Origin of the sequence: Micromonospora sp. H33 (assembly GCF_052068455.1) — a bacterium.
Taxonomy (GTDB): domain Bacteria; phylum Actinomycetota; class Actinomycetes; order Mycobacteriales; family Micromonosporaceae; genus Micromonospora.
This window is the reverse complement of sequence record NZ_JBQHDE010000002.1, coordinates 1-57,259: the sequence shown is the minus strand read 5'-3', so window position 1 is coordinate 57,259 and position 57,259 is coordinate 1. Positions and strand designations below refer to the sequence as shown.

The following is a 57,259-nucleotide window of genomic DNA, read 5'->3' as shown; positions in this document are numbered from 1 at the left end:
GCGAACGTGGTGCACGGCGTGCGGGGCATGGTCACCTGGAGCACCACCGTCCCGATCGCCCACTGCTCGCCGATCACCGCACCGGTCACGTCGACCGCCCAGGTGGTCAGGTTCTCGCCGAAGGCACCGGGACCGATCTGCCGGCCCAGCTCGCCCGCCCACCAGGCGGCGTCCTCCTCGGCGTACGCGTACACCGCCTTGTCCGGGCCGCCGTGGTGGGCGCGCTCACCGATGAAGTCGCCGGCGAGCCCTTCGGCGCCCACGCGCACCGGGCCGGACGCGGGGCGCTTGTCGATGCCGCTGCGACCGCTCGCGTCGCCCGCCCACTCCGCCTCGGTCACGATGCCGAGGTTCACCGATGCCACCCTGCCCGTCATGGCGGCCAGCCTAGCCGCCCCCACCAGCCCCGTCGATCTTGCACTTTCGGCCCTCCATTCGTCCCCTTTGTGGGTTCTGCCGGGGCAGAAACTGCAAGATCGCGGGGATGGGGGCCGTCAGCCCTTGACGGCGCCGGCGACCAGGCCGGAGACCATCCGGCGCTGCACCAGCAGGAAGAAGACGATCACCGGAAGCGTGAAGATCGTGGAGGCGGCCATCACCGGGCCCCAGGCGGTGTCGTCCCGGCCGAAGAAGAACGTCATCGCGACCGGCAGCGTGTAACGGTCCTGGTCGTTGATGAACGTCAGCGCGAAGATCAGTTCGTTCCAGGCGGTGATGAACGAGAAGATGCTGGTGGCCACCAGGCCGGGCGCGACCAGCGGAAAGAGGATCCGCCGGAAGGTCTGCGCCCGGCTGGCCCCGTCGATCGCCGCGGCCTCCTCCAGTTCCTTGGGGACCGCGGCGACGAAGCCGCGCAGCATCCAGACCGCGAACGGCAGCGAGAAGCCGAGGTACGTGAGGATGAGGCTGGGCAGCGTGTTGTAGAGCCCGAGCCGCTGGATCATCAGGAACAGCGGGATGACCAGGGCCTCCAGCGGGATCATCTGCACCACCAGCAACATGATCAGGAAGCTGGTCCGGAGCGTGAAGCGGAACCGGGCGACCGCCGTCGCCGCGAGCAGCGCGACCAGGCCACTGAGCAGCACCGTCGCTCCGGCGACCAGGGCGCTGTTGAGGAAGAAGTCGGCGAAGGTCACGCCGGGGATCAGGTTGCCGGTGAGGATCTGCCGGTAGTGCTCCAGCGTGGGCTCGGCGGGGACCGGCCGGGGCGTACTGGAGAAGATCTCCGAACTCGGCTTCAGGGACGTGACGACCATCCAGTAGACCGGGAACGCCGCGAAGAGCGCCACCAGCAGGCCGGCAGCGTTGAGGGCGAGCCGCTTCACGCGTCCTCCTCCTGCTTGAGCACCATGCGGACGTAGATGCCGGTCACCACGAGCAGAATCACGGTCAGGATCACCGCGATCGCCGCCCCGAGCCCGTACTTGGGCGGCGGCGAGAAGGCCTCGGCGTACGAGTAGACCGAGAGCATGAAGGTGGGCCGGTCCTGGGTGCCCCCGGCGAGGACGTAGTACTGCGTGAAGACCTTGAAGTCCCAGATCGTGGAGAGCACGACCAGGATCCCGAACACCGGCCGCAGCAGCGGGAAGGTGATCTGCCAGAACACCTTCCACGGCCCGGCCCCGTCGACCCGGGCCGCCTCGTGCAGTTCGCTCGGCACGCTCTTCAGCCCGGCCAGCACGCTGACCGCGATGAACGGGAAGGAGTGCCAGACCACCACGAGGGTGAGGATCGCGAAGAAGAGCAGGGGCGAGTTGAACCAGCCGTAGCCGGTCCACTCGGAGCGTCCGAACAGCGCCTGCGACAGGCCGACGGGCAGCGCGTTGAACAGCCACGTGACCAAGCCGCTGGTGTCGTCGAAGATCCACTTCCAGACGATCGTGCCGGTCAGCGCCGGGGTGGCCCAGGCCAGCATCACGCAGCTCGCCACGAACGCGACCATCCGCTTGCCGAGCCGGTTGAGCAGCAGGCCGACCAGGGTGCCGAGGACCATCGTCAGGGCCACGTTGGCGGCGGCGAAGAGGACGGTGTTGCGCAGCACGGTCCAGAAGAACGGGTCAGCGAGGATGTCGGTGTAGTTGCCCAGGCCGACCCACGGCCACTCGCGGTCCCCGCGCAGCTGCCGCACGTTGTTCAGGCGGAAGAAGGACATCGCCACCACCTGGCCCAGCGGCCAGAGCAGCAGCACCGCGATGATCACCAGGCAGGGCAGGAGCAGCAGGTACGGGAGGCGATCGACCCGTCGACGCCGCCGCGCGGGGGTCTCCCGCGCGGCGGACGTCTCCGGCACCTCGGTCAGCGTGGTCACTTGGCGTTGAGGATGCTTTCCATCTCCGCGGCCGCGTCGGCGGTGGCCTTCTCGACCGTCTTCTGACCCTTCATGACCGAGCTGTTCATCGCCTGGGTCACCGTCTTGGTCCGGCTGACCTCGACCCACTTCGGGGTGAGCGGCGTGAGCTTGGTGTTCTGCATGGCGGTCGCGAACGGCGCCATCATCTTGTCGTTCGTGTACTTCGCCCCGCCGACCAGGTCGCGGTAGACCGGGAAGAAGTTGAGGCTCTCGGCGAACGCCTGGTCGTTCTTCTTGCTCAGCAGCACCGTCAGGTAGTCCCAGGCGAGGCCCTGGCGCTCGCTGTCCTTCCAGATGGCGATGTCGGAGCCGCCGGCGAAGGCGGGCGCGGGCTGGCCGTCCGGGCCGGGGATCGGGAACGTGCCCCAGACCTTCTCGAGCTCGGGGTTGTCCTTCTTGATGGCACCCTGCTGCCAGCTACCGGCGAAGGCCATCGCCGCCTTGCCGGTGGCGAACTGGGTCCGGGCGTCGATCTCGTTCCAGCCCGCGGCGGCCGGCGGGGCCACCTTGTGCACGGTCACCAGGTCGGTCCAGAACTTGACGGCCTTCTGGGCCTCGGGGGTGTTCAGGCCGGACTTCCAGGTGTCGCCCTCCTGGGTGGCGATCTCCCCGCCGGCACCCCACAGGAACGAGTAGAAGGGCAGCTCCGAGTTGCCCGGCAGGGCGATGCCGTACGTGCCGGGCTTCTTCGCCTGCACGGCCTTGGCCGCGGCGACCATCTCGTCCCAGCTCTTCGGCGCCTGCACGCCGGCCTCGGCGAACCAGTCGGTGCGGTAGTAGACGCCGCGGACGCCGGCGTACCACGGCACGCCGTACTGCTTGCCGTCCAGCTGCGCGTTCTTGACCAGGTCGGGGAGGATGTCCTTGCCCTCGGCCCAGCCGTTGAACTTGTCGGTCACGTCGGCGAGCGCCTCCTGGGCGGCCCAGCCCTGGGTCTCCGTGTTGCCCAACTCGGTGACGTCCGGTCCCTCTCCACCGGCGAGGGCGGCCTGGAACTTCTTCGGCGCCTCGAGCCAGGGAACGTACTGGACCACCACGTCGGTGTCCGGGTGCTTCTGCCGGAATTCGGCCTCGACGCCGTCCAGGAACTTCGTCTGCGCGTCGCTGCCCTCGCCCATCACCCAGACGGTCAGCTTGCTGTTGTCAGCCGCCTCGTCGTCGGAGCCACCGCAACCGGCCAGCACCATCGCGGCCGAGGCCACGACGGCGGTGACCGGGGCCAGCCGCTTCCACCTGTTCACGCCTATTCTCCCTCGCGCCACTTGGCACTAACCTTCTCCGCCGCACCTTAGTACGTAAAAATCCTTTACGACAGTGGGCGGCCGGTGCGAAGCGTGGCGACCGTACCGCAGGTGGCCCGCCGGCGGGCGGATGGGACCGGGGCGAAGCTGGCCGCATCATGACAAACGGGCGCCCGACCAGGAGGTCGGGCGCCCGTTGTTCAGGCTGTGCGAGTTTACCGGTGGGTGATGCCGCGGCGCCGACCGGCACCGGCGACCAGGGCCACCGCGACGGCGGCCAGCACGATCTGCAGCAGCAGCTCACGCCAGTCGATGCCGGCGGTGTTGGCGAAGCCGGAGGCCCGGGCGATGATCGTGCCGAGCAGCGCGGCGCCGACACCGATGAGCATGTGCAGCCAGATGGGCATGTTCTGCCGGCCCGGCACGACCAGGCGGCCCAGCGCGCCGACGATCAGACCGACGATCAGCGCGGTGATGATGCCCCAGACGGTCAGCTCCACGGTCGTTCTCCTAACGGGAATGTGAATCCGTGTCGGGTGGTGCTTTGGTGACCATTCAGTTCCCGACCCGCCGAATTCCCAAACCGACTTTGCGGGACAGCCCGGGCCGGGAACCCCCAGACCGGGCAACGGGAACTGGACCCGTACACACGACGGGCGCCCGACCTACCGGTCGGGCGCCCGAGGCGGGATTCAGTTGTCAGTAGCGGCTGACGCTGCGGCGTCGCCCCACCCCGGCCACCAGGGCCACGGCGATGGCGGCCAGCACGACCTGGACCAGCAGTTCGCCCCAGTCGATGCCGGCGGTCTCGGTGGCGATGCCCACGGCCCGCGCCAGCACGGTGCCGAGCAGCGCGGCGCCGACACCGATCAGCATGTGCAGCCACATCGGCATGTTCTGCCGGCCCGGCACGACCAGGCGGCCCAGCGCGCCGACGATCAGACCGACGATGAGCGCGGTGATGATGCCCCAAACGGTGAGCTCCACGGTCGCCCTCCTTCACGAATTGTGTCCACCGTGTGTGGTGTTCCTGTCGTCCCCCCTCAATGCCCGACGGGTCGGAACCCCAAACCGACTCGCGCCCCGACGGCCCTGCCACCCGTCGATGGCTCGCCCTGCGTCGATTCCGGCCTGGAAGGCGTCGGCGCAGGTGGGGACCGTCCGGGCCGCTGCCGCCACCGGCCTCCACCGGGTGAAAAGTTTCTTCGCCGGGAAGGACGGTGCCCCGGCCGGGCGGAAGGCTGTCAGGCCTCCCGGCCGGGCCGGGGCACCGGTGTGTACGTCGTCGAGCCGGCCGACGGCCGGCGGCGGTCACTTCTTGCCGGGAGCCTTGCCGTCGCCGGAGTCGGACGAGAGCGCGGCGATGAAGGCCTCCTGGGGGACCTCCACCCGGCCCACCATCTTCATCCGCTTCTTGCCCTCCTTCTGCTTCTCCAGCAGCTTGCGCTTCCGGCTGATGTCACCGCCGTAGCACTTCGCGAGGACGTCCTTGCGGATCGCCCGGATGGTCTCGCGGGCGATCACCCGGCTGCCGATGGCCGCCTGGATCGGCACCTCGAACTGCTGGCGCGGGATGAGGCTCCGCAGCTTCGCGGCGATCGTGGTGCCGTAGTTGTACGCCTTGTCCTTGTGCACGATCGCGCTGAACGCGTCGACCGGCTCGCCGTGCAGGAGGATGTCGACCTTCACCAGGTCCGACGACTGCTCGCCGGAGGGCTCGTAGTCCAGCGACGCGTACCCCTTGGTGCGGCTCTTGAGCTGGTCGAAGAAGTCGAAGATGATCTCTGCGAGGGGCAGCGTGTAGCGCAGCTCCACCCGGTCGGCGGACAGGTAGTCCATGCCGAGCAGGCTGCCCCGGCGGCCCTGGCACAGCTCCATCACCGCACCGACGTAGTCGTTCGGGGTCAGGACGGTGGCCCGCACGATCGGCTCGTACACCTCGGCGATCTTGGCGGTCGGGTACTCGCTCGGGTTGGTCACCACGACCTCCTCGCCGTCCTCCTGGAGGGCCCGGTAGACCACGTTCGGCGCGGTGGAGATCAGGTCGAGGTTGAACTCCCGCTCCAGCCGCTCCCGGATGATCTCCAGGTGCAGCAGGCCGAGGAACCCGCAGCGGAAGCCGAAGCCGAGCGCCCCCGACGTCTCCGGCTCGTACGTCAGCGCGGCGTCGTTGAGCTTCAGCTTGTCCAGCGCGTCGCGCAGGTTCGGGTAGTCGGACCCGTCGATCGGATAGAGGCCGGAGTAGACCATCGGCTTCGGGTCCTTGTAGCCGCCGAGCGCTTCACTCGCCGGACGGGAGTTGATGGTGACCGTGTCACCGACCCGGGACTGCCGGACGTCCTTCACACCGGTGATCAGGTAGCCCACCTCGCCGACACCGAGCGCGTCGGCCTTCACCATCTCAGGGGAGATGACACCGATCTCCAGCAGCTCGTGGACGGCGCCGGTGGACATCATCTTGATCCGGTCCCGGGCGCTGATCCGCCCGTCGATCACCCGGACGTACGTGACCACGCCCCGGTAGACGTCGTACACCGAGTCGAAGATCATCGCGCGGGCCGGCGCGTCGGCCTTGCCGACCGGCGGGGTGAACTGCCGGACGATCTCGTCGAGCAGGTGCGGCACGCCCTCGCCGGTCTTGCCGGAGACCCTGATGCAGTCCGCGGGGTCGCCGCCGATCAGGTGCGCCAGCTCCTCGGCGTACTTCTCCGGCTGCGCCGCCGGCAGGTCGATCTTGTTGAGGACCGGGATGACGTGCAGGTCGTTCTCGAGCGCCAGGTAGAGGTTCGCCAGGGTCTGCGCCTCGATGCCCTGCGCCGCGTCGACCAGCAGGATCGCGCCCTCGCAGGCGGCGAGGGACCGCGACACCTCGTACGTGAAGTCGACGTGCCCCGGGGTGTCGATCATGTTGAGCACGGACGTCTCGCCCGCCCGGTCGCCCTCCCGGATCGTCCACGGCATCCGGACGGCCTGGCTCTTGATGGTGATGCCGCGCTCGCGCTCGATGTCCATCCGGTCGAGGTACTGCGCACGCATCTGCCGGGGGTCGACCACGCCGGTGAGCTGCAGCATCCGGTCGGCCAGGGTCGACTTCCCGTGGTCGATGTGGGCGATGATGCAGAAGTTCCTGATGCGCCCCGGGTCGGTGGCACCAGGAGCATTCGCGCCGGGATCGAGCGTCGGTGGCACAGCGGTCCGTTCTGGTCGGCTGACGTTGAGCAGGCCGGCGTGCCGCCGGCCCCCTCTATGCTCCCACGTCGCCCCCGCCCGCCCGCTGCGCGGGCAAACCCCGCCCCACCCGGCCCGCGGACGGCGGGCTGTGCGGCGGGGCGTCACTCGCCGGGCGGCTCCACGAACAGGGCGGCGAGCTTCGGCAGCCGCCGGCGGGCCTCGTCCTCGTCGTCGAAGTCCCAGAAGTCGTTCAGGTCCGGCACCGGGACCGGATCACGGTCCGCCGGCAGGTCGGCCGCGGTCGCCTTCCGGTACGCGTCCCACGGCACCGTCAGCATCTCCTCGCAGGCGAACTCCTCGCCGGAGAGCGACGCGGCGCGCACCTGGGGCAACTCGGCCAGCGAGTCCGGATCGGCGACCGCCCGGGCGAAGACCGCCCGCCCCTGGGTCATCAGCCAGCCCCGGAAGTGGTGGAAGCCGTCGCCCGACACGCCCCCGTTGATCAGATACGCCGCACCCCACAGGTCCACCCGGTGCGAGGCGGCCAGCACGCGGGCCTGGTGGCGCGCGTACCCGACGATCTCCTCCGGATCCCGCCGCGCGAGCAGCGCGACCGCCCGGGCGGCGACCGCGTGCGGCTCTCCCCCGCCCCCGGCGCGGGCCTGGTCGATCAGCTGCCAGAAGTCGTCGGTCCTCATGGCCTGGCAGTCTCCCAGACCGCCACGCCGCCCTCCGCGGGCAGCGGGAACAGCGCGGCGAGCCGCGGGTAGCGGTGCCGCAGCTCGGCCGGGTCGTCCAGGTCCCACTGCTCGTCGGCCGGGTCCGGGCTGCTGCTCAGGACCCTCCCGTGCGCCGCCACCGCGTCGTCCAGCCCCTCGGCCACGCCGGTGACACGCTCGTACGCCTCGTCGGCGACGTAGTCCAACGACTCCCAGTCCGGCCACTCGGCGTCGTCCCAGTCGTCGACGGACCGGCCGGCGAGGCGGCGCACCTGCGGGACGTCGGCGAGCGCATCCGGGTCGGCGATCACCCGCTCGAACGTGTCCCGACCGAGACCGACCAGCCACGCCTGGAAGTAGTGGAAGCCGTCGTCGGAGCACAGGCCGGCGCAGACGAGTGACGCGGCGCCCCACAGCCGCCAGGTGTCGGCGCGGGCCCGGGCCTCGTCCAGCCGCAGCGCGAAGTCGACGCTGTCCTCCGCGGGACGCTCCGCCAGCCGATCGGTCAGCCAGGCCAGCCGGGCCTCCGGGTCGCCGGTGGCCGTCGCCGACGCCCCGATCAGCGCCCAGAAATCATCGGTCCCAATCACCCGGGCAGTATCGCCGTGGCGTACGACACTGAAGGGGTGACCAGCTCACCGCCGTACCCCACGACCACCCGACGGCCCGGGTGGTCGGAGCTGCCGGTCGGCCTGCGGGCCGCGCTCGCCGACCGGCTCGGCGCCCCGGTGGTCGGGGCCAGCGCCGCCGCCGACGGCTTCACCCGCGGGTTCGCCGGGGTGCTGACCGCCGCCGACGGCGGGCGGGTCTTCGTCAAGGCCGCGCCGGGGAATTCGCACCTGACCGACTGGTACGCGCGGGAGGCCGCGGTCCTCGACCGGCTCCCGCCGGGCCTGCCGGCGCCCCGCCCGCGCTGGACGCTGCACGAGGCGGGCTGGTTCGCGCTCGGCCTGGACGTGGTCGACGGGCTCCCGCCACGGCGGCCCTGGGACCCGGCGGAGCTGGCCACGACCCTGGCCACGTACGCGGACGTCGCCGCCGTCCTGGCCACGCCGCCCGCCGACCTCGCCGCGCTCGACCCGCCCCACCTGGCCGACCTGGCCCGCGACGACATCCTCCGCTGGGGTGACGTGGCGGCGGGCCGGGAGCCGCTGCCGGCGCTCCCCACCCACCTGGGGCGGCGGCTGCCCGAACTGGTCGCGCTGGAGTCCCGCCTCCCGGCGTACGCCGCCGCGGCGACCGGCCTGATCCACGGCGACCTCCGCCCCGACAACGTCCTCCTCGACGCGCACGGGCGGGTGTGGTTGTGCGACTGGACCTGGCTCTGCCACGGGCCGGCCTGGTTCGACCTGGTGACCCTGCTCCTCGGCGGGTACGCCGGCAGCCCGGACCCACTCGTGCCCGTGGACGGCTTGAACGCGGTCGTCACCGCCGCCGACCGGCTGGACGCCGTCTTCGCGGCGCACCCGGCCGCCGCCGGCGCGCCCCCGGACGCGCTGGACGTCACGCTGGCCGCCCTCGCCGGCTACTTCCTCACCACGGCGTCGGCGACCCCGCCGACCGCGACCGCGCACCTGCCGGCCCACCAGCGCCGCAGCGGCGAGGCCGCGCTCGCCTGGCTCGCCCGCCGCCAGGGCTGGACCTGACCTCTCGCGTGGGCGGCTGATGCCGCGATCCCGGCCGGCGTGCCCTTGGTGCGCGTCTCGGCGAGGGTTGTCGTGGCCCCGCCGAGCACCGGACCGGCGCGGGTAGCCGGGAGGCGTTTTGGCCCGGCCCCGGGGAACCTGGTAACCTGGCTCTTCGCGCAGCGATGACGCATGCTCGCGGCGCGTGGAATGCAGACCAACCCGAGCTATCAAGACGAGGCTGTCGCGTGGCGAACATCAAGTCCCAGATCAAGCGCAACCGGCAGAACGAGAAGCGCCGGCTGCGTAACAAGTCGGTCAAGTCGTCGCTGAAGACCGCCATCCGCAAGTTCAACGAGGCCGCCGAGGCGGGCGACGTCGAGCAGGCCGGCGTTCTCATGCGGGAGGCCACCCGCAAGCTGGACAAGGCCGCCAGCAAGGGCGTGATCCACGCCAACCAGGCCGCGAACCGCAAGTCCGCCATCGCCAAGCGCGTGGCGTCCTTCTCCGCCTGACACGGCGCCTGAAGACCTGACCGGAAGCCCCGGGCGCTCGCCCGGGGCTTCCGCCTGTCCGCACCCGCGCCACCTGCGCACCACAGTCGGAACAAGCGCCACTCCTGTGATCGGTGCCGTCAGCGCCGCGCTAGAGATCTTGGAAGATTCCGGCCCCTGGAGGGGCCATTTCCTTCCAAGATCTCCGGTGCATCCCGCACTCGCCGAGCCCGGCGGGTCGGCGGGGTCAGGGTGCGGTCGGGGGTGCTGGTTTGCGGATCGCGGACGGGGGCGGCTCGCCCGGCACGGGCGTGGACGAGACGACGACGCCGGGCACGCTGTGGCGGATCCAGTCGACGCGGGCGGTGCCGATCGCCGGTTCCATCTGCCGCCGGAAACGGTCCCGCTCCTGGTCGGGCACGAGCGCCGCGGAACGGACGACCCGCGCCGCCACCAGGTCGTTGAGCTTGACCATCACCGCGACCGTCGCGGGTAGGACCAGCACGGCCCACCAGGTGACCAGCTCGGCGAGGGCGAGCAGCGCCGCGAGGGCGACGGAGCCCTCGAAGAAGATGAAGCAGAGCACGCCACCCGGGTTGACGAACCGCAACCCGAGGACGCGGGCGTAGAGCGGCCGGTACCGCTCCTCGTCGGCCACGACGGTGGCCCACGACCCGCGGGTGGCTCCGGTCACCGGGCGCCGCCCTGCCGCGCGGCCGCGACCGAGAAGACGGCCTTCTCGAGGGCGTACGCCCGGTCGTCGGAGCCGCCCTTCACCGCCGCGTTGCACTCGGCGGCGGCCTGCATGGCGTGGACGAGCCCCTCCGGCGTCCAGCCACGCGCCTGCCGCTGCGCCCGCTCGATCTTCCACGCCGGCATGCCGAGGGTGCTCGCCAGCTGGTACGGGCTGCCCCGCCCGGCGGAGGCGACCCGCGCCACGGTGCGTACGCCGTCGGCGAGCGCGTCGGCGATCGGCACCGGGTCGACGCCGACGTGCAGAGCCCAGCGCAGCGCCTCGAGCGCGGCCGGCACATCGCCCACCATGGTGGCGTCCGCGACGGTGAAGCCGCTCACCTCGACCCGACCCCGGTAGTAGCGGGCCACCGTGTCCGGACTGATCTTCCCGTCGGTGTCGGCCATCAGCTGGGAGCAGGCGGCGGCCAGCTCGCGCAGGTCGGTGCCGACCGCCGCGATGAGCGCCTCGGCGGCGTCGTCGGTGCACCGGCCGCCCGCCCGGCGGATCTCGTCCCGCACGAACGCCACCCGCTCGCGGTGCCCCTTCAGCTTGGCCGCCGGTACGACCGTCGCGCCGGCCGCCTTCAGGCCGTCCGCGAAGGCCTTGCCCTTGGCGGCGCCCAGGTGCAGCACGACCAGGTGCACGTCCGGGTCGGGGTTCTTCGCGTACGCCAGCAGTGCGGTCGCCAGATCCTTGCGCGCGTCCTGGCCGGACCGGAGGACGAGCAGCCGCCGTCCGCCGAAGAGCGACGGGCTGAGCATCTCCGCGATCTCACCCACGGTCAACGAGCCGGCCTGGTACTCGCGGACGTCCACGTCCGGGTCCACGCTCCGGGCGCGGGCGATCGCCTCGGTGACCGCGCGCGTGGCGAGCAGCTCCTCGTCGCCGAGGACGAGCACAATGGGAGCGAGGCTGGCGGCGGTCACGCCGCCCATACTCGCACGGCCGGCCGCCGGTGCCAGCCTGGTCGTCCGGACTCCGATGGCGGAGCCCGCACTCAGCGCAAATCCAGACATTTATCTCGTTCGCCCTGCAATTTCGACAATAAGCATCAATCCCGAGTGCGACGGTGACCTCGTCCCGCCACGCCTCGACGTCACACCCCGGCCGCGCCGGAACTTCGAGACACGGCCTGGTTCTGAGACGGGCGGACGGTGCCGGTGGCGCCGACCGCGTCGATGTCCCAGAAGCGGCCGAAGGCGTTGAGGCGCTTGACGGTTATCCGGCCGACTTCGGCTGGAATATGCGGGTCAAGGGTAGGTTTCCCGCCGACGGGCTCCGCTCCGAGCATGGCTCGGGCGAGCACGATCGGGACGCCGCTGGCCCAGGCTTGCGGGCTGCACGCCGTCGGGTAGGGCACGGCGAAGGTCGTCTGGCTCCGGGGATAGCCGGCAAGGGCCTCCGGTAGCCGGTAGTTGAACTGCGCGGCGGCGTCCAGCAGCGCCAGGGCGACGGTGTTGGCCTCGTCGCGGAAGCCGTAGCGGTACAGGCCGAGCACCGCGAGGGACGTGTCGTGGGGCCAGACGGTGCCCAGGTGGTAGCCGATGGGGTTGTAGGGGAGGTCGTCGGTGCTCAGGGTTCGGATACCCCAGCCGGAGAACATCTGCGGCGACAGCAGTTGCCGCGCGACGATTCCAGCACGCTCCGGCGGCACGATCCCGCTCCACAGGAGGTGCCCCATGTTGGAGGTCAAGGAGTCGATAGGGTTCTTGTCCCCGTCGAGTCCGACGGCGTAGAAGCCGCCGCGCTCGTCGAGCCAAAAGTCGCGGTTGAAGTTGTCGTGAAGGTCGGCCGCGACCGTGCGGAGCCGGCGGGCCAGGCCGGGGTCTCCCAGTGGGCCGTCGGCGAGTTCGGCGAGGCGTAGCTTCGCGTCGTAGGTGTAGCCCTGGATCTCGCAGGTAGCGATCGGCAGCACCGGGATGCCGCCGTCGGCGAAGCGGATCCCGTCCCAGGAGTCGCGCCAGCACTGGTTGCCCAGGCCTTCGGCCGACCTGGTCGCGTACTCGACGTAGCCGTCGCCGTCTCGGTCGCCGTAGGTGTCGATCCATGCCAGGGCGGCCATGGCGTTGTCGCGCAGTGACCGGACCAGGTCGTCGTCGCCGCTCCACCGCCAGTACTCCGACAGCAGGATCAGCCAGAGCTGGGTGGCGTCCGCAGTTCCGTAGTAGGGGTCGTAGGGCTTGAGCCCGCGGCGGGTGAGCTCACCTCTGCGCACCTCGTGCAGGATCTTGCCGGGCTCCTCGTCGCTGAAGTCGTCACATCGTTTCCCCTGCAACTGCGCTAGGGCGAGGAGGGCGCCCTTGGCCAGGCGCGGCCCAGACGCCAGGGACTGGTAGGCGGTGATGAGAGTGTCCCGGCCGAACAGGGTGAGAAACCACGGCAGCCCGGCAGCGGGCAGACTGACCAATTGGCCGCTGATCTCCATCTCCATCCGCATTGCCATGAGGTCAGCGCGGCATTGATCCATCACCCTCTCCAGCAGCGGGTGCTCGCTGCGCAACCGAGAGACCTGCGCCTGAAACCGGGCGTGGGGATCCTCTACCCGGTGGTGGAGGACGTCGGCGATGTCGCCGCTGACCCGGTTCGGCATCTCCGTGCCCGGTGGGAGCGGTACGTGCAGGTCCACCCTCCACGTGTCGTGCGGGGCAAGCTCGACAACCCACACCAGGTCGTCACCGTCAACATGGTCGGGCGGTGGTGAGGCGGAGATGCCGACCTGGGAGCTGAATCCTTCGTGCTCGTAGGAGAAGAAGAGCGGTGACCCGTCCCGTCCATGGTGGCGGTCGATGCGGTCCGACCGGTCGAGCACCACCGACTTGATCTCAATCAGGTCGGCGAAATCGGTGCCGGTCTCCATGCGCACCTCGAGCCGGAGAGGTTCAGGCCAGTAACAGGAGATTTCTATCCGTTCATGCAGCCCATCGCCCAGATACCGCATGCGGCGGGCGGCGACGGTATCCTGCTGCAGGCCGGGCAACGGCGGATTCGTCGCAAAGAACTGCGCTGAGTACGCGTCCACGGTGTCCGAACGCAGCACCAGTAGCGTCGCGCCGTTGATGCGCAGCACCCACCGGTTGAGCAGCCGCGTGTCCAGGTGCACGAGGCCACCGATGCTTCCCGCCGGCACGTCACCGTTGGGCGCTGTCAGCATGAACGTCGACCCGTAGACCAACGCCACCGAGTTGTCGCCCAAGTTTGGCGGCAGCGCTCGCGCCTCGGCGACACGCTCCAGGGGATCGCGAGGCTGCGCCGGACGGGGATCCGCCGGCGTCGGACGAATCTGCGTCATGATCGCGACGCTAGGCCGTCGGAGGAGGAGCCGTCCTCACCCTGATGAGGTGAAGTTGGCATACGCAGCCTCCACCCGTCTACGGCCTAGGTGGGATGCCCCGTCCGGTTGCCCCGCGTGACGACGGCGAGGCCGGACGACCGGGTCACCGCCACGTCACCGTCGATGTCGGTACGCAGCACCCGGGCCCCTCCCCGGGCGAGGCGGCCCAGCACCGCCGCATTCGGGTGCCCGTACGTGTTGCCCGTCCCGACCGGGACCAGCGCGACCGCCGGACGGACCGCGTCGAGGAAGGCCGGATCCTGGTAGGCGCTCCCGTGGTGGGCGACCTTCAGGACGTGGGCCCGGAGCCCACCGGGCGGAGGACGGTCGAGCACGGCCCGCTGCTCCTCGGTCTCCGCGTCGCCCGCGAGCAGGATCCGAACCCCCGCGACCGTGGCGAGCACCACCAGCGAGTTGTTGTTCGGATCGGACCGGGTGCCCCGCAGCGGGTACGGCGGGCCGACGACGGCCAGCTCCACCCCGCCAGCGCGGTAGCGCCAGCCAACCGGAGCGGACACGAGGTCGGCGGAGCCGGCCGTCGCCGTGGCCCGAACCAGGTCCCGCCCGGCCGCCGGCTCCGGCCACGGAGGCGTGAGGACGGCGGCGACACGGCGGCCCCGGAACACGCCCGCGACGCCACCGGTGTGGTCGACGTGGAAGTGGCTGACCACCAGCAGCGGCACCTCGCGGACACCGAGCCCGCGCAGGCAGCGGTCGGCCGCGCCGGGATCCGGCCCGGCGTCCACCACCACCGCCCGGCCCGGACCGACCGGCAGCACCACCGTGTCGCCCTGCCCGACCGCGCACGCGGCGACCACCCAGCCGGCCGGCGGCCACCCGGACGCCACCAGCCGCACCGGCAGGGCGCCGAGCACGGCGGCGACGACCACCACGGCCACCAGTCGGCGGACGACCCGGTGCCGGGCGGCCACCAGCAGCGCCAGGGTCAGCCCGGACAGCAGCAGCGCCCCGGCCACGCCGTCCGGCCATGGCAGCGTCCCCGCGGGCATGCGCGCCCCTTGGTGCGCGACGGTGACCAGCCACCACGCCGGCCAGCTGGCCAGCCAGGCGAGGAACCCGGCCCCGGCCGGCCAGAGCGGCGAGAGCGCCGCCGCCACCACGCCGAGCACGGTGGCGGGTGCGATGGCGGGCACCGCCAGCAGGTTCGCCGGGACCGCCACCAGGCTGACGGTGCCGGAGATCCCCGCCACGACCGGCGCGCAGGCGAGCTGGGCGGCGGCGGGCACCGCCACCGCCTCGGCGACGCCGGCCGGCACCCGGCGCCGGCGTAGCGCGTCCCGCCACCGTGGGGCGAGCAGTAGCAGCCCTCCGGTGGCCAGCACGGAGAGGGCGAAGCCGGCATCACCGGCCAGCTCGGGGTCGACGAGCACCAGTACGGTCACCGCCGCGGCCAGCGCGGGCAGCGCCGCCCGAGGTCGGCCGGCCGCCAGCGCGGCGAGCCCGATCGCGCCCATCGTGGCCGCCCGCACGACGCTCGGCGAGGGGCGGACCAGGATCACGAAGCCCACCAGCGCGAGCCCGCAGAGACCGGCGGCGAGCCAGGGACCGGCCCGTGCCCAGCGGGCGAGCAGCAGCACCGCGCCGACGATGATCGCCACGTTCGATCCGGAGACGGCCGTGAGGTGCGTCATGCCGGTGGCGAGGAAGTCCTCCTCCACCGCGGACGGCAACCGGCTCGTGTCACCCACCACCAGCCCCGGCAGCAGGCCGCCCTGCTCGTCCGGCAGCGGGTCACAGGCGTCCTGGAGACCGGCGCGGAGCGCACCGGCGGCCCGCTGGGACGCCGGCGGCGGCCCGTGCTCCGCCGGAGGTCGCGCCGACCGGAGGACGGCGGCGGTCAGGTCACCGCCCCGTGGAGCGGCCAGCCGGCCCTCGGCGGTCAGCCGCTGCCCGGGCAGCAGCCCCCGCCAGGCCGGATCGGTGGCGAGGACGAGCACGCGCACCCGCGCCTCGACGCTACGGCCGTCCGGCGGGGTGACGCGGGTCGACTCCGCCGGGATCAGGAACATGGTGGGACGTCCGGGGACGCCGCGTACCGCACGGGGGTCGTCACGGACGACCAGCTCGGCGGTGACGGTGCCGCCGTCGTTCACGAGCGCGCGGATCGGCGCTGCGTCCCGTGCGGCGACGCGGGCGGCGGTGGCGCTCGCGCCGCAGACCACGCCGAGCAGCACGGCGACGGCGATCCAGCCGTGGCGGCGCACGGGCGCGGCCGGCCGACCCAGGCGGCCGAGCAGGTGCAGTGCGCCCAGACCGGCCGCCGCGGCCGCGACCAGGGCCACGAGCACTGACGTACCGGCGCTCACGTGCAGGCCGGCCAGCGCGGCGAGCCATGCGGCGACGGCCAGCCCGGCGAGCCGCAGATCCGGTACGTCCCGGGCACCCGGCGGTTCATGATGACGCGTCACACCGTCACCAGGTCCTTGAGCTGCTCGTACCGCGCATCGCCGATGCCGTCGACCTGGCGCAGGTCGCCCACCGCCCGGAAACCGCCGTGCTGGTCCCGGTGGGTGAGGATGCGCTGCGCGAGGACCGGCCCGACCCCGGGCAGCGCGTCGAGCTGCGCGAGCGTGGCGGTGTTCAGGTTGACCTTGCCGCCCGCCCCGGGGACCGCGCCCAGGGCGGCCCCCGACGGTGCGGCACCGGGCGGCGCGGCACCGGGCGGCGCGGCGACGCCGACGAGGATGAGCTCCCCGTCGGCCACCTTGCGGGCCGGATTCAGCAGGGCCACGTCCACGCCCGGCAGCGCTCCCCCGGCCGCCTGCACGGCGTCGGCGACACGGGCACCGGCCGGTACGCGTACCAGCCCCGGCCGGCGGACCTTCCCGGCCACCGCCACCACCAATTCGTCACCGGGCGTCGCCGACGGCTCGGACCCGCCTTCGGGGGCGACCGCCGAGGCCTCCGCCACCGGCGTGACCGGTTCGGCCCGCGGGCGGGACCGCCAGGCCCAGAAACCGGCGCCGAGCACCACCAGCACGGCGACGACGGCCAGCGCCCGCACCCCGCGCCGGCCCGGGTCGAACGCGCCTGGTCCCGGCAACGCGCGACCGGCGCCGACGCGCGACCGGCCGCTCTCGTCCGCTTCCCACGCGGCACCCGGGACGGTCGACGGGAGTGCGTCGCCCGGATCCGGATGAGCATCGACGCTGTTCCGATCGTGTGGAGCACCCGCCGCGTAGAGGCCGGCACCGTTGCCACCGGACACCTCACCTACAGGCAGGGCGTCGAGGACGGGCCGGCGCGACGCGGCGGCACCCCTGGCAGCCGCGTCGTCCGTCGCCGACGGCAGCACGCGGTGCAGCCGCTCCCGTACCACCGTCTCCTCGTCGTACGACACGGCGTGAGGCTAGGCCGCGACGGACGGTGGCCGCCGCCCCCAGCCTGCGCATCTGTGGACAACGGTGCCACTGTGGACAACGCCCTGATCATGTCCCTGGTGTGGTATGCGCGCGCAGCGTCAGCCCAGCGCACATGCCAATACCGACCGGTGGCTACCGCGAGGTGGCCGAGGATCTGAGCGCCCGCATCAGGAGCGGTGAGTACCCGCCGGGCGAACGGCTGCCCACTTACAAGGAGCTCGCCGATCTGTACAAGGTCAGCGTGACCACGGTGCAGCGGGCCATCATCATCCTCCAGGACCGTGGACTCGTCGTCGGATTGCAGGGGCGGGGCCTCTGGGTCGCCGAGAAGCGCTAGCGGTCAGCGGGCTTCGGGGTCGAGGCCCAGGACGGAACGGCCGCCGTCGACCGGCAGGGTGGCCCCGTTGACGAAGGTGGCCGCCGGAGACAGCAGCCACGCGACGGCCTCGGCGACCTCCTCGACCCGGCCGATCCGGCCTACCGGATGCAACCGGCGCAGCTCGGCGTCGATCCACTCGGCCTCCGCCTGCTCCCGCTCGGCGAGGAAGGCGGCGTGCCGTTCGGTGGCCACCGAGCCGAGCGCGACGGCGTTGGTGCGGATGCCGTGCGGCCCGTACTCCACGGCCAGCGCCCGGGTCAGACCCTCCACGGCGGCCTTCGCCGTGGCGTACGGCAGACAGCCCGGCACCGGCCGGCGGGCCTGGTGCGACGAGACGTTGACGACGGCCCCGCCGCTGCCGGCGGCGAGGAAGCGGCGCACCGCGACGGTGGCACCGACCAGGGCCGGGCGAAGGTTGCGGCCGATCAGGTCGAACACCTCTCCCGCGGACGCCTCGTGCACCGAGGCGTCCCGGAACACCGCCGCGTTGTTCACCCAGCCGGTCAGCGGCCCGGTTCGTTCGGCGAGGTCGGCGGCCCGGGCGACGACCTCGTCATCGGCGGCGTCACCGACGAGGGCGACCAGCCGGTCAGCGGCCGGGTGGGGGCTCACCCACGCGACCGCCTGCGGATCCTGCTCGAGGACCACGACGGTCTCCCCGGCCGCGAGGAGCCGTTCCACGACAGCACGGCCGACCCCACGGCCGCCTCCGGTCACCACACAGGCCATCGCACTCCTTCCGTCCGCGGCCCGCCCGGCTCCGCGATCCGTTCACCTCGCTTGGTTCCGCGAGCCGTCCACAGCCATCCGGGCCTGGCGAACAGTCCCAACCCATCGACACGGCGAACCGTTCCCAGCGATTCGGCCCGGCGAACCGTCCGCAGCCCATCCGGCCCGGCGAACCGTCCCAACCCATCCGGCCCGGCGAACTGTTTCCCAGCGATTCGGTCCGGCGAACCGTCCGCAGCCCATCCGGCCCGGCGAACCGTCCCCAGCCCGTCCGCCCCGGCGGGCTGGTCTCATAGATGGGGCAGCTCGACAGCGGCCGCACCGCCACCTCAGCGGGCGCCGGCACCCCGCCGACCGGCACCCCGCCGACCGGCAATCCGGCGACCGGAAGCCCCACCGGCTCGCTTGATCGACTCGGGATGCGGTACCCCCCCCCGCGGTCTCGCCAAGCCCCGACACGCCGCATCCCGCGACGCAGCACCCCCGACACCGGGCCATGGGCGCTCAGGCACGCCGCGCCCGGCACCGACGCTATCCCGTCACTGCGGCCGGCGGGCGGCGGTGCACGACCACGCAGGCCAGGCCCGGTCCGGCGTGCGCGGCGACCACCGCGCCCGCCTCGGAGACGTACGTGTCGTGCAGGCGGTCGCCGAGCCTCGCGGCCAGCGCGTCCCGGAGCGCCTCGGCGCGCTGTGGGGCGTCCAGGTGGTGCAGGGCGAGGTCCACGTCCGCGTCGCCGGCCGCCTCGACGGCCAGGTCGACCAGGCGGGCGATGCCCCGGCTGGCGGTGCGCACCTTGTCCTTCAGGACGATCGCGCCGTCCGGCATGTGCATGATCGGCTTCACCGAGAGGGCCGTGCCGAGCAGCGCCGAGGCGGCATTGATCCGGCCGCCGCGGCGGAGGAACTCCAGCGTGTCGACGTAGAAGAAGACGGTGGTCCGGGCGACGGCGTCCTGCGCGGCGTCGCGTACCCCGGACAGGTCGGCACCGGCCGCGGCGGCCCCGGCGGCGGCGACCGCCGAGAAGCCCATCCCCATTCCGCAGGAGCGGCTGTCCACCACCGCCACCCGGTCGCCCAGGTCGGCGGCGGCCAGCCGGGCGGCCTCGACGGTGCCGGACAGCTCCGCCGACAGGTGCACCGAGACGATGCCGTCGGCGCCCTCGTCGAGGAGCCGGCGGTACGTCGCCGCGAACTGCTCCGGAGCGGGTCGGGAGGTGCTCACCGACACCCGCCGGCCGCTGAGCGCACGGGTGGCGTCGGCCGGAAAGGTCTCGACCCCCTCCAGCCCCTCCGCGCCGTTGAGGACGACGGTCAGCGGCACCACCGTCAGCCGGTGGACGGCCAGCAGCTCAGGGGGAAGGTAGGCGGTGGAGTCGGTGACGACCGCGACGGGCATGCCGGAACGCTAGCCGATCTCGGCGGAATCGCCGAGGCCGGACCACCGCCGGTGTGGACGGCCGGGCGGCAGCGACGACCGCGAGCCGGGGTGTGCCGGGGTCGCAGCACGACAGCCGGCCTGAGCGACCGGGCCGCAGCGACGACCGCCGGCCCGAGCCACCGGGCCGCGAGAACGATCGGCCAGGGCGGCGGTCGGGCCGGCGTCAGACCGGGTCGGTGACCGGCGCGGAGATCAGCCCGACGTTGTGTGCCCGCAGGTGCCAGCCCCGGGCGTCGTCGTGGCGCAGCTCCGTCCAGTGACAGTTCTGCAGGGAGCCGACCGTCCGCAGGACGTGGTGGTCCCAGCCGAGCAGCTGGCCCACGCCCTGCCGGGCGCCGCCGCCGTGCGTGGTGATCACCACGGTGCCGCCGGGCACCGCGTCGGCGGCGTCCTGGAGTGCGGCTCCGATGCGTTTGCCGAGGTCGTCCAGCGTCTCGATGCCGGCGCCCGGGTCGGGGTCACCGGCGCGCCAGCGGGCGTACTCGTCGGGGTAGCGCTCGGCGGCGTCGGTGAGGGCGAGCCCCTGCCAGAGCCCGAAGTACCGCTCGCGCAGCCGCGCGTCGGTCTGGACCGGCAGGCCGGTCAGCGCCGCCAGCGCGGCGGCGGTGTCCGCGGCGCGGCTCAGGTCGCTCGCGACGATCGCGTCCGGGCGCAGTGCGGCGAGCAGCGGCGCGGTGGTGCGGGCCTGTTCACGGCCGAGGTCGTTCAGCGAGACGTCGGTCTGCCCCTGGACGCGGCCGGTGGCGTTCCAGTCGGTGTTGCCGTGCCGCCAGACGATCAGCCGGGTCATTCGGCGGCGGCGCCCGACTCGGCGGCGGCGAGGTCGCGGTCCACGAACGGGATCTGCGGGCAGTCCTTCCAGAGCCGGTCGAGGGCGTAGAACTCGCGCTCCTCGGTGTGCTGGACGTGCACGACGATGTCGACGTAGTCGAGCAACACCCAGCGGCCGCCGCGCTCCCCCTCGCGCCGGACCGGCTTGGCCTTCTCCGGCAGCTCGAGCAGCCGCTCCTCGATCGCGTCGACGATGGCGAGCACCTGGCGCTCGTTGGGGGCGGCGGCGAGCAGGAACGCGTCGGTGATGGCGAGCTGGTCACCAACATCGATGATGACGATGTCCTGTGCCTTCTTGTCGGCGGCGGCCTGCGCGGCGGCCATCGCCAGCTCGTGGGCGCGTTCCGAAACTGTCACCGTTCTCCTTCGATCATCCGTGCGACCCTCCAAGCCTCTCACACACGCCCGGGTTCCGACCGGTCAGTTACCGTGCGTCGAGGGTACGAACAAGCGCATACGGGACAGATCACTGCTGATAGAGCCGCCGCTTGGCGATGTACTGCACCACACCGTCCGGGACCAGGTACCACACCGGCTCGCCCCGGGCGACACGGTCGCGGCAGTCGGTGGACGAGATGGCCATCGCCGGCACCTGCACCAGGGTCACCGTGTCGGCGGGCAGGTGGGCGTCGGACAGCTCGAACCCCGGCCGGGTCACCCCGATGAAGTGGGCCAGCTCGAAGATCTCGTCCAGGTCCTTCCAGGAGAGGATCTTCGCCAGTGCGTCCGCGCCGGTGATGAAGAAGAGCTGGACCTTGGGACCGTACTCGGCGTGCAGGTCACGCAGCGTGTCGACGGTGTAGGTGGGGCCGCCGCGGTCGATGTCGACCCGGCTGACCTGGAAGCGGGGGTTGGAGGCGGTGGCGATCACCGTCATCAGGTAGCGGTCCTCGGCGGGGCTGACCGGCTCGTCCACCTTCTGCCACGGCTGGCCGGTCGGGACGAAGACGACCTCGTCCAGCCCGAACCGGTCCGCCACCTCGCTGGCCGCGACCAGGTGCCCGTGGTGGATCGGATCGAACGTCCCGCCCATGATCCCGATCCGCCGGATGTCTTCCTCCACCCCGCGATCCTAGGCCGCCCCCGACCCCCCACTCCCCCACCCCGCCCGCGCGCACCACCCCGCCGCCGACGGGCAGCACTTTCACGGAAAGAGTGGCCATTCCCGGGGACAAGGCGACTCTTTCCCTGAAAGTGCGCCGCGCGGGCGGCGGGGAGGGGCACGGTCCGGGGCGTCAGGCTGCGGCGGCGGCGACGGCCGTGCGGGCGACCAGGGCGCGCCGCAGGTCGTCGTCGGCGTCGACCACGCGCCGGCGCAGGCCCGGCGTGAGGTCGTCGCGGGCGAGCAGCGCCGCGACCGCCTCCCGCGTGGTCTGCGCGACGGCGTAGCGCGGGAACGCCAGGGCCGCGATCCGGTCCGCAACCCAGGGCGTACGGCGTCGCGCGGCGGCCGGCATGTCGGCGAAGTAGCGGGTCACGTACGGGGCGGTCAGCTCCGCCTGCTCCGGCTGCCAGAAACCCTCCGCGGTGGCCTCGACCAGCCGGTTGGACAGCTCGGTGTCGGCGACGACGATCTCCCAGGCGGCGTGCTTGGCGGCCGGGTCGGGCAGCGCGGCACGGCAGCGGGCGGCCCGCTCGGCGCCGGTGGCGCTCCGGTCCGCCGCCGCCTCGGCGGTGATCTCGGCCTGGCCCGCCGCCCCGAGCACCACCAGCCGGCCCAGCACCGCCCAGCGCAGTTCGGCGTCGACGGCGAGCCCCGGCGGCACGTCCCGACCGGCCAGCCACCCGGTCAGCAGGTCGGCGTCGGTCGTCGCGGCGATCCAGCCCCGGGCCGCCGCGAGCTGCAACGATCCACCCGCCGGAGCGGTGTCCAGCAGGTGGCGGCAGGCCTCCGCGACGCGGACCAGCGCCGCCTCCCGGGCCAGCGGGTCGAGGTAGCGGTCGACCAGCGAGCGGCTCAGCGTGAGCACGTCCTCGGCGATCACGACCTCGGTCTCCGCCGGCAGCGCGGCAGCGATCAGCCCCACCAGGGCGGCCACCGGTCGCTCCCCGTCGGTCGCGGCGTCCAGCGCCTCGCCCCAGAGCAGCGCCCGCGCGAGCGGGTCCGCCAGGCCGGGCAGCACGAGCGGGACGGCGTCCGCCGAGGCCGGGTCGAGTCGGATCTTGGCGAACGTCAGGTCACCGGCGTTCGGCAGCAGCAGCCGGGCGGCCGGTGCCCCGGCCAGCTCGGTGAGGACCGTACGGCCCCCGTCGGCGGCCGGGTCCAGGTCGACCTCGGCGTGCGCGACGGAGCCGTCGGTTGCGTACCGGGCGACGCCGATCCGGTGTGGGCGCAGCACCGGGTGGGACTCGGGGGCGGTCTGCACCACCGCCACCTCGGTGTAGCGGCCGTCGGCGTCGACGGCGACCTCGGCGCGCAGCGTGTTGACCTGCGCGGCGCGCAGCCACCGGTCGGCCCAGCCGGTCAGGTCACGCCCGCTCGCCGCGGACAGGCTGCCCAGCAGGTCGGCCAGGGTGGCGTTGGCGAACCGGTGCTTCGCGAAGTGGGCGTTGAGGCCGGCCAGGAAGGCATCGTCGCCGAGCCACGCCACGAGCTGCCGCAGCACGGCGGCGCCCTTCGCGTACGAGATGCCGTCGAAGTTGAGCAGGCCCTCGGCGGCGTCGCGCACCTCCTCCGGGGCGACCGGGTGGGTGGACGGGCGCTGGTCGGCCGCGTACCCCCAGGCCTTGCGCTTCATCGCGAACGTCGTCCACGCCCGGTCGAAGCGGGTCGCCTCGGCGGTGACCCTGGTGCCCAGGTACTCCGCGAACGACTCGTTCAGCCACAGGTCGTCCCACCAGCGCATGGTGACCAGGTCGCCGAACCACATGTGCGCCATCTCGTGGGCGACGGTGGTGGCCCGCAGCTCGCGCTGGCTGTCGGTGACGGCGGAGCGGAAGACGTAGTCGTCGCGGATGGTCACCAGGCCCGGATTCTCCATGGCGCCGGCGTTGAACTCCGGCACGAACGCCTGGTCGTACTTGCCGAACGGGTACCGCTCGGCGAAGAGCTCGTGGAACCGGTCCAGGCACTGCTTCGTGACGGTGAAGATCTCGTCGATGTCCGCGTCCAGGTGGGCGGCGAGCGAGCGGCGGCAGAAGACCCCGAGCGGGATGCCGTCGTGCTCGTCGCGGCGCACGTGCCAGGGCCCGGCGATCAGCGAGACGAAGTACGTGGCGAGCGGCGCGGTCGGGACGAACTCCCACCGGCCGGGGCGCGGGGTGGCGGCCTGCTCGCCGTTGGCGGCGACCGTCCAGTGTTCCGGAGCGGTGACCGTGAGGGTGACCGGGGCCTTCAGGTCGGGCTGGTCGAACGCGGCGAAGATGCGCTGCACGTCGTCGAGGAAGGACATGGCGTACAGGTACGTCTCGCCGTCGGCCGGGTCCACGAACCGGTGCATGCCCTCGCCGGTGTTCGAGTACGCCATGTCGGCCTCGACCGTCAGCGTGTTGTGCTCGGCGAGGCCGGACAGCGGCAGCCGGTTGTCGTCCAGCGTGGCCGGATCGAGGTCGGTGCCGTTGAGTCGGGCCGACCGCAGGGTCGCGGGCTTGCACTCGACGAAGGTGCCGGCGCCGGGGGTGGCCCGGAACCGGATGGTGACGTGCGAGCGGAACAACTCGCCGCCGCCGGTCAGGTCGAGGTCCACCTGGTAGGACTCGACGGTAATCACCGCGGCACGCGCGGTCGCCTCTACACGGGTCAGGCTCGGCATCCGCTTATCCTGCCCGATGGGGTTTCCGACCCGCTCCCCTGACCTGCGGCACTGGAGGACTGGACCATGACTACGCACCCCAAGGGCGACTTCGACCTCTCCCGGGCGGTCTGGCAGCGGGCCGAGGGCGACAACTCCGACGCGGCCGTCGAGGTCGCGTTCGTCGACGACCTGATCGGCATGCGCAACTCCGCCGACCCGGACGGGCCGGTGCTCGTGTTCACCCAGGCCGAGTGGGACGCCTTCGTCGCCGGCGCCCAGGACGGCGAGTTCGACCTCGACTGACGGGACACCTCAGTCACCGTCGCCCTAGCCGAGGCCGCCGGGGCCGGGCGCGTGGTGGAAGCCGGGGTGGCCGGCCCCGTCGGCGCAGCGTTCGCCGTCCGGGCCGACCGCCCCGCAGAACAGCCGCTCGACCCGGTGCCAGGCGTCGGCCGGCGTACCCCGTGGGCTCCTCCCACCGCGCGCCGTCCGTGGTCTGGCGAGATGGGATTCAGGGGCTCCGCCCTGGGTAGAAGCTCGGCGGACGAGCTGCGTCAGGAGGAACGATGGCGACGATGCCGGCGGACCGCAGCCCGGAGAGCACGCTGGCCTTCCTGCGGGACGGCTACCGGTTCATCAGCGACCGGTGCGATCGCTACGGCACGGACGTCTTCACCACCCGGCTCCTGCTGAAGCGCACGATCTGCCTGCGGGGCCGGCCGGCCGCCGAGCTGTTCTACGACAACGAGCGCTTCGTCCGGGCCGGGGCGACGCCGAAGCGGGGCCAGCGGACGCTCACCGGCGTCGGCGGGGTGCAGGGGCTCGACGGTGCGGCGCACGCCGACCGCAAGGCCATGTTCATCTCGATCATGACCCCGAGCGCGATCAGCCGGCTCGGCCAGCTCTTCGACGACGAGTGGCGGGCCCGGATCCCGATCTGGGAGCGGTCCGGGCCGGTGGTGCTCTACCGCGAGATGGCCCGGATCCTCACCCGGGCGGTCTGCGCCTGGGCCGGGGTACCGCTGGCGGAGTCGCAGGTGAACCGGCGTACCGCCGAACTGCACGCGATGATCGAAAGCCCGGTGGCGATCGGACCCCCGCACTGGAGGGGCCTGCTCGGCCGGGGCCGCGGCGAGCGCTGGGCCGGCGACCTGATCGAACGGGTGCGCGCCGGCACGCTGCCCGCGCCGGAGGGCACCGCGCTGCGGGTCATCGCCGAGCACCGGGATCTCGAGGGCCGCCTCCTCCCCCGCCGGATCGCCGCGGTGGAACTGCTGAACGTGCTGCGCCCCACCGTCGCGGTGGACCGCTTCGTCGTCTTCGCGGCCCTCGCGCTGCACGACCACCCGGCCTGGCGGGACCGGGTCGGCGAGAGCGACGAGACCACCGAGAGCTTCGTGCAGGAGGTACGGCGGTACTACCCGTTCTTCCCGGTCGCCGCCGCCCGGGTACGGCGCTCCTTCGACTGGCAGGGCCACCACTTCCCCCGGGGCCGCCGGGTGCTGCTCGACCTGTACGGGACCAACCACCACCGCGCGCTCTGGCCCTCCCCGGAGGAGTTCCGCCCGGAGCGGTTCACCGGTTGGCGCGGCGACCCGTTCAGCTTCGTCCCACAGGGCGGCGGCGAGCACCTGACCGGGCACCGGTGCCCCGGTGAATGGATCACCATCGAGCTGATGAAGCGCGCGGTGACCAACCTGACCAGCGCCATGGCGTACGACGTACCGCCGCAGAACCTGGCCCTGGACCTCGGCCGGATGCCGACGCTGCCGCCGAGCGGATTCGTCGTCACCGACGTCCGCCGCACCGCCTGACCCGCCCCGCACCCGACGGGGGCGCGGGGCGCCGGCCGGTCAGGGATGCAGGACCGTACGGAGGCACCCCTCCTCTTTCTTCTCGAAAATCTCGTAGCCCCGCGCGCCGTGGGTCAGCGGCATCGGGTGGGTGGCCAGGTAGCCGGGGTCGATCTCCCCGGCCGCGATCCGGTCCAGCAGCATGGGGATGTAGCGCTGGGCGTGCATCTGCCCCATCCGCAGCACGAGGGCCTTGTTCATGGCCGCGCCCAGCGGAAACTTGTCGATCACCCCGACGTAGACGCCGACGATGCTGACCGTGCCGCCCTTGCGGCACGCCATGATCGCCTGCCGCACCGAGGTGGGCCGGTCGCTCTGCATCCGGGCGGTCTGCTTCGCCTTGTCGTACGCGTACGCCGGGCCGACGTCGTGCGACTCCATGCCGACGGCCTCGATGCACGCGTCCGGGCCCCGGCCGGCGGTCATCTCCCGCAGCGCCTCCAGGACGTCGGTCTCCGCGTAGTTGACCGTCTCCACGCCGAGCCGGTCGGCGGCGGTGGCCAGCCGTTCCGACAGCCGGTCCACCATGATCACCCGCTCGGCGCCGAGCAACTGGGCGGCGCGCGCCGCCATCTGGCCGACGCCGCCGGCGCCCCACACCGCGACCACCTCGCCGCCGCTCAGGCCGCAGAAGTCGGCGGCCATCCACCCGGTCGGCATCGCGTCGGAGGCGAACACCACCGAGTCGTCGGGCACCCCGTCGGGCACCTTGAACGCGCCGATGTCGCCGAACGGCACCCGCACGTACTCGGCGTGGCTGCCGGAGTAGCCGCCGGCGGCGTGCGAGTAGCCGAGGATGCCGGCCGGCGAGTGTCCCCACAGCTTTTCCGCGAAGACCGGCTGGGGGTTGGAGTTGTCGCAGAGCGAGTACTGCTCGGTGCGGCAGTACCAGCAGCCGCCGCACGCGACCACCGAGCCGACGACCACCCGGTCGCCGACGTTCAGCCGGCGGACGCCCGGGCCGGTCTCCACGACCTCGCCCATGAACTCGTGGCCGAGGATGTCGCCCTCCCGCGTCGTCGGCACGAATCCGTTGATGAGGTGCAGGTCGGAGCCGCAGACGCTGCTCGCCCGGACGCGGACGATCACGTCGCCCTCGGCGTGAATGTGCGGTTCCGGCACGTCGCGTACGGCCAGCTTGCCGACGCCCTCCCAGCACAGCGCCTTCACGCCCGTCCTCCCGCCGTGAGCTTCTCACGCACCTTGTCGGTGGCCTTCTCCTGCGCCGGGCTGCGCCCGGACGGGTCGCGCCGGGTGTCGATCACCTGGCCGCACTCGACCAGCGACTTGACCCGCCGCAGGGTGTCGCGCAGCGCCAGGTCCGGCTCGTGGCTGGTGGCCAGGCCGATCGCCCGGCGCAGCGGACCGGACCGGTACCGCAGCTCGGCCCGGATCTCGGTGCCTCGGCCCTGCGGCGCGGGCACCAGCTCGACCGTGCCCTCCTGCTTCGGGCCGTCGGTCACCCGCCAGCGCAGCCGGCCCGGCCCCTCGACGGTGATCTCGGCCCGCCACTGCGTGCCCACGCCGCCGGGTTCGGTCGCCACCGCGCTCCACCGGTTCTCGTCGAGCTGCTCCAGGGTCGCCCACTCGGCCAGCGCACGGTCCATGCGCCCCCGGTCGGTCCAGAAGCCGATCACGGCCTCCACCGGCCGGTCGACGGTCACCCCGCGCTGCACGACGTACCAGCCGCCCCGCCGTTCGGGCTGGTGCCGGTGCCGCCGGCGGGCCACCGCGCGACCGACGCCGACGGCCGTCACCGTGGTGGCGCCGAGCAACGCCCACCTCGTTCCGTTGCTGGTCATCACGTCTCCTCCACCCGGGCGACCCGCTGCTGGGCCGCCCGCCTCACGCCAGCGCTACCCCGGGAGAGCGGACCGAAACGACGAACCGCCCCAGTCCACCCCGCCCCCCACCCCACTCCCGCGATCTTGCACTTTCTGCCCGGTCATACCGGGCTGATCCGGGCATTCGGGAGGCCAAAAGTGCAAGATCGCGGAGAGATGCGACGCACGCGACAGCTCGCGGCCACTTCCTGGGAGTGGCCGCGAGCTGCGGCGTACGGCGGAACAGGGTCAGTGCCGCACCTGTTCGCGGGACTGCTGGGCCTGGTCCTTGACGTCGTGCGCGGCGGAGCGGGTGTCGTCCTTGACCGTCTGCACGGCGTCCTGGGCGGTCGACTTGACCGACTCGGCGGCGTGCTGCGCCGGCTCGCGCAGTTCCTCCTTGACCTCCTGGGCGACCTCGGTCAGCTTCTCCTTGACCACGCCGCCGTGCTCACCGGCGCGCTCCTTGACCTGCGTGGCCACCCGCTGCTCCCGCTGCGTGGCCGGGATCAGCGACGAGGCGAGCCAGCCGACGCCGAACGCGATCAGGCCGGCGGCGAGCGGGTTGCCCTCCGACCTCTGCCGGATCACGTGGGGCGCCCGGTGCGCGGCGTCGCTCGCCGCCGAGGCGGCCGAGTGCGCCTTGTCGCTGACGGTGGAGGCCGCCGAGGAGGCGTGGTCGCCGACGGCGTGGGCGCCGTGCTTCGTGCTGTGGCCGAGGTCCGACGCGGTTCCCATCACCTTGTCCCTCACATTCTGCAGCGCGCCGCGGACCCGCTGCTTGCGGTCGTCGACGATGCGCGACGGGCTGACCTTGTACGCCAGCGCGTCCACATCGGAGCTCAGGTTGCTGCGAGTGGCTTCGATCTCCCGGCGGATCTGCTCCGGGTCGGTGCTCATCGGGTGACCTCCTGCGGGTGGGGCTTGAGCGCGTCGGGGATCCGCTGCACGCTCTCGTTGGTCTGCTTGAGGCCGCGGATACGCTCCGCGTTCTTCTTCGCCATGGAGTAGAGGACGGCGGCGATCGCGCCCCAGAGGACGGCCACGATCAGGGCCGCCCAGCCGGCGTCCATCACGTTGGACAGCCCGGCCCAGAGGGCGAGCGAGAGGAACAGGGCCACCATGTAGCCACCGAACCCGGCGCCGCCGAAGAAGCCGGCCGCCTTGCCCGCCTTCCTGCCCTCCGCGCGGATCTCGGCCTTGGCCAGCTCGACCTCCTGCCGCATCAGGGTCGACAGGTCGCTGGTGACCTGACGCATCAGGTCACCGATGGAGCTGTTGCGGACCTCGTCCGCGTCGTGCGGGTGATATCCCGGCGTGGTCATGCCGCCGCCTCCTTCCGGATGACTCGGCCGCTCACGGACGGGTGGTCCCGCTCGTCGGCACACCGGGCAGCGGGTCGGTCCGGCTCGGCGGGGGCAGCGGCTGCCCGGTACCGCCGGCCGGGTCGGCGTAGCTGGTCGTGGTCTGCGGGTCGACGTACGCGCCCGGGGTCGGGTCGAGGTAGCCGCCCGGCGGGATCTGGTCCGGCACGCCCCGCGCGGTCGGGAGGACCGCGGTCTGCTCGGGGTCGTAACCGGCGCCGGAGCCGTACGCGCCGCCGTCGGAGTCGCTCGCGGCCGAGACGTTGCGGGTCAGTCGGCCGGCGAGGACGCCGAGCACGGCGGCGCCGACCAGGAAGGTGCCCGGGTTGCGGCGGGCGTAGTCGCGCACCTCGGCGACGAGGTCGCCGGGCTCGCGCTGCTCCAGCCAGCCGGCCACGCCGTGCACGCGGTCGGCGGCCTGGCGGGCGAGCTCGCTCACCGGGCCGGCCTGGCCGCCCTGCTCGGCCATCGTGCGCATCTCGTCGGCCAGCGAGCGGAGCCCGCCCGCGGCGCGGCGCTGCTGCTCACCGGTCTGGCCGGCGAGCTGGCTGCGCGCCTCGCCGTACAGGTTCCGGGCCTGCCGCCGGGCCTCCCCGACGACCTCCCTGCCCTGCTCCTTGGCGGTCTCGGCGACCGCCCCGCCGGCCTGCTTGGCCTCCGAGCCCACCTGGCGGGCCTGCTCGCGCACCCCGCCGCCGTTCGTGGACTCCGACCCGTACGTGGACGACGTGGGTGACAGATCGTAGGTCATGATGTCCCTTCCGCTCGGATGACCGTCGCGGTCTTCTCTGGGGGATCGGCAACGGTCGTACCGCCGCCGACAAATCACCTACCCTGCGTTTTCGCTTCCATGCCTGATCGGCGATTTCTCTGCGGAGCCACCCGGACGGACTTCAAAATGGAGGATCGTCGGGTCCGGACGTCGCCGTCGCGCAGAGTGAGGGTGATCCGCGCCCGGCATCACGGCAGGGGTCCGTGGATCCACGAGAGGTGCAGCGATGGCACGGAACGCACGCGGAGGGCTGAGGACCGGGGTCCAGGTCGCGGCCCTCGCGGCGGCCGGGCTCTTCCTCCTGATCGGGGTGCTCGGATTCATTCCCGGGATCACCACCGACTACGGCGGGATGCGGTTCGCCGGGCACCACTCGGAGGCGAAACTGCTCGGCCTCGTCCAGGTGTCGGTCCTGCACAACATCCTGCACCTGGGATTCGGCCTGGTCGGTCTGGTGCTGGCCCGCCGCGTCTCCGGCGCGCGCCTCTTCCTCGCCGGTGGCGGTGCCCTCTACCTCGGCCTCTGGCTGTACGGCTTCGCCATCAACCAGGAGAGCGGCGGGAACATCATCCCCGTCAACGACGCCGCCAACTGGCTGCACCTCTTCCTCGGCTTCGGGATGCTCGTCTTCGGGCTCCTGCTCTCCAACCGGGTGGGCACCGGCGGCCGGCTCGACAGGCCCCTCGACCGGCCCTGACCGTGGGCACCGCCGCCCGCAGGCCGCGGCCCGCCCGCCGGCGAACAGCCACGCGCCGGTCGCGGTCCGCCCGTCGGTGTCAGGCCGCGATCGGGAGCCGCTTCGCGAAACACACGGTGTACGGGTCCGGCTCGCCGTACCCGGGGATCCGCTGGTAGCCGCACGTCGCGTAGAACGTCGCCAGCTGCACACCGGTCCGCAGCCGGACCAGCGCGTGACCGGACCGGAAGGCCATCTCCTCCAGGGCGACCAGCAGTTGCCGGGCGATGCCCCGCCCGCGGTACGCCGGCCGGACGTACAGCCGGTGCAGCTCGCCGGTCCCGTCGTCGAGGGCCCTAAGCCCCCCGCACGCCACCGCCCGGCCACCGAGCACCGCCACCAGGAAGCGGAGATCCTCGGGCGCGCCGTCCGGCGGGCCGGCCCAGCCGCTGTCGCGCAGCTCGCGTTGCCAGGCCGCCACCAGGGCGGCGAGTTCCGGATCGCTGGCGGTACGTGCCGTGATCAGCATCACCCGACGTTAAGCCTGGCGTCTGTCGCGCAGATTGCGGGCAGTCGACCCGATCACGGAGCGCACCGAGCTATTCGGCGTCGTCCTCCTCCGGATCGCCGGCCCCGACCTCGCCGGCCGCGCCGGCCTCGACCTCGTCGCCCGGTCGCTGCCGCCGGGCCTTGCGGGCCGCCAGCCGTTCGGCGGCAGCGGGCCGGTGCGTCTTCTCCTCGAGCCGGATGTCGGCGCCCCGCACGCTGGGGACGAACTCGGCCCCCGCGTACAAGGTGGGCTGCCAGTCGAACTCGCGCTCCCCGATGCGCACCAGGTCGCCGGCCTGCGCCCCGGCCTTGCCGAGCTTCTCCTCGACGCCGAGCCGGGCCAGCCGGTCGGCCAGGTAGCCGACCGCCTCGTCGTTGTCGAAGTTCGTCTGCCGCACCCACCGCTCGGGGCGGACGCCCCGCACGACCCAGGCGCCGTCGGGGGCGGCCTCGATCGTGAAGCCCGCGTCGTCGACCGCCTGCGGCCGGATGACGATCCGGGTGGGCTCGGCCGGCGGCGCGGCGGCACGCGCCGTCTCCACCAGCTCCGCCATGGCGTACGTGAACTCCTTGAGCCCTTCACGGGTCGCGGCGGAGACCTCGAACACCTGGAAGCCGCGGGCCTCCAGGTCGGGCCGGACGATCTCGGCCAGGTCCCGCCCGTCCGGCACGTCGACCTTGTTCAGCGCGACCAGGCGCGGCCGGTCGGCCAGCCCCCCGTACGCGGTCAGCTCCGCCTCGATCGTGTCGATGTCGGCCAGCGGGTCGCGGCCCGGCTCCAGCGTCGCCGTGTCGACCACGTGCACCAGCACCGAGCAGCGCTCGATGTGCCGGAGGAACTCCAGGCCGAGCCCCTTGCCGGTGGCCGCCCCGGGGATCAGGCCGGGCACGTCCGCGACGGTGAAGGTGTGGTTGTCCACCCGCACCACGCCGAGGTTCGGCACCAGGGTGGTGAACGGGTAGTCGGCGATCTTCGGCTTGGCGGCGGAGATGACCGAGATCAGCGACGACTTGCCGGCGGACGGAAAACCGACCAGGCCGACGTCGGCGACGCTCTTCAGCTCCAGAACCACGTCCAGCTGTTCGCCGGGCTCGCCCAGCTCGGCGAAGCCGGGCGCCTTGCGGCGGGCGTTGGCCAGCGAGGCGTTGCCCCGGCCGCCGCGCCCGCCCCGGGCCACCTCGAAGGTGGTGCCGGCGCCGACCATGTCGGCGAGCACGGTGCCGTCGGTGGTCTGCACGACGGTGCCGTTGGGCACCTTGAGGACCAGGTCGCCGCCGTTCGCGCCGTCCCGGTTCGACCCTGCGCCACCCTTGCCGTTGGGCGCCTTCACGTGCGGGCGGAAGTGGAAGTCGAGCAGGGTGTGCACCTGCGGGTCGACGACCAGCGAGACGCTGCCGCCGTGCCCGCCGTTGCCCCCGTCCGGGCCGCCGAAGGGCTTGAACTTCTCCCGGTGGATCGAGACACAGCCGTGCCCGCCGTCGCCGGCCTGCAGATGCAGGACGACCCGGTCAACGAACGTCGTCACGCTGCCAATCCTTCCAGCGAGGTACGCCCCCGCGCGACAAAAGGCGAAGCGGGCCGGGACACCAGGTCCGCGGCCCGCTTCGCCGGAGAATTACTGCTGCGGCACGATGCTGACGGTCTTGCGACCGCGCTTGGTGCCGAACTGGACCGCGCCGGCGGCCAGCGCGAAGAGCGTGTCGTCTCCGCCGCGGCCGACCAGGTCACCCGGGTGGAACTTGGTGCCGCGCTGGCGGATGAGGATCTCACCCGCGCTCACGACCTGACCACCGAAGCGCTTCACGCCGAGCCGCTGGGCCGCGGAGTCACGGCCGTTACGCGAGCTGGACGCACCCTTTTTGTGAGCCATTGGAGGACGACCTACTTCCCGCTGGAGATGCCGGTCACCTTGACCTGGGTCAGCGGCTGGCGGTGACCCTGGCGCTTGTGGTAGCCGGTCTTGTTCTTGAACTTGTGGATCCGGATCTTCGGGCCCTTGGTGTGCGCGGCGATCTCGCCGGACACCTCGACCTCGGCAAGCTTCGCTGCGTCGGTCACCAGGTCGTCACCGTCGACGAGGAGCACCGCGGCGAGCTTCACCGCGTCGCCGGGGGCACCGACGAGCTTCTCGACCTCGATCACGTCGCCCTCGGCGACCTTGTACTGCTTGCCGCCGGTCTTGACGATCGCGTACATCGGAGGCGGACTCCCTGTCGTTGAGGCTGCTGGCGGTCGTTCCCACGGCGGCTCGCCGGGTAGCAGAAGCGCGGCGGCGCGGGCACGCGGGAACTCGGCACACCAAAGTGCGCCGCAGGCAAGCGTACGCCATGGTCGGGCCGACTCCCAAACCGGGCCCACCCGAACGGCCCCACCCTACTCCGCCGGACACGACGACAGGGCCCCCGCCGCAGCGGGGGCCCTGTCGTGAACGCTCAGCCAGCCAATCAGGGACGGGTACGCCGCCGCGCGCCGCTCCGCCGGGACCGCCGCCGGCCGGTGCCGCCCTCGGACTCCTCGCCCTCGCCCAGCGCGTCCGGGTCGTCGGGTGCCGCCAGCCGGGCCGAGTCGCCGGTCTGGCTGTCGACGATGTCCGGCGCGGCCGGCGTCTCGGTCTCGTACCGGGACAGGTCGTAGCCCATCGTGTCGTAGTACTCGGCGTCCGACGGGGTGGTCCTGGTGCCGGTGGCGTCCGTGGTGCCGGTGATGTCGGCGGCGCTCTCGGTCTCGGCGACCTCGGCCACCGTCCGCTCGGCCGCGGCGCCCTTGCGGGCCCGGCGGCGGGACGGGGTACCCGCCTCGGCCGCCGGCACGGCCGAGGCGACCGCCTTGACCTTCTCCCCCGCGCCGCCCGGGCGCGCCTTCTCCGGCACCGGCTCGGTGTGAATGATCAGCCCTCGGCCCTTGCAGCACTCGCAGGTCTCGCTGAACGCTTCCAGCAGGCCGGCGCCGATCCGCTTGCGGGTCATCTGCACCAGGCCGAGCGAGGTGATCTCGGTGACCTGGTGCTTGGTGCGGTCCCGCCCGAGGCACTCGGTCAACCGGCGCAGCACCAGCTCCCGGTTCGACTCCAGCACCATGTCGATGAAGTCGATCACCACGATGCCGCCGATGTCGCGCAGCCGCAGCTGGCGGACGATCTCCTCGGCGGCCTCCAGGTTGTTCCGGGTGACCGTCTCCTCCAGGTTGCCGCCGGCACCCGTGTACTTGCCGGTGTTGACGTCGACCACGGTCATCGCCTCGGTCCGGTCGATGACCAGGTGGCCGCCGGAGGGGAGGAAGACCTTCCGGTCCAGGCCCTTGAGGATCTGCTCGTCGATCCGGTACTCGGCGAACACGTCGGCGGCGCCCACGTGGCGGCGCAGGCGGGCGACCAGGTCCGGCGAGACGTGCGACAGGTACGACTCGACCATGCCGTACGCGCCTTCGCCCTCGATCACCAGCTCCCGGAAGTCCTCGTTGAAGAGGTCCCGGACGACGCGGATGACCAGGTCGGGCTCCTCGTAGAGCAGCACCGGGGCGCCGCCCTCGGCGGCCTTGGCCTGGATGTCCTCCCACTGCGCCTGGAGCCGCTTGACGTCGCGGGCCAGCTCGTCCTCGCTGGCGCCCTCGGCGGCGGTGCGGACGATCACGCCGGCGCCGTCCGGGACCAGCTTCTTCAGCGCGTCCCGCAGGCGCTTGCGCTCGTTGTCGGGCAGCTTCCGGCTGATGCCGGAGGCGTTGCCCCCGGGCACGTAGACGAGGTGGCGGCCGGAGAGGGCCACGTGGCTGGTCAGCCGGGCGCCCTTGTGCCCGATCGGGTCCTTGGTGACCTGCACGAGCACCGAGTCGCCGGACTTGAGGGCCTGCTCGATCGACCGGGCCCGGCCCTCCAGGCCGGTGGTGTCCCAGTTGACCTCGCCCGCGTACAGCACGGCGTTGCGGCCCCGGCCGATGTCGACGAACGCCGCCTCCATGCTGGGCAGCACGTTCTGCACCTTGCCCAGGTACACGTTGCCGGCCATCGTGGCGGCCGAGTTGCGCGTCACGTAGTGCTCGACCAGTACGCCGTCCTCGAGGACGGCGATCTGCGTCCGGTCGCCGCGCTGGCGGACGGCCATCACCCGGTCGACCGCCTCCCGCCGGGCCAGGAACTCGGACTCGCTGAGGATCGGCGGGCGGGTACGCCGCTGCTCGCGGCCGTCCCGGCGCCGCTGGCGCTTGGCCTCCAGCCGGGTGGAGCCGGAGACGCCCTGCACCTCGTCGACCGTACGGCGCGGCTCCCGGATCTTCACGACCGTCGGCACGCCGTCGTCCGTGGCCGCCTCGACATCGCCCGCTCCCCGGCGGCGCCGGCGCCGGCGGCGGCGGGTCAGCCCGTCGCCGCCCTCGCCCTCGGGCCCCTCGTCCTCCTCGGCCTCGGGCTCCTCCGCCTCGGCCTGCAGGGCCTCCTCGGACTCCTCGTCCTCAGCCTCGTCGGCGCCGCCCTTGCCCCGGCCGCGACCGCGCCGGCCACGCCGGCGCCGCCGACGGGCGGCGGCGGATTCGTCCTCGTCCTCGTCCTCGGCGACCTCGAGGGCCTCCTCGGTCGGCTCCTCCTCGGCCTCGACCGGCTCGACGGCCTCGACCGGCTCGACGTCGCGGCGACCGCGCCGGCGGCGGCGCGACGGCTCGGCCGCCTCGTCGGCGGCGGGCTCCTCGACGGCCCGCGCGGCGGGGATCTCCTCCGGCTGCGGGGCCATGAACAGCACCGTCGGCGCGGAGAGCGCCGCCCGCCGACGGCGCGTCGGGCGCTCCGGCTCGGGCTCCTCGGCGGGAGCGGTCGCCGCCGCCCCGGACGGCACCTCCCCGGCGACGGCCGGCGGCTGCGCCGCGCCGAACTCGACGCCGGCCTCCGGCTCGACCTCGGCCTCCGCCGGGCCGGCCTCGGCCGCCACCGGCTCGGCCAGCGCGGCCTCGGTGCCGACCCCGGCGGCGTCGGCCGGGGTCTCGGCGGCCGGCTCGGCCGCCGCGGGGGCCGCCTTCTTGCGGCGGGTACGCGTCACCTTCACCGGCGGTACGACGTCCGCCGCGGCCTCCTCCGCCCCGGCGACGGCGAGGGACTCCTCGGCGGCCTTGGTCGTGGTGGCCTTGCGCCGGCGGCGCGTCGCCTTCGCGGGCGCCTCACCGTCCCCGGAGACCGGGGCGAGCACCTCCGCCTGGGGAGCCTCGCCGCTGCCCGGCACGGCCTCGCTGGTGGCCTCGACCGGCGCCTCGGTCTGCTCCGGCTGGGTCACCGGGGTGACCCGCCGCCGGCTGGTCCGCTTGCGCGCCGGGGTCGACGGCGGGCCCAGTTCGGCGACGCCGCTGCCGGTGGGCCCACCCGGGGCCGGGCCGGTCGGCTCGCCGGGGGCGGCGCCCGCCGGCTCGTCCGGGACGGCCGCGGCGGGCTCGCCGGCGGCCGGAACTCCGCTCGCCGCCGACGAGTCGGCGGGGTTCGTAGGGGCACCGCCGTGGGCGGTGTGGTGTGCGGCGGTCTCGCCAACCGGCTGGGCGCCGGCGCGCTCGCCGCCCTCGGGCTCGTTCTCGAGCATGGGCGTTTCTCCAGTTCTGGCTACCCCGGGCGCGGGTGAGCGCTGCCACGCAGGGTCGCCGCAAAAGGTGTTTCCGCCGGTCGCGCGAGCCGCGCGACCGCCGAAGTCTGCCTAGCCGGGCACCGACCGTCGGTCAGTGCCCATCGATGGTTGCCCCGTCGCGGTCCGCTTCCAACGGATCCGCGATCGCATCCTGCGCGGTCAGCGTGCCCTGTGCCAGCCGGGTCACCCTCGGCGAGACCGGCGGCTCCAGGTCGGCCACCACGCGGAGGCCGGAAAGGACGTCATCGGGCCGTACGGCGGGGGTGACCTGCCGGACGACCAGTTCGAGTATCGCACACGGTACCGCCGGGACCCCGGAAGGCGTCTCGGCCGGCGTGATCACATCGACGGCGATGACCGCCGCCCGGGCGTCGAAGGTGCGCCGGCCCTGCTTGGTCATCCGCTCGACCAGCACCTCGTCGGCGGCGCTGAAGGCGGCCACGGCCTTCTGGAGCACGGCCGCGTCGACCTCGGGCAGCTCGATCCGCCAGTGCGACGCCTCGATCCGGTCGGCGAGGCTCCCGCCGGTCGCGACCACGGCGTCGAGCACGTCGAGCCCGGGCGAGAGGGCGGCGTCGAGTGCGCCGCGCAGCGCGGCCGGGTCGACCGCCTCGCGCAGCCCGATCTCCAGGTACTCCGCCTCGCTCGCCACGCCGGTGGGTGCCGCGCTGGCGTACGAGATCTTGGGGTGGGGCGTGAAGCCCTGGGAGTACGCCATGGGCACGCCCGCCCGGCGGAGGGCCCGCTCGAACGCGCGCGCGAAGTCCCGGTGCGAGGTGAACCGCAGCGGACCCCGCTTGGCGTACCGGATGCGGATGCGCTGGACGACCGGCGCCTGCCCGCCCTCCGGCTGTGGTTTCCTACTGATCGTCGTGCTCCTCGGGTGTCCGGGCCGGCGGGGTCGCCGGCCCCGGGGGCTACTGCTGGGCGCCGCTGGGGGCCCGCAGGCCGTTGATCGGGGTCAGCGGGAGCAGCTTCTTCCCGGTGGGGCCGATCTGGATCTCCGTGTCCATCGACGGGCAGACGCCGCAGTCGAAGCACGGGGTCCATCGGCAGTCGTCCTGCTCGTACTCGCTCAGCGAGTCCTGCCAGTCCTGCCAGAGCCAGTCCTTGTCGAGGCCCGAGTCCAGGTGGTCCCAGGGCAGGACCTCCAGCTCGTCGCGCTCCCGGGTGGTGTACCAGTCCAGGTCGACGCCGAAGGCCGGCAGCACCTCGGCGGCGGCGTCCACCCAGCGCTGGTACGAGAAGTGCTCGCTCCAGCCGTCGAACCGGCCGCCGTTCTCCCAGACCTTGCGGATCACCGCGCCGACCCGGCGGTCACCGCGGGAGAGCAGGCCCTCGATCAGCGACGGCTCGCCGTCGTGGTAGCGGAAGCCGATCGCCCGGCCCAGCGACCGGTCGGCGTTGATCGCCTGCTTGAGCATCTTGAGCCGGCTGTCGATGACCTCCGGCCGCTCCATCGCCGCCCACTGGAACGGGGTGTGCGGCTTCGGCACGAACCCGCCGATCGACACCGTGCAGCGGATGTCCTTCGATCCGGTCGCCGCCCGGCCGGCCTTGATGACCTCGTGCGCCATGTCGGCGATCTCGAGGACGTCCTCGTCGGTCTCGGTGGGCAGGCCGCACATGAAGTAGAGCTTCACCTGCCGCCAGCCGTTGGTGTACGCGGTGACCACGGTGCGGATGAGGTCTTCCTTCGACACCATCTTGTTGATCACCTTACGGATCCGCTCCGACCCGCCCTCGGGGGCGAAGGTCAGACCGGTCCGCCGGCCGTTGCGGGACAACTCCTGCGCCAACTCGATGTTGAACGCGTCCACCCGCGTCGACGGCAGCGAGAGCGACACGTTGGTGCCCTCGTACTGCTGCGCGAGGCCGGAGCACATGTCGCCGATCTCCGAGTGGTCGGCCGACGACAGCGACAGCAGGCCCACCTCGTGGAAGCCGGAGAACTCCAGCCCCTGCTGCACCATCTGCCCCACCGTGGTGATCGACCGCTCGCGCACCGGGCGGGTGATCATGCCCGCCTGGCAGAACCGGCAACCCCGGGTGCAGCCCCGGAAGATCTCCACCGCGTACCGCTCGTGGACCGTCTCGGCCAGCGGCACGAGCGGCTTCTTCGGGTACGGCCACGCGTCCAGGTCCATCGTCGTGCGCTTGTGCACCCGGAACGGCACGTCCGGGCGGTTCGGCACGACCCGCTGGATCCGGCCGTCCGGCAGGTAGTCGACGTCGTAGAAGCGCGGGACGTAGACGCTCTCGGTGCGGGCCAGCCGCAGCAGCAGCTCGTCGCGCCCGCCCGGGGACCCTTCGGCCTTCCACTCCCGGACGATCGTGGTGATCTCCAGGACCGCCTCCTCGCCGTCGCCGAGCACGGCGGCGTCGACGAAGTCGGCGATCGGCTCCGGGTTGAACGCGGCGTGCCCGCCGGCCACGATCACCGGGTCGGCGTCGGTGCGGTCGGCGGCGAGCAGCGGGATGCCGGCCAGGTCGATGGCGGCGAGCAGGTTGGTGTAGCCCAGCTCGGTGGCGAAGGACACGCCGAACACGTCGAAGTCGCGGACCGGGCGGTGCGCGTCGACGGTGAACTGCGGCACGCCGTGGGCGCGCATCAGCTTCTCCAGGTCCGGCCAGACCGCGTACGTCCGCTCGGCGAGCACGTCGGGCAGCTCGTTGAGCACCTCGTAGAGGATCTGCACGCCCTGGTTGGGCAGGCCGACCTCGTACGCGTCGGGGTACATCAGCGCCCACCGCACGGTCGCCGCGTCCCAGTCCTTGACCACCGCCCCCAGCTCGCCACCGACGTACTGGATGGGCTTGGTCACCTGGGGCAGCAGCGGCTCCAGCCGGGGCCAGACGGAGTTGGCCGCGGCGGGGCGCGGCGTGGTGGACGGGACACTCATGATGCCCAAGGGTACGCGCTCCCGGACCGGCCAACCCCGCCGCACCGCGGCGACCACACCGTCGTCGACAGGACGGTCGACGGCCCGTGCGGCGGCAGCATCGCCGGCGTGAACGGCTCGCACCACGCTGAGCGGCAGCCTGGTGACGCTCTGGCCGGCGGATTCGTCCGCGCTGGCACCGCGGTACTAACCTCGGATCGGCGAGAGGAGATTGCCGCGATGCCGGAGCCGCAGCCGGGAGCAGACCGGCCGGTCGACGGGACGATCCCGCACCGGGACCGGGAACCGGCGGTCACCGACGAGCCGACACCCACCACCCCTGCCGAGCCGACCGAGGTCGCCGCCGCCCGGGAGGGTCCGGCGGGCACCTCCACCGCGGGTGATCCGCCCGCGATGTCCGCCCCCGATGAGGGCGGTGGGCCCTCGGGGCCGCAGGGCACCCGCGACTTCGGCACCGGCACCGCGCCCGAAGGCCCGTCGGGCACCCGGATGATGCCGGCGGACGAGGTTCCCGAGCCGCCGGCGCCCCGGTGGAGCGGGTCGGCCGCCGTGCCGCCCCCGCCGCCGCGCAAGCGCGCCTGGGGCGAGTCGGCCGAGCCGACCCCGGTGCCCCCGGGCCCGGTCGAGGCCCCGGAGGACCGAGCCCCGGTCGACCCGTGGGAGGGCGCGGACACCGGCGGCTGGGAGTTGCCCTCGGCCGAGCTGCCGGAGCTTCCCCCGCTGCCGCCCTACCCCTCCCCGGCCCCGACCCGGCCGTACTCCGGGCCGCCCGCCCCCGCGTCACCGGCGCCCGGTTACCCCGTCTCGCCGTCGGCCGCCTACCCGGCGTCGCCGGCCCCCGCGTACCCGCCGGTCTCGCCATCGGCCGCGTACCCGGCGTCGCCGGCCCCCGCGTACCCCGCGGCGCCGCCGGTCCCGTATCCGGTCGCGCCCCCTCCGCCGCCGCCCGCGCCGTCGAAGCGCTGGCGACGGAACGCGCCTCCGCCGGCCCGGCCGGTCGCGCCGCCGCCCGGCTGGCAGGCCCCCAAGGGGTACGTCCCGGTGCCGGTCCGCAAGCGCCGGAAGTGGCCCTGGGTGCTGCTGTTCACCCTTGCCTGTTGCTGCGGCTGCCCGGCCTACTGGGCCATGCCGATGCTGAACCAGGTCCCGGCCAGCGCGGCGTTGCCGGCGGAGGTCGCGGACCTGCGACTGCGGCAGGACGACCGCAGCGCGGAGGCCGCGAAGGAGTTGGAGGCGGAGGTCCGCAACGCGCACTGGCTGGCCAGCGACACGTTCGCCGGTGTCTACACCACCCGGTCCGGCAAGCGGGTGACCGTCTTCGGCGGCACCGGCTTCTGGTTCAGCCCGCAGTCCGAAGCGGACGCTGAGATCGCCCGCCTGACAGACCAGTACTCGCTCGGCGAGCCGCAGATCATCGACACCGGGATCCGGGGGCGGCACGATCGGTGCGCGGTCGGCCGCTCCGACGGCGCGGACGTGGTGGTGTGCACCTCGGTCGACCACGGCAGCATCGCCACCGCCGTGTTCACCCGGCTCTCGGTGGCGGACAGCGCCGCCCTCCTCGGCACCCTGCGCGAGCAGATCGTCACCCGACAGCAGAGCTGAGCGTTTCTCTCTCGTACGCAGGAGAAGCGCCGGGGCGACAGCGCTCCGTGACCCGGGTATCGACCGCGCTCAGACCGCGCCGGGCTCGCCGGCGACGGGCGGGTGCGCGCGGAGCGGGGCGTAGCGGGGGACGTACTCCTGCCCGGTGAGCTTCTGGATCTCGCTCATCACCTCGTCGGTCATCGCCCGCAGCGAGGTCCGGTCGTCCGAGCGCCCGGTGAAGTCCAGCGGCTTGCCGAACTTCACGGTGATCTTGCCGGTGAACGGTCGGGGCACCCGCGCACCGATCGGCTGGACCTTCTCCGTGCCGATCGTGCCGACCGGGATGACCGGCACACCGGCGGACACCGCCAGCCGGACCGCGCCGGTGCGCCCCCGGTAGAGCCGCCCGTCCGGTGACCGGGTGCCCTCCGGGTACACGACCACCAGCTCACCGGCCTTGAGGGCCGGGATGGCCGCGTCGAACGCGGTCAGCGCCGCCCGCCCGCCGGCCCGCTCGACCGGGATCGCGCCCAGGCCGGTGAGGACGAACTTGGAAAACCGGCCCTTCAGGCCGGTGCCCTTGAAGTACTCCGACTTCGCCCAGAAGGCGAGGTGCCGGGGGACGACCGCGCCGAGGAACAGCTCGTCGGCGACCGAGAGGTGGTTACCGGCGAAGATCGCGCCACCGGTCTCCGGCACGTGCTCCAACCCCTCCACGGTCGGCCGGAAGGCCAACCGCAGCGCGGGCGCCACGGTGAGCTTGCCGATGGTGTAGAGCAGCGGCACTGGTCCTCCGGCAGGTCGGGGTGCGGTGGGGGCGCTGTCACGGTAGCGGACGCGCCCCCACCGCGACGACACAGGTGGCGGGCCCCCTCATACCCGGCGGACGGTCACCGTCACCTGCTCGCCGTCGCCGACCTCGCCGGTGAAGCCGTCGATGCCCTCGGCGAAGTCGACCGACTCGGCCAGCACCTCCCGCCGCACGAAGTCGACGTACGCGGACACCGCCGCCCGTACCTCCTCGGAGGCGGCGAGCGCGACCACGATGCGGTCCGACACGTCCAGGTCGGCGTCGCGGCGGGCCTGCTGCACCACCCGGACCACGTCCCGGGCCAGGCCCTCGGCGGCCAGTTCCGGGGTGACCTCGGTGTCCAGCACGACCACACCCTCGCCACCGGGCAGCGGCGCGGAGTGCTCGGCATCGGCGGCGACCAGGCGCAGCTCGTACTCGCCCTCGGCGAGGGTGACCCCGGCGGCGACCGGGGCGCCGTCGACCAGCTCCCACTCCCCCGCCTTGACCGCCTTGATCACCTGCTGCACCGCCTTGCCGACCCGCGGGCCCAGCGCCCGGGGCACCACGGTCAGCACCTGCTGGCAGTAGTTCCGCACCTCGTCGGTGAACTCCACCGCCTTGACGTTGACCTCGTCGGCGACCAGGTCGGCGAAGGGGCGCAGCTGACCGGCGGCCGGCGAGGCCACGGTCAGCGTCGACAGCGGCAGCCGCACCCGCAGGCCCCTGGCCTTGCGCAGCGAAAGCGCCGCCGAGGCGACCGCCCGCACGTTGTCCATCGCGGAGACCAGCTCGTGGTCGGCCGGGAACTCGTCCGCGGACGGCCAGTCGGTCAGGTGCACCGACCGCTCGCCGGTCAGGCCACGCCAGATCTCCTCCGCGGTGAGCGGCGCCAGCGGCGCCACCACCCGGCAGAGGGTCTCCAGCACCGTCCACAGGGTGTCGAACGCGTCGGCGTCGCCGGACCAGAACCGGTCCCGGGAGCGGCGCACGTACCAGTTGGTCAACGCGTCCAGGTAGGACCGGACGGTGGCGCAGGCGCCGGAGATGTCGTACGCCTCCATCTGCGCCTGCACCGTCGACACCAGCTCGTTGGTCTTCGCCAGCACGTACCGGTCGAGCAGGTGGGTGGAGTCGGTGCGCCGGCTCGCGGTGTGACCGTCGGCGTTGGCGTAGAGGGAGAAGAAGTACCAGACGTTCCACAGCGGCAGCAGCACCTGCCGGACGGCGTCCCGGATGCCCGCCTCGGTCACCGACATGTCGCCGCCGCGCAGCACCGGCGAGGACATCAGCATCCAGCGCATCGCGTCCGACCCGTACGAGTCGAACACGTGGTAGACGTCCGGGTAGTTGCGCAGGCTCTTGGACATCTTGCGCCCGTCCGAGCCGAGCAGGATGCCGTGGCTCAGGCAGTTGCGGAACGCCGGCCGGTCGAACAGCGCGGTGGCCAGCACGTGCATGGTGTAGAACCAGCCGCGGGTCTGCCCGATGTACTCGACGATGAAGTCGCCCGGGTAGTGGTGCTCGAACCACTCGGCGTTCTCGAACGGGTAGTGCACCTGGGCGAACGGCATCGACCCGGACTCGAACCAGCAGTCCAGCACCTCCGGCACCCGGCGCATCATCGACTTCCCGGTCGGGTCGTCCGGGTTGGGGCGGACCAGGTCGTCCACCGCCGGCCGGTGCAGGTCGGTCAGGCGTACGCCGAAGTCCCGCTCGATCTCGGCGAGCGAGCCGTACACGTCGATCCGGGGGTAGGTCGGGTCGTCGGACTTCCACACCGGGATCGGCGAGCCCCAGAACCGGTTCCGGCTGATCGACCAGTCCCGCGCGTTGGCCAGCCACTTGCCGAACGAGCCGTCCTTGATGTGGCCGGGCGTCCAGTTGATCTGCTGGTTCAGCTCGACCATCCGGTCCTTGAACCGCGTCACCGCCACGAACCAGGACGACACCGCCTTGTAGACCAGCGGGGTGTCGCAGCGCCAGCAGTGCGGGTACGCGTGGGTGTAGGTGTCCTGCTTGAGCACCACCCCCCGCTCCTTCAGCTCCCGGATCACCGGCTTGTTGACGTCGAAGACCTGCTCACCCTGGTACGGCGGGACCAGCGCGGTGAAGCGGGTGTGGTCGTCGACCGTGACGATGGTCGGGATGCCCGCGGCGTTGCAGACGTTCTGGTCGTCCTCGCCGAAGGCCGGGGCCAGGTGCACGATCCCGGTGCCGTCCTCGGTGGTGACGAAGTCCGCCCCGAGCACCTGGTACGCGTTCTCCCCCGCCTGCTCGACGAGGAAGTCGAACAGCGGGCTGTAGCGGCGCCCGACCAGGTCCCGGCCGTACACGGTGCCGACCTGCTCGTACCCCTCCAGCTCCTTGGCGTACGCGCCGAGCCGGGCCGCCCCGACGACGTACCGCTGCCCGTCGCGCTCCAGCACCGCGTACTCGATGTCCGGGCCGACGGCGAGCGCCAGGTTGGACGGCAGGGTCCACGGCGTGGTGGTCCAGACGCCGAGCTTCACCGGCCCGCGCACCGGCTCCGGCGCGCTCTCGTCCGGGGTCAGCGCGAACCACACCGACAGCGTCGGGTCGTGCCGGTCCCGGTAGACGTCGTCCATCCGGGTCTCGGTGTTCGACAGCGGCGTCTCGCAGCGCCAGCAGTACGCGAGCACCCGGAAGCCCTCGTAGACCAGACCCTTGTCGTGCAGGGTCTTGAAGGCCCACATGACGCTCTCCATGTAGTCCAGGTCGAGCGTCTTGTAGTCGTTGGCGAAGTCGACCCAGCGGGCCTGGCGCGTGACGTACCGCTCCCAGTCGTGGGTGAACTCCAGCACCGACGTGCGGCACGCCTCGTTGAACCGGGCCACGCCCAGGTCGAGGATCTCCGCCTTGCTGGTGATGCCGAGCTGCTTCTCGGCGACCACCTCGGCGGGCAGGCCGTGACAGTCCCAGCCGAAGCGCCGCTCCACCCGCCGGCCACGCATGGTCTGGTAGCGCGGCACCACGTCCTTGACGTACCCGGTGAAGAGGTGCCCGTAGTGCGGCAGCCCGTTGGCGAAGGGCGGGCCGTCGTAGAAGACGTACTCGTTCTTCCCCTGGTCACCGGCCGGCCTGGCGTCGACCGACGCCTCGAAGGTCTTGTCGGCCGTCCAGTGCTCCAGGACCCGGCGCTCGACGGCGGGCAGGTCCGGGCTCGCGGGGACGCCGGCCGCGGTCGGGTCGTGCAACGGATAGGCCATCGGGGGTCGCTCTCCTCAGCAGCTCACTCGTCGTGTGGGTCTGCGAGGACGAGCCGACCGGGTACGCCGTCGCCGGCGCCCCGCGGACGACCCGCGGTACCACCCCGCTTGGCGGTCAGGATCGGCCGCCCGCTCGTTGGCCGGCTGTGACGGGCCGGACCCGTCCGGTTCTACTCGGGCGCGGACGCCCTTTCTTCCGGAGGCTCACCGGTGATGGCCGGGTCATCGCCTTCGGCCGTCAAGCCTACCCGACCTCCGACGGAGATCACCCGCGAGTAACGGCGGCGGGGCCCGCCGCAGGCCGGCCGGCACCTGCGAGGCATGCCCTAGGCTCGGGGCCGTGATCCGGATCGAGCTCGACGAGCCCACCCTGGCCCGCACCCGGATCGCCACCAGCCCGCTCTGGGAGGTGCTGACGAGCCTCTACCTGCTGCACCGCAGTCCGGGCGAGCCGCCGTGGCCGTACGCCGGCTGGGCCCGGCACGCCCGGCGGGTGCTCGCCGAGGTCCCGGCGGCCGCGCCGGCCCGGCTGCTGGTGACCCCCGGCGGCACCGCGCCGGACTTCCTGACCCCGATCCCGCCGTCGCCGGCCCCGACCCTGGCCGAGGAGTTGGCCGTCCTGCGCGCGACGCCGCCGGAGCTGATCGCCGACCAGATCCGCAGCCACCACGGCAACGACGCACCGCCCGACTGGCTGCGCCCGTTCGTGACCGACCGCCAGGCCGCCCTGGACCGGCTCGCCGACGGCATCCAGGCGTACTGGGACGCGGCGATCGCCCCGTGGTGGCCGGCGATGCGGGCGGCCCTCGACGAGGAGGTGCTGAACCGGGCGCGGGCGCTCGCCGCCGACGGCCCCGACGCGCTCCTGGCTGGCCTGCACGAGCGGGTGCGCTGGGAGCGGTCGGTGCTCACCCTGGTCAAGCCGTTGGAACACAGCTTCCGGGCGGTGAACCAGCGGCTGCTGCTGATCCCGCTGATCTTCTCCCGCGGCGCGCTGTCCTGTTCCACCGACCATCCGGAGATCGTCGCCGTCTCCTACCAGGCGCGCGGGGCGGCCCTGCTCGCCGAGGGTGGACCGACGTCGGCCGGTGCCGCCGACACCGACCGGCTGGCCGTGCTGGTCGGCCGGGGCCGGGCCGGCGTGCTGCGGGCGCTGACCCGGCCGGCCACCACCGCCGGGCTCGCCGCCACCCTCGGGCTCGCCCCGAGCACCGTCTCCGAACACCTCGCCGCGCTGCTCGCCGCCGGCGTGGTGCACCGCCGCCGGGTGGGCCGGCGCGTGCTGTACGGCCTGGAACCGGCCGGGCTGGCGCTCGTCACGCTGCTCGGCGCCGACCCGGCCACTGCCTCCGCCTGAGCCGTCGTCGAGGATTCGGCGAGCGCCGAATTCGTTTCCCCGCCCCGGGAAACGTCCCTAGATTCGCCGTCATGAGCGAGTACGCGATCGAGGCGGTCGGGCTGCGGCGCACCTACCGCAGCCGCACCGGATGGTTACGACCCCAGCGCCGGGAGGTGGAGGCGGTCCGCGGCGTCGACCTGACGGTCGGCAACGGGGAGCTGTTCGGCCTGCTGGGCCCGAACGGCGCCGGCAAGACGACGACCATCAAGCTGCTCAACACGCTGCTCATCCCGACCGCCGGCACCGCCCGGGTGTGCGGCTACGACGTGGTCCGGCAGACCCGGGAGGTACGCCGGCGGATCGGGTACGTCTTCGGCGGTGACCGGGGCCTGTACGACCGGCTGTCCGCGCGGGACAACCTGCGCTACTTCGCCGAGCTGTACGGCGTACCGGGGCGGGAGCAGAAGGGACGCATCGCCGAGCTGCTGGAGCTGGTCCGGTTGACCGGCCGGGAGAACGAGCGGGTCGAGGGCTACTCCCGGGGCATGCGGCAGCGGCTGCACATCGCCCGGGGGCTGCTGCACCGCCCGCGGGTGCTGTTCCTCGACGAGCCCTCGATCGGCGTGGACCCGGTGGCCGCCCGGGAGTTGCGGCAGACCGTCGCCGACCTGGCCGCCACCGGCACCACGGTCCTGCTGACCACGCACTACATGGCCGAGGCGGACGAGCTGTGTGGCCGGATCGCGGTGATCGCCGGCGGTCGCATCCAGGCGCTCGGCAGCCCGGCGGAGCTGCGGCACCACGCCGACGGCCGGCGCGTGCTGGAGGTCGAGGCGTACGGGGTGACCGACGACCGGCTGGCCACGATCCACGCCCTGCCCGGGGTGCGGGAGGCGAGCCTCGAGGTGGTCGGCGCCGCGCAGGTGCTGGCCGTGCAGTCCGACGCGGGGGTCGACCTGCAGGCCGACGTGCTGCGCGCGCTGGACGGTGTCCGGCTGGGCCGGGTCACCGCCCGGCAGCCGACGCTGGAGGACGCGTACGTGGCGATCGTCAACCGGGTGGACGGTCACCGGGCCGCCGAGGCGGTGCCGGCGTGAGGACACTGCGGATGATCACGGTCGGCGCGCTGCTGCACGCCAAGCAGCTCAGCCGCTCACCGTTCGAGATCGCCACCGCGCTGATCGTCCCGGTCGTCCAGGCGACCCTGGCGGTCTACCTGTTCCGGGCCGGCGGCGAACCGGGCCGGCTGCTGGAGGCGGCCGTCGGCGCGGGTCTGATGGGCGTCTGGTCGTCGGTGCTGTTCGGCTCCGGCGGGGCGATCCAGAACCAGCGCTGGCAGGGCACGCTCGAAATGATCATGCTGGCGCCCCGGCCGCCCGCGCTGGTGATCCTGCCGATCACCCTGGCCACCGCGCTCACCGGCACGTACGCGATGGTCGCCACCCTGCTGTGGGGGCGGCTGCTCTACGGCATCCCGCTGGACTTCGCCGACCCGGTCGCGTTCGCCGTGGCGGTGCCCGGCTGCATCGTCGGGCTGGGCATGTTCGGCCTGCTGCTCGCGTCGACGTTCGTGCTGCTGCGCAACGCCAACGCGCTGACCAACACGCTGGAGTACCCGATCTGGCTGGTCTCCGGGATGCTCGTGCCGATCACCGTGCTGCCCGGGTGGACCGGCCCGGTCGCCGCGGTGCTGCCCACCACGTGGGGAGCCCGGGCGGTCCGCGAGGCCGCCACCGGCAGCGGTCCGGTCTGGCCGTCGCTCGGCGCCTGCCTGGCGATCAGCCTCGGCTGCCTGGTGCTCGGCGCGGTGATGATGACGTACGTCGAGCGGCGGGCGCGGGCCGCCGCCACGCTGGCGCTCGCCTGAGGAGGGGACGATGACCGACCTGTTCCGTCTCGTGGGCACCGGCGGCGTGATCGCCTACCGGGCGCTGTTCAACTGGACCACCCCGTCGATGTTCGTCGGCACCCTGCTCGTCGGGCCGCTGTTCCAGCTGCTCTTCTTCGCGTACCTGGGCCGGCAGCTCGGGGTCGCCGACGACCGCTTCTACATCGTCGGGAACGCGGTGCTCGCCGCCTCGCTGGCGTGCGTGTTCGGCGGCACGATGGCGGTGTCGAACGAGCGGCGCTTCGGCACCCTCGGGCACGTGCTGCTGTCCCCGCGCAGCCGCACCGCCGTCTTCCTCGGCCGGGTCCTCCCGTACGCCGGCAACGGCCTGCTCATCGCCGTGACCACGCTGACCGCGGCCGCGCTCCTGCTCGGCCTGCGGATCCCCGTGTCGGCGCTGCCGGCCCTGCTGCTCACCCTCGCCGTGGCGGCCCTGTCGTGCGGCTTCTTCGGCCTGACGCTGGGCGCGGTGGGCCTGCGGTTCCGCGACGTCTGGCTGGTGTCCAACGTGTCGGTGGCCCTGCTGCTCCTGTTCACCGGCGTGAACGTGCCGGCCGCCGAGCTGCCGGCCGGCATGCGCGTGGCGGGCCAGCTCCTCCCGATCACCCACGCGGCCGAGGCCGCCCGGAGACTGGCCGCCGGCGAGGGCCTGGCCGCAGCGGCAGGCCCGCTCGCGGCCGAGGCGGCGGTCGGCCTCGCGTACGCCGTCCTGGCCGCCGCCCTCCTCAAACTCTTCGAAGCCGAATCCCGCCGCCACGCCTCCCTGGACACCCTCTAACCCCCGCGCCCCCGTTCCGTTGATCATGAGGTTGGCGGCGATGTCGATCTCCGTTGGTGCCGCCAACCTCATGATCAACAAGGCTCGGCGGTCCGGCGGCATGACCGGCGTCACAGCGGTGCGCCGTCACGCCGGCGCCTGCCGGCCCGTCGGATCGGTGTCCTAGTCGAACAGGGAGGTTGTCATGCAGCGGATCAACGCGGCCGAGGTGGCGCCGGAGGCGTACCACGCGGTGCTGGGGCTGGAGAAGTACGTCCGGGCGAACGTCGAGCACACCGTGCTGGAGCTGGTGAAGCTGCGGGCGTCGATGCTGAACGGCTGCACGTTCTGCGTCGACATGCACAGCCGGGACGCCCTCTCGGCGGGCGAGTCGAGCCGGCGACTGTTCGCGGTCGCCGCCTGGCGCGAGGCACCGTTCTTCGACGAGCGGGAGCGGACCGCGCTGGCGCTCACCGACGCGGTCACCCGGCTCGGCGAGCACGGGGTCCCCGACGACGTGTGGGACGCGGCGGCGAAGGTGTGGTCCGAGAAGGAGCTCGCGGACCTGGTGATGGCGATCGCGACGATCAACGTGTGGAACCGGATCGCGGTGACCACCCGGACGCAGCCGCCCCTGGAGGTCTGAGCGGCAGAAACGACGGCGGCCGGTGCGCTCCCCGCGCACCGCCCGCTGTCGTGTCCGTGCTCAGGCCAACTCGGGGAACCAGAGCCCGATCTCGCGCTTCGCGCTGTCGACGGAGTCGGACGCGTGCACCAGGTTCTCCCGGTTGGACAGCGACAGGTCACCCCGGATCGTGCCGGCGGCGGCCTTGCGGCCGTCGGTGCTGCCGATCATGCCGCGGACGACCTCGATGACCTGGTCACCGGAGAGCACCAGCGCGACCAGCGGGCCGCCGGTCATGAAGGCCTTCAGCGGCGGGTAGAACGCCTTGTCGACGTGCTCGGCGTAGTGCTGGTCGGCGAAGCCGCCGTCCATCGTCCGGGTCTCCATCGCGTCGATCCGCAGCCCCTTGCGCTCGAAGCGGGAGATGATCTCGCCGACCAACCCGCGGCGGACCGCGTCGGGCTTGATCAGTACGAGCGTGCGCTCGTCCGGGCTGCTGCTGGACACGCTGGGTTCCTCCTGTGCGCGGAAGGCGGTCGGGCTGGGTACGGTCAGCGTAGCGACCCGGTCCCGGCGCCGGCGCGGCGGCCGGTCTTTCCCCCGGTGGCCGATCCGGCCTAGCCTGGCCCTGACCCCCGGGAGGTCCACAGTGGCGAATGGCGGGAACCGACCCATCGCGCCGGTCCGCAAGCTGGTCGGCGCGGTGCTGGGCACGGTAGCCACCTTCGTGATCCTGTTCGGCCTCGGCATGACCAGTTGGGCGATCGTGGCGCTCGGCGTCGCGCTGCTGGTGCTGGCGATCGCGCTGGCCACCGTTCGCGCCGGGGGGCGCACCTGGGTCATCGGCGAGGGGCACGTGCACAGCGTCTCCGAGCCGCCCACCCAGTACGCCTTCGGCCGGTGCGAGCTGCAACTCGTCATCGACGCGCCGGGCCTTCCCCCGAGGTCCAAGAAGATCATCGACCCGCGGGTGCCGGTGGCGAAGTGGCCGGCACCGGGCCAGACGCTCCCGATCCGCGTCGCGCTCGACGACCAGCGGCACGTCCGGGTCCTCTGGGACGAGGTCCCGACGCATGCCGAGACGGCCGCCGTCATCGCTGACCTGCCCCCCGAGTACGCCGACGCCGAACCGGTGGAGGAGGTGCTGATCCGCCAGGAGGCGCCCCCGTGGGCCGGCCGTACGCCGGAGGACGACTTCCGCGACCCGTACGGCGATCCGTACGCGGACCCGCCCGGCGACCCCGTCGTGCCGCCCGCCGAGCGGGAGACCGTGGTCGTGCACCAGGTCCCCGGCGGGCCGAAGGTGGTGGAGGGCACGCTCGTCGAACCGCCGTCCAGCGACCTGCCCCGCCGGGCCACCCCGACCCCGCGTCCGCCCGCGGAGGAGGCGTTCGACCCGCCCGGCGGGACGCGGTTCGATCCGCCGGCGGACCGGTACGACGCGGGGGTCGACACACCCGGCGCCGGGGAGCCGTACTCGCCGCCGGCCGACGCGCCGGAGCCGCCGCCCGCCCGCGGTTTCCGGGTGCCCTCCCCGGCGGATCCGCTGGACCCGCTCGACCTGCCGCTGGACGACCCGTTTCCGTCGCGGGCCGCCGACGAGGCGGTGACGCCGGAGGGCCTCGACGAGGCGATCTTCGGCGAGGCCGCCGGCGACCCGCCGATCGCCGGGGTTGGGCTCACGCTGCTGGTCACCGACCTGTCGCGGTCCCTCGCCTTCTACCGGGACCTCGGCTTCACCGAGGTCGACCGGGGTTCCGGCAACGCGGTGCTCGCCTCCGGGGCGACCCGGCTGGTGCTGCGTGAGGTCACCGAGGCCGCCCCGGTCAGCCGCCGGCTGGTGCACGTCAACCTCGAGGTGGACGACATCGAGGCGGCGTACGCGCGGCTCCGCGAGTCGGGGGTCCGCTTCACGTACGCGCCGCGCGTGGTCAACCGCGGCACGAAGCTGGAGGTCTGGGCCGCGGCCTTCCGCGACCCGGACGGCCACGGCATCGCGCTGACCCAGTGGCGGGAACGCGCCGACGCCTGAGGGGTCCGGACCGTCCCGCCGGACCCGCGCCGCGGATCCGACACCGGTCGGCCGCGCCGGGACATCGGCCGGCCCGTCAGCCCAGGATCACCCGCCGCACGTGCAGGGCGTACGCCCACACCAGCGCGAAGACGATCCCCAGGACCAGCAGCGACCAGTGCAGCAGGCCGGCGAGCATGAGCAGCCCCTGGAGCAACGTGCCGCCGTGCCACGCCCACGGGCGGCGCATCAGGCCGGCCAGCAGCACGGCCGCCACCGCCAGCCCCACCACCACGGCGATCGCCGCACCGCTCAGGCCTCCGCCGACCACCCGGATCGGCTGGATGGCCAGCACCAGAACCAGTGCCTCCAGGATCAGGGTGCCGGCGCCGAGCCCGCGGACCGCCCGCTCCGGGTTGCGCAGGCCGGACCGTCGCGGCGGCCCGCCCGGCCGCTCCGGGGAGCCGCCCGACTGCTCCGGCCCGGTCATCGCTTGAGCAGCCGGCGGGCGTCGGCCACGGTCACCACCGACCCGGTGATCAGCACCCCGACGCCGGCCAGCTCGCCCGGCACGTCCTCCTCGGCGAGCGCCACCGCCGCCTCGATCGCGTCCGGCATCTCCTCGGCCACCTCGACCCGGTCCGGGCCGAACACCTCGGCCGCCAGCGCCGCCAGCTCCCCCGCCGGCATCGCCCGGGGCGAGCTGTTGCGCGTCACCACCACCTGGTCGACGACCGGCTCCAGCAGCTCCAGCAGGCTGGCCGCGTCCTTGTCGCCGAGGACGCCGAGCACCGCGACCAGCTTGCTGAACGCGAACTCCTCCTGGACGGCGGTGACGGTGGCCGCCATGCCCTGCGGATTGTGCGCGCCGTCGAGGAGGATGGTCGGCGCGCTGCGGACCTTCTCCAGCCGGCCCGGCGAGCTGGCCGTGGCGAAGCCCTCCCGGACCGTCTCGACGTCCAGCTGACGACGGGCGCCGGCACCGAGGAACGCCTCGACCGCCGCGAGCGCCACCGCCGCGTTCTGTGCCTGGTGGGCGCCGTGCAGGGGGACGAACACCTCCTCGTACACGCCGCCCAGCCCCTGCAGGGTGAGCACCTGCCCGCCGACGGCGACCGCCCGGCGCAGCACCCCGAACTCGGAGCCCTCCCGGGCGATGGTCGCTCCGACCTCGGCGCAGCGTTCGAGGATCGGCCGGGCGGCCGCCTCCTCCTGCGCGGCGGAGATGACCGTCGCGCCCTTGTGGATGATGCCCGCCTTGTGCAGCGCGATGTCCTCGATCGTGTCGCCGAGCCACTCGGTGTGGTCGAGCCCGACCGGGGTCAGCACCGCCACGCCGGCCTGGATCACGTTGGTCGAGTCCTCGGCGCCGCCGAGCCCCACCTCGACCACCGCGACGTCGACCGGGGCGTCGGCGAACGTGGCGAACGCCAGCGCCGTGGTCATGTCGAAGTACGTCAGGGGCTCCGCCGACCGCTCGTCCACGAGCTGGGCCAGCGGCGCCACCTCCCGGTACGTGGTGGTGAACCGCTCCTCGCTCACCGGTTCGCCGTCCAGGCTGATCCGCTCCCGGACGGTCTCCAGGTGCGGGCTGGTGTAGCGGCCGGTGTGCAGCCCGAAGGCCCGCAGCAGGGAGTCGATCATGCGGGCCGTGGACGTCTTGCCGTTCGTGCCGGTGATGTGGATCGACGGGTACGCCCGCTGCGGGCTGCCGAGCAGATCCAGCAGGGACTCGATCCGGTCCAGCTCGAACACCATGCGGGTGAAGCCGCGGCCGGCGAGCTTGGCCTCGATGGCGGCGAAATCGGTGCGGTCGGTCACGAGGGCAGCGCCTCCAGAGCGGCGTCGATGCGGGCCAGGTCGGCCTCGGCGGTTGCCAGCCGGTCGCGGATCTTCTGGACCACCGGCTCCGGGGCCTTGCCCACGAACGCCGGGTTGCCCAGCTTCGCCCGGGCCTGCGCGGCCTCCTTCTCGGCCGCGGCGCGGTCCTTGGTCAACCGGGCCCGTTCGGCGGCCACGTCGATCGCGCCGCGGGTGTCCAGGGCGACGCTCACCTCGCCGGGCATGGTGAGGGTGGCGCTGGCCTGGAAGCCCTCGCCGGCATCGTCGAGGCGGACCAGCGAGCGGATCAGCGGCTCGTGCCCGGCGATGCCGGCGCCGGCCAGCCCGTCGAGCCGGGCGACGACCCGCTGCGTCGGCCGCAGCCCCTGGTCGGAACGGAACCGACGGATCTCGGTGACCACCCGCTGGAGGGTGGCGATCTCCGCCTCGGCGGCGTCGTCGACCAGCGCCCGGTCGGCCTCCGGCCAGGAGGCGGTCATGAGCGTCTCGCCGCCGGTCAGCGCGGTCCACAGCTCGTCGGTGACGAACGGGATCACCGGGTGCAGCAGCCGCAGCAACTGGTCGAGCACGTGCCCGAGGACGCGGCGGGTGGCGTCGGCGGCGGGGCCGCCGGCGGCCAGCACCGGCTTGCTCAGCTCGACGTACCAGTCGCAGACGTCGTCCCACGCGAAGTGGTAGAGCAGGTCGCACACCTTCGCGAACTCGTACGCCTCGAACTGCTCGTCCACCTCGGCGGTGACGTGCGCGAGGCGGGACAGGATCCACCGGTCGACGGTCGACAGCTCGGTGGCCGGCAGCGGGCCCTCGGTGTGCGCGCCGTTCAGCAGCGCGAACCGGGTCGCGTTCCACAGCTTGTTGCAGAAGTTGCGGGAGCCCTGGCACCACTCCGCGCTCACCGGCACGTCACCGCCGGGGTTCGCGCCCCGGGCGAGGGTGAAGCGGGTGGCGTCGGCGCCGAAGCGGTCGATCCAGTCCAGCGGATCCACGACGTTGCCGAACGACTTCGACATCTTCTTGCCGTGCTCGTCGCGCACCATGCCGTGCAGCGCGACGACGTCGAAGGGCTGCCGGCCGTCCATCGCGTACAGGCCGAACATCATCATCCGGGCGACCCAGAAGAAGAGGATGTCGTACCCGGTGACGAGGACGCTGGTTGGGTAGAACTTCGCCAGCTCGGGGGTCTGCTCCGGCCAGCCGAGGGTGGAGAACGGCCACAGGCCGCTGGAGAACCAGGTGTCGAGGACGTCCTCGTCCTGGCGCCAGCCCTCGCCGGCCGGCGGCGCCTCGTCCGGCCCGACGCACACGACCTCGCCGTCCGGCCCGTACCAGACCGGGATGCGGTGCCCCCACCAGAGCTGGCGGGAGATGCACCAGTCGTGCATGTTGTCCACCCAGGCGAAGTACCGCTTGGCCAGCTCCGCCGGCTCGATCTTCACCCGCCCGTCGCGGACCGCGTCACCGGCGGCCTTGGCCAGCGGCGAGGTGTTGACGAACCACTGCAGCGACAGCCGGGGCTCCACCGTCGTACGGCAGCGCGAGCAGTGCCCCACCGCGTGCACGTACGGCCGCTTCTCGGCCACGATCCGGCCCTGCTCGCGCAGCGCGGCCACGATGGCGGGCCGGGCCTCGAACCGGTCCAGGCCCTGGAACGGACCGTGGGCGGTGATGACACCCCGCTCGTCCATGATCGTGAGCGAGGGCAGGTTGTGCCGCTGGCCGATCTCGAAGTCGTTCGGGTCGTGCGCCGGCGTCACCTTCACCATGCCGGTGCCGAACGACGGGTCGACGTGCTCGTCGCCCACGATCGGGATCCGGCGCCCGGTCAGCGGCAGCTCGACCTCGGTGCCGATCAGGTGCTTGTACCGTTCGTCGTCCGGGTGCACCGCCACGGCGGTGTCGCCGAGCATCGTCTCCGCCCGGGTGGTCGCCACCACGACCTCGTCGCTGTACCGGATCGAGACCAGCTCACCGTCGTCGTCGGTGTGCTCCACCTCGATGTCGGACAGGGCGGTCAGACAGCGCGGGCACCAGTTGATGATCCGCTCGGCGCGGTAGATCAGGCCGTCGTCGTACAGCTTCTTGAACATGGTCTGGACGGCGCGCGACAGGCCCTCGTCCATGGTGAAGCGCTCGCGGTCCCAGTCGACGGAGTCGCCCAGCCGGCGCATCTGGCCGAGGATCGCGCCACCGGACTCGGCCTTCCACTGCCACACCCGGTCGACGAACGCCTCCCGGCCCAGGTCGTGCCGGGACAGGCCCTGCGCGGCGAGCTGCCGCTCCACCACGTTCTGGGTGGCGATGCCGGCGTGGTCCATGCCCGGCAGCCACAGCGCCTCGTAGCCCTGCATGCGCTTACGCCGGACCAGCGCATCCTGCACGGTGTGGTCCAGGGCATGGCCCATGTGCAGGGAGCCGGTGACGTTGGGCGGCGGGATGACGATGGTGAACGGCGGCTTGTCGCTCTCCGCCGACGCGTGGAAGTGGCCGGCGGCTACCCACTGCTCGTACCGTCGCTGCTCTACCTCGCCGGGCTGGTACTGGCCGGCAAGGGTCGGGGCGTCGGGGCGTCGGGCATCCAGTCTCTCGGTCACCCTGAAAGTCTACGGAGAGCTTCCACGGACCCGACGTGCGCCACCGGTGCTTCGCGTACGGTGTCGGCTATGTCCGACGCACATCTCACCGAGCGCCCCGTCGACGACGCGCCCGAGCCGGTCGAACTGACCGACGAGCCGATCCGCCTCGGCGCCGGAGCCCCGGAGGAGGGCCCCGAGCGAGGGGTGGTCCGGTCCCGGCGGCGACGGGTGGCGTGGCTGCTCGCGGCGGCCGTCGGGCTCGCCGGCGTCGGAGCCCTCGGCACCGCCGGCTGGCGGATCGCGCAGCAGAAGGATGCCGACATCGCGTCCCCCGACCGGGTGGCCGGGCTGACCCGCGACGACAGTGAGCGGGCCCGCAGCACCGCGGACTACCTGCGCAGCGGCTTCGCCGCCGACATCGATCTGGACCGCAGCTTCGGCACCGTCTACCGGGATCCCGCCGACGAACGCCGGTCGGTGCTGATCTTCGGCGGCACCACCCTGCTGTGGCAGCCCGAACGTGACCTGGACAGCCTCTTCGGCCTGATGACCGACGAGACCGGCGCGGTCACCGGCCTGCGCGAGATGTCCCCGGGCCGGTTCGGTGGCGTGTTGAAGTGCGGCACCACCAGCGGTGAGGGCGGCGACTTCGCGGTCTGCGGCTGGGCCGACCACGGCAGCGTCGTCATGGCGATGTTCCCGGACCGCTCCGTCGACGAGGCCGGCACCCTTCTGCGGAACATGCGCGAGGACATGCAGACTCGCCGGTGACCCGGGCACCCGTCGTTCGGGGGTGGAAACGCGTTCAGGGCCACCCCTGGCGGGGTGGCCCTGAACGGAAAGGATGTCCGGCGGTGTCCTACTCTCCCACACCCTCCCGAGTGCAGTACCATCGGCGCTGGAGGGCTTAGCTTCCGGGTTC

Annotated in this window: 52 protein-coding genes and 1 rRNA gene (1 of these 53 cut by a window edge); 14 read left to right on the top strand and 39 right to left on the bottom strand. The window is 72.9% G+C overall.

Annotation, left to right across the window (positions count from 1 at the left end; all coding sequences use genetic code 11):
- From ACTMS0_RS05825 to ACTMS0_RS05785, 9 genes are all read right to left on the bottom strand, one after another.
- Positions 1-377 carry the 5' portion of an MOSC domain-containing protein gene (locus ACTMS0_RS05825; RefSeq protein WP_441154071.1) on the bottom strand. 265 nt of this gene lie to the left of the window's left edge, so the window shows 377 of its 642 coding nt (coding positions 1-377); the start codon lies at positions 375-377; its stop codon lies beyond the left edge, outside the window.
- Between the two features lie 117 nt (positions 378-494).
- On the bottom strand, positions 495-1,325 hold the full coding sequence (locus tag ACTMS0_RS05820) for a carbohydrate ABC transporter permease (protein ID WP_441154070.1): 831 nt from the start codon (positions 1,323-1,325) through the stop codon (positions 495-497).
- A complete protein-coding gene (locus ACTMS0_RS05815; protein WP_441154069.1) occupies positions 1,322-2,308 on the bottom strand; it encodes a carbohydrate ABC transporter permease in 987 nt (328 codons plus the stop codon). Before ACTMS0_RS05815 ends, ACTMS0_RS05820 begins: the two co-directional genes overlap by 4 nt.
- Positions 2,305-3,591 (bottom strand): sugar ABC transporter substrate-binding protein, encoded by a 1,287-nt coding sequence (locus ACTMS0_RS05810; RefSeq protein ID WP_441154068.1) that lies wholly within the window; start codon positions 3,589-3,591, stop codon positions 2,305-2,307. Before ACTMS0_RS05810 ends, ACTMS0_RS05815 begins: the two co-directional genes overlap by 4 nt.
- A 215-nt stretch (positions 3,592-3,806) precedes the next feature.
- Positions 3,807-4,091, bottom strand: a complete 285-nt coding sequence (locus ACTMS0_RS05805) for a GlsB/YeaQ/YmgE family stress response membrane protein (protein WP_441154067.1) — start codon at positions 4,089-4,091, stop codon at positions 3,807-3,809.
- Positions 4,092-4,290: 199 nt separating this feature from the next.
- The gene (locus ACTMS0_RS05800) at positions 4,291-4,578 is read right to left on the bottom strand and encodes a GlsB/YeaQ/YmgE family stress response membrane protein (protein ID WP_441154066.1); all 288 of its coding nucleotides are present in this window, start codon (positions 4,576-4,578) and stop codon (positions 4,291-4,293) included.
- A gap of 324 nt (positions 4,579-4,902) precedes the next feature.
- Positions 4,903-6,780 carry a translation elongation factor 4 gene (gene lepA / locus ACTMS0_RS05795; RefSeq protein ID WP_441154065.1) on the bottom strand — a complete coding sequence of 626 codons (1,878 nt, stop codon included), beginning with the start codon at positions 6,778-6,780 and terminating at the stop codon, positions 4,903-4,905.
- A 143-nt stretch (positions 6,781-6,923) separates the two neighbouring features.
- A complete protein-coding gene (locus tag ACTMS0_RS05790) occupies positions 6,924-7,460 on the bottom strand; it encodes a DUF4240 domain-containing protein (RefSeq protein ID WP_441154064.1) in 537 nt (178 codons plus the stop codon).
- A complete protein-coding gene (locus ACTMS0_RS05785; RefSeq protein ID WP_441154063.1) occupies positions 7,457-8,071 on the bottom strand; it encodes a DUF4240 domain-containing protein in 615 nt (204 codons plus the stop codon). The genes ACTMS0_RS05790 and ACTMS0_RS05785 overlap by 4 nt, the downstream gene beginning before the upstream one ends.
- A 36-nt stretch (positions 8,072-8,107) precedes the next feature.
- On the opposite strand from ACTMS0_RS05785, the gene ACTMS0_RS05780 reads away from it, so the two are divergent.
- Together ACTMS0_RS05780 and rpsT are read left to right on the top strand one after the other, a co-directional pair.
- On the top strand, positions 8,108-9,127 hold the full coding sequence (locus ACTMS0_RS05780; RefSeq protein ID WP_441154062.1) for a phosphotransferase family protein: 1,020 nt from the start codon (positions 8,108-8,110) through the stop codon (positions 9,125-9,127).
- A 227-nt stretch (positions 9,128-9,354) separates the two neighbouring features.
- On the top strand, positions 9,355-9,621 hold the full coding sequence (gene rpsT / locus ACTMS0_RS05775; protein WP_441154061.1) for a 30S ribosomal protein S20: 267 nt from the start codon (positions 9,355-9,357) through the stop codon (positions 9,619-9,621).
- 226 nt (positions 9,622-9,847) lie between these two features.
- Here the strand turns inward: rpsT and ACTMS0_RS05770 are convergent, their stop codons facing one another.
- From ACTMS0_RS05770 to ACTMS0_RS05750, 5 genes are all read right to left on the bottom strand, one after another.
- Positions 9,848-10,294 carry a hypothetical protein gene (locus tag ACTMS0_RS05770; protein WP_441154060.1) on the bottom strand — a complete coding sequence of 149 codons (447 nt, stop codon included), beginning with the start codon at positions 10,292-10,294 and terminating at the stop codon, positions 9,848-9,850.
- A complete protein-coding gene (holA, locus tag ACTMS0_RS05765) occupies positions 10,291-11,271 on the bottom strand; it encodes a DNA polymerase III subunit delta (RefSeq protein ID WP_441154059.1) in 981 nt (326 codons plus the stop codon). Before holA ends, ACTMS0_RS05770 begins: the two co-directional genes overlap by 4 nt.
- A 161-nt stretch (positions 11,272-11,432) precedes the next feature.
- The gene (locus ACTMS0_RS05760; protein ID WP_441154058.1) at positions 11,433-13,625 is read right to left on the bottom strand and encodes an amylo-alpha-1,6-glucosidase; all 2,193 of its coding nucleotides are present in this window, start codon (positions 13,623-13,625) and stop codon (positions 11,433-11,435) included.
- Between the two features lie 86 nt (positions 13,626-13,711).
- Positions 13,712-16,096, bottom strand: coding sequence for a ComEC/Rec2 family competence protein (locus ACTMS0_RS05755; RefSeq protein ID WP_441154057.1), 2,385 nt, complete (start codon positions 16,094-16,096; stop codon positions 13,712-13,714).
- Positions 16,093-17,028 (bottom strand): helix-hairpin-helix domain-containing protein, encoded by a 936-nt coding sequence (locus tag ACTMS0_RS05750; RefSeq protein WP_441154056.1) that lies wholly within the window; start codon positions 17,026-17,028, stop codon positions 16,093-16,095. The genes ACTMS0_RS05755 and ACTMS0_RS05750 overlap by 4 nt, the downstream gene beginning before the upstream one ends.
- A gap of 134 nt (positions 17,029-17,162) precedes the next feature.
- On the opposite strand from ACTMS0_RS05750, the gene ACTMS0_RS05745 reads away from it, so the two are divergent.
- On the top strand, positions 17,163-17,387 hold the full coding sequence (locus tag ACTMS0_RS05745; RefSeq protein WP_441154055.1) for a GntR family transcriptional regulator: 225 nt from the start codon (positions 17,163-17,165) through the stop codon (positions 17,385-17,387).
- A gap of 3 nt (positions 17,388-17,390) precedes the next feature.
- Here the strand turns inward: ACTMS0_RS05745 and ACTMS0_RS05740 are convergent, their stop codons facing one another.
- From ACTMS0_RS05740 to pepN, 6 genes are all read right to left on the bottom strand, one after another.
- Complete coding sequence (locus ACTMS0_RS05740) at positions 17,391-18,158, bottom strand: SDR family NAD(P)-dependent oxidoreductase (protein WP_441154054.1); 768 nt, start codon at positions 18,156-18,158, stop codon at positions 17,391-17,393.
- A 531-nt stretch (positions 18,159-18,689) separates the two neighbouring features.
- The gene (locus ACTMS0_RS05735) at positions 18,690-19,556 is read right to left on the bottom strand and encodes a DegV family protein (RefSeq protein WP_441154053.1); all 867 of its coding nucleotides are present in this window, start codon (positions 19,554-19,556) and stop codon (positions 18,690-18,692) included.
- A 205-nt stretch (positions 19,557-19,761) separates the two neighbouring features.
- Complete coding sequence (locus ACTMS0_RS05730) at positions 19,762-20,388, bottom strand: histidine phosphatase family protein (RefSeq protein ID WP_441154052.1); 627 nt, start codon at positions 20,386-20,388, stop codon at positions 19,762-19,764.
- Positions 20,385-20,786 (bottom strand): ribosome silencing factor, encoded by a 402-nt coding sequence (gene rsfS / locus ACTMS0_RS05725; RefSeq protein WP_168003094.1) that lies wholly within the window; start codon positions 20,784-20,786, stop codon positions 20,385-20,387. Before rsfS ends, ACTMS0_RS05730 begins: the two co-directional genes overlap by 4 nt.
- A 109-nt stretch (positions 20,787-20,895) precedes the next feature.
- Positions 20,896-21,492, bottom strand: a complete 597-nt coding sequence (gene nadD, locus ACTMS0_RS05720) for a nicotinate-nucleotide adenylyltransferase (protein WP_441154051.1) — start codon at positions 21,490-21,492, stop codon at positions 20,896-20,898.
- Positions 21,493-21,664: 172 nt separating this feature from the next.
- A complete protein-coding gene (gene pepN / locus ACTMS0_RS05715; RefSeq protein ID WP_441154050.1) occupies positions 21,665-24,181 on the bottom strand; it encodes an aminopeptidase N in 2,517 nt (838 codons plus the stop codon).
- 66 nt (positions 24,182-24,247) lie between these two features.
- On the opposite strand from pepN, the gene ACTMS0_RS05710 reads away from it, so the two are divergent.
- Both ACTMS0_RS05710 and ACTMS0_RS05705 read left to right on the top strand, forming a co-directional pair.
- Positions 24,248-24,466, top strand: coding sequence for a DUF397 domain-containing protein (locus tag ACTMS0_RS05710; protein WP_441154049.1), 219 nt, complete (start codon positions 24,248-24,250; stop codon positions 24,464-24,466).
- Positions 24,467-24,729: 263 nt separating this feature from the next.
- A complete protein-coding gene (locus ACTMS0_RS05705; protein WP_441154048.1) occupies positions 24,730-25,977 on the top strand; it encodes a cytochrome P450 in 1,248 nt (415 codons plus the stop codon).
- Between the two features lie 39 nt (positions 25,978-26,016).
- Here the strand turns inward: ACTMS0_RS05705 and ACTMS0_RS05700 are convergent, their stop codons facing one another.
- The 5 genes from ACTMS0_RS05700 to ACTMS0_RS05680 form a co-directional block, all read right to left on the bottom strand.
- The gene (locus ACTMS0_RS05700) at positions 26,017-27,186 is read right to left on the bottom strand and encodes a zinc-dependent alcohol dehydrogenase (RefSeq protein ID WP_441154047.1); all 1,170 of its coding nucleotides are present in this window, start codon (positions 27,184-27,186) and stop codon (positions 26,017-26,019) included.
- Complete coding sequence (locus ACTMS0_RS05695; RefSeq protein WP_441154046.1) at positions 27,183-27,818, bottom strand: SRPBCC family protein; 636 nt, start codon at positions 27,816-27,818, stop codon at positions 27,183-27,185. Before ACTMS0_RS05695 ends, ACTMS0_RS05700 begins: the two co-directional genes overlap by 4 nt.
- A 270-nt stretch (positions 27,819-28,088) precedes the next feature.
- Entirely contained in the window at positions 28,089-28,739 is a 651-nt protein-coding gene (locus ACTMS0_RS05690) for a DUF3618 domain-containing protein (protein ID WP_441154045.1), read from the bottom strand.
- Positions 28,736-29,164, bottom strand: a complete 429-nt coding sequence (locus ACTMS0_RS05685; RefSeq protein WP_441154044.1) for a phage holin family protein — start codon at positions 29,162-29,164, stop codon at positions 28,736-28,738. Before ACTMS0_RS05685 ends, ACTMS0_RS05690 begins: the two co-directional genes overlap by 4 nt.
- Positions 29,165-29,195: 31 nt before the next feature.
- Positions 29,196-29,954, bottom strand: coding sequence for a hypothetical protein (locus tag ACTMS0_RS05680; protein WP_441154043.1), 759 nt, complete (start codon positions 29,952-29,954; stop codon positions 29,196-29,198).
- A gap of 247 nt (positions 29,955-30,201) precedes the next feature.
- Here ACTMS0_RS05680 and ACTMS0_RS05675 point away from each other — a divergent pair, with 247 nt between their 5' ends.
- Entirely contained in the window at positions 30,202-30,672 is a 471-nt protein-coding gene (locus tag ACTMS0_RS05675) for a DUF4383 domain-containing protein (protein ID WP_441154042.1), read from the top strand.
- 79 nt (positions 30,673-30,751) lie between these two features.
- Here the strand turns inward: ACTMS0_RS05675 and ACTMS0_RS05670 are convergent, their stop codons facing one another.
- From ACTMS0_RS05670 to ACTMS0_RS05640, 7 genes are all read right to left on the bottom strand, one after another.
- Positions 30,752-31,180 carry a GNAT family N-acetyltransferase gene (locus ACTMS0_RS05670; protein ID WP_441154041.1) on the bottom strand — a complete coding sequence of 143 codons (429 nt, stop codon included), beginning with the start codon at positions 31,178-31,180 and terminating at the stop codon, positions 30,752-30,754.
- 70 nt (positions 31,181-31,250) lie between these two features.
- Positions 31,251-32,726 (bottom strand): GTPase ObgE, encoded by a 1,476-nt coding sequence (obgE, locus tag ACTMS0_RS05665; protein ID WP_441154040.1) that lies wholly within the window; start codon positions 32,724-32,726, stop codon positions 31,251-31,253.
- A 90-nt stretch (positions 32,727-32,816) separates the two neighbouring features.
- Positions 32,817-33,071 carry a 50S ribosomal protein L27 gene (rpmA, locus tag ACTMS0_RS05660; protein WP_088975624.1) on the bottom strand — a complete coding sequence of 85 codons (255 nt, stop codon included), beginning with the start codon at positions 33,069-33,071 and terminating at the stop codon, positions 32,817-32,819.
- An 11-nt stretch (positions 33,072-33,082) separates the two neighbouring features.
- Positions 33,083-33,397 (bottom strand): 50S ribosomal protein L21, encoded by a 315-nt coding sequence (gene rplU / locus ACTMS0_RS05655; protein ID WP_441154039.1) that lies wholly within the window; start codon positions 33,395-33,397, stop codon positions 33,083-33,085.
- A gap of 248 nt (positions 33,398-33,645) precedes the next feature.
- On the bottom strand, positions 33,646-36,750 hold the full coding sequence (locus ACTMS0_RS05650) for an Rne/Rng family ribonuclease (RefSeq protein ID WP_441154038.1): 3,105 nt from the start codon (positions 36,748-36,750) through the stop codon (positions 33,646-33,648).
- A 133-nt stretch (positions 36,751-36,883) separates the two neighbouring features.
- Complete coding sequence (locus ACTMS0_RS05645; protein WP_441154652.1) at positions 36,884-37,603, bottom strand: TIGR03936 family radical SAM-associated protein; 720 nt, start codon at positions 37,601-37,603, stop codon at positions 36,884-36,886.
- 106 nt (positions 37,604-37,709) lie between these two features.
- Complete coding sequence (locus tag ACTMS0_RS05640; protein ID WP_441154037.1) at positions 37,710-39,695, bottom strand: TIGR03960 family B12-binding radical SAM protein; 1,986 nt, start codon at positions 39,693-39,695, stop codon at positions 37,710-37,712.
- Positions 39,696-40,088: 393 nt separating this feature from the next.
- Here ACTMS0_RS05640 and ACTMS0_RS05635 point away from each other — a divergent pair, with 393 nt between their 5' ends.
- Complete coding sequence (locus ACTMS0_RS05635) at positions 40,089-41,300, top strand: hypothetical protein (protein WP_441154651.1); 1,212 nt, start codon at positions 40,089-40,091, stop codon at positions 41,298-41,300.
- Between the two features lie 69 nt (positions 41,301-41,369).
- On the opposite strand, the gene ACTMS0_RS05630 is transcribed toward ACTMS0_RS05635, so the two are convergent.
- Together ACTMS0_RS05630 and ileS are read right to left on the bottom strand one after the other, a co-directional pair.
- Complete coding sequence (locus ACTMS0_RS05630) at positions 41,370-42,068, bottom strand: lysophospholipid acyltransferase family protein (RefSeq protein WP_441154036.1); 699 nt, start codon at positions 42,066-42,068, stop codon at positions 41,370-41,372.
- Between the two features lie 87 nt (positions 42,069-42,155).
- The gene (gene ileS / locus ACTMS0_RS05625; RefSeq protein ID WP_441154035.1) at positions 42,156-45,302 is read right to left on the bottom strand and encodes an isoleucine--tRNA ligase; all 3,147 of its coding nucleotides are present in this window, start codon (positions 45,300-45,302) and stop codon (positions 42,156-42,158) included.
- A 340-nt stretch (positions 45,303-45,642) separates the two neighbouring features.
- On the opposite strand from ileS, the gene ACTMS0_RS05620 reads away from it, so the two are divergent.
- The 5 genes from ACTMS0_RS05620 (at position 45,643) to ACTMS0_RS05600 (ending at position 49,932) form a co-directional block, all read left to right on the top strand.
- On the top strand, positions 45,643-46,659 hold the full coding sequence (locus tag ACTMS0_RS05620; RefSeq protein WP_441154034.1) for an ArsR family transcriptional regulator: 1,017 nt from the start codon (positions 45,643-45,645) through the stop codon (positions 46,657-46,659).
- A 71-nt stretch (positions 46,660-46,730) separates the two neighbouring features.
- Positions 46,731-47,738, top strand: coding sequence for an ABC transporter ATP-binding protein (locus tag ACTMS0_RS05615; RefSeq protein ID WP_441154033.1), 1,008 nt, complete (start codon positions 46,731-46,733; stop codon positions 47,736-47,738).
- Entirely contained in the window at positions 47,735-48,508 is a 774-nt protein-coding gene (locus ACTMS0_RS05610; RefSeq protein WP_441154032.1) for an ABC transporter permease, read from the top strand. Before ACTMS0_RS05615 ends, ACTMS0_RS05610 begins: the two co-directional genes overlap by 4 nt.
- 10 nt (positions 48,509-48,518) lie before the next feature.
- Complete coding sequence (locus ACTMS0_RS05605; protein WP_441154031.1) at positions 48,519-49,307, top strand: ABC transporter permease; 789 nt, start codon at positions 48,519-48,521, stop codon at positions 49,305-49,307.
- A 184-nt stretch (positions 49,308-49,491) separates the two neighbouring features.
- Positions 49,492-49,932: a carboxymuconolactone decarboxylase family protein gene (locus tag ACTMS0_RS05600; protein WP_441154030.1), complete on the top strand. Its 441-nt coding sequence runs from the start codon at positions 49,492-49,494 to the stop codon at positions 49,930-49,932.
- 60 nt (positions 49,933-49,992) lie between these two features.
- On the opposite strand, the gene ndk is transcribed toward ACTMS0_RS05600, so the two are convergent.
- On the bottom strand, positions 49,993-50,418 hold the full coding sequence (ndk, locus tag ACTMS0_RS05595) for a nucleoside-diphosphate kinase (RefSeq protein WP_441154029.1): 426 nt from the start codon (positions 50,416-50,418) through the stop codon (positions 49,993-49,995).
- 142 nt (positions 50,419-50,560) lie between these two features.
- On the opposite strand from ndk, the gene ACTMS0_RS05590 reads away from it, so the two are divergent.
- Positions 50,561-51,943: a VOC family protein gene (locus tag ACTMS0_RS05590; RefSeq protein WP_441154028.1), complete on the top strand. Its 1,383-nt coding sequence runs from the start codon at positions 50,561-50,563 to the stop codon at positions 51,941-51,943.
- A gap of 76 nt (positions 51,944-52,019) precedes the next feature.
- On the opposite strand, the gene ACTMS0_RS05585 is transcribed toward ACTMS0_RS05590, so the two are convergent.
- Genes ACTMS0_RS05585 through ACTMS0_RS05575 form a run of 3 tightly spaced genes read right to left on the bottom strand, consistent with a single transcriptional unit; the run spans position 52,020 to position 56,355 of the window.
- Positions 52,020-52,412, bottom strand: coding sequence for a DUF4233 domain-containing protein (locus ACTMS0_RS05585; RefSeq protein WP_441154027.1), 393 nt, complete (start codon positions 52,410-52,412; stop codon positions 52,020-52,022).
- Positions 52,409-53,743, bottom strand: a complete 1,335-nt coding sequence (locus ACTMS0_RS05580) for a bifunctional folylpolyglutamate synthase/dihydrofolate synthase (RefSeq protein ID WP_441154026.1) — start codon at positions 53,741-53,743, stop codon at positions 52,409-52,411. The genes ACTMS0_RS05585 and ACTMS0_RS05580 overlap by 4 nt, the downstream gene beginning before the upstream one ends.
- Complete coding sequence (locus tag ACTMS0_RS05575; RefSeq protein WP_441154025.1) at positions 53,740-56,355, bottom strand: valine--tRNA ligase; 2,616 nt, start codon at positions 56,353-56,355, stop codon at positions 53,740-53,742. Before ACTMS0_RS05575 ends, ACTMS0_RS05580 begins: the two co-directional genes overlap by 4 nt.
- 69 nt (positions 56,356-56,424) lie before the next feature.
- Between ACTMS0_RS05575 and ACTMS0_RS05570 the strand changes: the two genes are divergently transcribed.
- Positions 56,425-57,108, top strand: a complete 684-nt coding sequence (locus tag ACTMS0_RS05570; protein WP_441154024.1) for a hypothetical protein — start codon at positions 56,425-56,427, stop codon at positions 57,106-57,108.
- A 75-nt stretch (positions 57,109-57,183) separates the two neighbouring features.
- Here the strand turns inward: ACTMS0_RS05570 and rrf are convergent.
- Positions 57,184-57,259 (bottom strand): 5S ribosomal RNA (rrf, locus tag ACTMS0_RS05565); the annotation flags it as partial.

Coding starts and splice junctions, on each gene's coding strand:
- ACTMS0_RS05790 (WP_441154064.1), bottom strand. CDS start 7,460: ATGAGGACCGACGACTTCTGGCAGCTGATCGACCAGGCCCGCGCCGGG.
- holA (WP_441154059.1), bottom strand. CDS start 11,271: ATGGGCGGCGTGACCGCCGCCAGCCTCGCTCCCATTGTGCTCGTCCTC.
- ACTMS0_RS05760 (WP_441154058.1), bottom strand. CDS start 13,625: ATGACGCAGATTCGTCCGACGCCGGCGGATCCCCGTCCGGCGCAGCCT.
- ACTMS0_RS05745 (WP_441154055.1), top strand. CDS start 17,163: ATGCCAATACCGACCGGTGGCTACCGCGAGGTGGCCGAGGATCTGAGC.
- ACTMS0_RS05740 (WP_441154054.1), bottom strand. CDS start 18,158: ATGGCCTGTGTGGTGACCGGAGGCGGCCGTGGGGTCGGCCGTGCTGTC.
- ACTMS0_RS05735 (WP_441154053.1), bottom strand. CDS start 19,556: ATGCCCGTCGCGGTCGTCACCGACTCCACCGCCTACCTTCCCCCTGAG.
- ACTMS0_RS05730 (WP_441154052.1), bottom strand. CDS start 20,388: ATGACCCGGCTGATCGTCTGGCGGCACGGCAACACCGACTGGAACGCC.
- pepN (WP_441154050.1), bottom strand. CDS start 24,181: ATGCCGAGCCTGACCCGTGTAGAGGCGACCGCGCGTGCCGCGGTGATT.
- ACTMS0_RS05710 (WP_441154049.1), top strand. CDS start 24,248: ATGACTACGCACCCCAAGGGCGACTTCGACCTCTCCCGGGCGGTCTGG.
- ACTMS0_RS05705 (WP_441154048.1), top strand. CDS start 24,730: ATGGCGACGATGCCGGCGGACCGCAGCCCGGAGAGCACGCTGGCCTTC.
- ACTMS0_RS05695 (WP_441154046.1), bottom strand. CDS start 27,818: ATGACCAGCAACGGAACGAGGTGGGCGTTGCTCGGCGCCACCACGGTG.
- ACTMS0_RS05690 (WP_441154045.1), bottom strand. CDS start 28,739: ATGAGCACCGACCCGGAGCAGATCCGCCGGGAGATCGAAGCCACTCGC.
- ACTMS0_RS05685 (WP_441154044.1), bottom strand. CDS start 29,164: ATGACCACGCCGGGATATCACCCGCACGACGCGGACGAGGTCCGCAAC.
- ACTMS0_RS05680 (WP_441154043.1), bottom strand. CDS start 29,954: ATGACCTACGATCTGTCACCCACGTCGTCCACGTACGGGTCGGAGTCC.
- ACTMS0_RS05675 (WP_441154042.1), top strand. CDS start 30,202: ATGGCACGGAACGCACGCGGAGGGCTGAGGACCGGGGTCCAGGTCGCG.
- ACTMS0_RS05670 (WP_441154041.1), bottom strand. CDS start 31,180: ATGCTGATCACGGCACGTACCGCCAGCGATCCGGAACTCGCCGCCCTG.
- rpmA (WP_088975624.1), bottom strand. CDS start 33,071: ATGGCTCACAAAAAGGGTGCGTCCAGCTCGCGTAACGGCCGTGACTCC.
- rplU (WP_441154039.1), bottom strand. CDS start 33,397: ATGTACGCGATCGTCAAGACCGGCGGCAAGCAGTACAAGGTCGCCGAG.
- ACTMS0_RS05650 (WP_441154038.1), bottom strand. CDS start 36,750: ATGCTCGAGAACGAGCCCGAGGGCGGCGAGCGCGCCGGCGCCCAGCCG.
- ACTMS0_RS05640 (WP_441154037.1), bottom strand. CDS start 39,695: ATGAGTGTCCCGTCCACCACGCCGCGCCCCGCCGCGGCCAACTCCGTC.
- ACTMS0_RS05635 (WP_441154651.1), top strand. CDS start 40,089: ATGTCCGCCCCCGATGAGGGCGGTGGGCCCTCGGGGCCGCAGGGCACC.
- ileS (WP_441154035.1), bottom strand. CDS start 45,302: ATGGCCTATCCGTTGCACGACCCGACCGCGGCCGGCGTCCCCGCGAGC.
- ACTMS0_RS05615 (WP_441154033.1), top strand. CDS start 46,731: ATGAGCGAGTACGCGATCGAGGCGGTCGGGCTGCGGCGCACCTACCGC.
- ACTMS0_RS05605 (WP_441154031.1), top strand. CDS start 48,519: ATGACCGACCTGTTCCGTCTCGTGGGCACCGGCGGCGTGATCGCCTAC.
- ACTMS0_RS05600 (WP_441154030.1), top strand. CDS start 49,492: ATGCAGCGGATCAACGCGGCCGAGGTGGCGCCGGAGGCGTACCACGCG.
- ACTMS0_RS05585 (WP_441154027.1), bottom strand. CDS start 52,412: ATGACCGGGCCGGAGCAGTCGGGCGGCTCCCCGGAGCGGCCGGGCGGG.
- ACTMS0_RS05570 (WP_441154024.1), top strand. CDS start 56,425: ATGTCCGACGCACATCTCACCGAGCGCCCCGTCGACGACGCGCCCGAG.